Source organism: Cellvibrio sp. PSBB023 (assembly GCF_002007605.1).
Taxonomy (GTDB): domain Bacteria; phylum Pseudomonadota; class Gammaproteobacteria; order Pseudomonadales; family Cellvibrionaceae; genus Cellvibrio.
The window spans coordinates 1441788-1499458 of the sequence record NZ_CP019799.1; the positions used below are offsets into that span (position 1 = coordinate 1441788).

Consider the following 57671-nt stretch of genomic DNA (forward strand, 5'->3'; position numbering starts at 1 on the left):
GCGAGCGCGTCCAGAGTGCGGTAGCGGTGTTGATCACCTCATCTTCCGGCTCAGTATTATCGGCCTCTTCACCCGCCGGTTTTTGCTTTTGCATCACCACTGGAATGGCAATATGATCGGAATATTTTTTGATAATGGAACGCAAACGCCAGTGATCGGCAAACTCTAACGCATCATCTTTCAAATGCAATTCAACGGTCATACCGCGATCCGCTTTCTCAACGGATTCAACAGTAAACTCTGCATCACCAGAGCACTCCCAACGCACCGCCTCACTTGCTGGCGAACCGGCGCGACGCGTGGTTACTACCACTTTATCAGCAACAATAAAGGCAGAATAAAAACCGACACCAAATTGACCAATTAACTGTGCATCTTTTTTCTGGTCGCCTGACAATTTTTGCATAAATTGCGCAGTGCCGGATTTAGCGATAGTACCGAGATTCTCAATCACCTCATCGCGCGACATACCTATACCGTTATCGCTGATGGTGAGGGTTTTTGCATCCTTATCAAAACTGATACGAATTTTTAAATCGGCATCACCTTCGTAAAGCTCGCCATTAGAAACGGCTTCAAAACGCAACTTATCTGCTGCATCCGAGGCGTTAGAGACCAGCTCGCGCAGAAAGATTTCCTTATTGGAATACAGGGAATGGATCATTAAATGCAGTAACTGCTTGGCTTCTGTCTGAAAGCCACGAGTTTCTTTGCGAGCATCAACGGTCATTTTTTAACTCCTTAATTAAACGCACAAATAAGTGAACACATAATGGCCATCAAGGTTGATAGCAATGTTCAGTAGATGGGGCAAGCAGTCAGGAATTCAAGGGCGGGAAATGAAACGAAATAGCAGGCAATAAAAAAGCCGCTTAAAAAAGCGGCTTTTAAATTTGGTAGGACTAAGCAGACTCGAACTGCTGACCCCCACCATGTCAAGGTGGTGCTCTAACCAACTGAGCTATAGTCCTGAAGAGGGGCGCACTTTACCAATCTGTATCGGCAAGGACAAGACCCAAAATCATTTTTTTATGGCTGGCCGCTTGCTTTATCGCAAATTAGCCTAATCCGCGAGCAAGGTCGGCTTTTAAATCAGCGATATCTTCCAGACCAACAGCAATACGAATCAAATTCTCGGTAATGCCCGCCTCTGCTTTTTGCTCTGGCGATAAACGGCCATGCGTTGTAGTTGCAGGATGCACAATGGTAGTTTTGGTATCGCCCAAATTCGCTGTGAGCGACATGATGCGAGTAGCATCAATCACTTTCCAGGCTTCTTCGCGACCACCTTTTACGCGGAAGGACAAAACACCACCAAAAGCCGACTGTTGCTTTACTGCCAGCTCATGACCCATGTGGGTTGGCAGCCCGGCATAAAACACCTTCTCAACCTGAGGGTGTGTATTCAGCCACTGCGCTAGCGCCAGTGCATTACGCGAGTGAGCCTCCATCCGTAAACGCAGGGTTTCCAAACCTTTCAGAAAAACCCAGGCATTGAATGGGCTCATACTGGGCCCTGCACTGCGAATAAAGCCCAAGACTTCATCAACATGTTGCTTGGCACCGGCTACTACGCCGCCCAGGCAACGCCCCTGCCCATCGATATATTTGGTCGCTGAATGGATAATAAGGTCAGCGCCAAACTTCAATGGCTGCTGCAGTGCAGGCGTACAGAAACAGTTGTCGACCACAAACAACGCGCCGTGGGCATGGGTTAAATCCGCCAAGCGTTGGAGATCAATCACATCGCACAATGGGTTCGAGGGCGTCTCAACAAAAACCAACTTGGTGTTGGCAGTAAAACCAGCCTCCCATGCGCTGTAATCAGTCGGATTAACGAAGGTCGTGCTCACACCAAATTTTTGCAGGAATTTTGTAAACAATACGGTGGTTGTCCCAAACACACTGCGCGAACACAGAATGTGGTCACCCGACTTTAATAGCGCGATGCAAGTCGACAAAATGGCAGCCATACCCGAGGAGGTGCCCACTGCCGCTTCTGCACCTTCCAGTGCTGCAATGCGCTCTTCAAACATGCGCACCGTAGGGTTGGTGTAGCGCGAGTAAACATTTCCCTCTTGTGCACCGGAAAATCGTTCAGCAGCTTCTTGTGCACTGCCAAACACATAGCTCGATGTCAGATAAAGTGCTTCACTGTGCTCACCTTCATGAGAACGTGTCTGACCGGCACGAATAGCCAAGGTATCCAGTGCGGCGCCCAGTAGCGGATCTTCCGCCAAATGATTTTCAAAATTATCCATTGCGATTATCCAATCGTTTCTTAGCCGCGTGCCGCGCCATTATGCAAGCCAATCGGTAATTCCATTTGTTTTACTTTTTTGCCTGACTTGGCACTGTCGTTACGGGCCGCAGCAACTTTTTCCAAATACTCTGGCGTTACATCGCCAGCACAGTATTCACCGGTAAATACGGAACAATCAAATTCGGTCACTTTGTTGTTACCTTCGGTGGAAGCCGCAATCAAATCGTCCAAATTCTGGTAAATCAACCAATCTGCGCCAATTTCACGGCACACGTCCTCATCGCTATGGCCATGGGCAATCAACTCGGCGGTGGTTGGCATATCGATCCCATAAACGTTCGGGTATTTCACAGCGGGTGCAGCAGAAGCAAAATACACTTTCTTGGCACCCACATCCCGTGCCATTTGGATAATTTGCTGGCAAGTTGTGCCGCGCACAATGGAGTCATCAACCAGCAATACATTTTTGCCTTTAAATTCCAACTCAATGGGATTTAGTTTCTGGCGTACGGATTTTTTACGCTGCTGCTGGCCGGGCATAATAAATGTACGACCAATGTAGCGGTTCTTTACTAGACCTTCGCGGAATTTCACGCCCAGTTTTTGCGCCAGTGCCTGGCCAGCAACACGGCTGGTGTCAGGAATAGGAATAACAACGTCAATATCGTGATCAGGACGCTCACGCAAAATTTTCTCTGCGAGCTTTTCACCCTGACGCAAACGCGCTTTGTAAACAGAAATACCATCCATAATCGAATCGGGGCGCGCGAAATACACGTGTTCAAAAATACACGGCGTTAAGCGTGTCGCTTTAGCGCATTGGCGACGATGCAACTCACCTTCTTCGGTGATGTAAATGGCTTCGCCCGGTGCAACATCATCAATCAATTCAAAGCCGAGCACATCCAAGGCAACACTTTCCGATGCCACCATGTACTCAATCCCGCCCTCTTCCGCCGCACGCTTGCCGTACACCAGCGGACGAATACCATTGGGGTCACGGAACGCAATCAAACCGTAATTCGCAATCAAGGCAACCACGGCATAACCACCGGTAACACGATTGTGCACACCGGCCACAGCCGCAAACATATCGTCGGCAGTCGGGCTGAGTTTGCCCTGCATTTGCATTTCATGTGCAAACACATTGAGCAACACTTCCGAATCTGAATCAGTATTGACATGGCGCAGGTCGGTTTTAAAAATATCTTCGCTGAGCTTATCGGCATTAGTGAGGTTGCCGTTGTGCGCAAGCGCAATACCGTAAGGTGAGTTCACATAAAACGGCTGTGCCAGCGCAGGGCCAGAGCTGCCTGCCGTTGGGTAGCGAACATGGCCAATCCCCATATTGCCTAACAGGCGCTGCATGTGGCGAGTTCTAAACACATCCTGAACCAGACCATTGGCTTTTTGTTGGCTCATACGGCCATCCTGACAGGTGACCATGCCGGCGGCATCCTGTCCACGGTGCTGCAAGATCGTCAACGCATCGTAAAGCTGCACATTCACATCGCGTTTACCCACAATACCTACAATGCCGCACATAAGATTGCCTCAATAACAATTAAACAAGGTTAAACTTTTTCAGGAGAGTCAAGGCTGCCGAACAACGTCATCCACCATTGGCTAACCTGTTCGTAGGCTGATCGCGCCCACTCTTCACACGCCAGAAAATGGGGAATCAATAGCGCCTCATGCCACCATTCATCTTGATTGACCGGCAAAAAAGCCGGCAACAGAATAAGCAGGGCCATCACCACAATAAATGCCCGGGCAACACCAAAAACCATACCCAGTAGTCGATCTGTGCCCGATAATCCGGTCGCTCGCACCAATGCACCAATCAGGTAGCTAGCCATAGCCCCCAGCAATAAAGTTGCAACAAAAAGCACGGCATAGGCAGTCATCAGACGCACAGAGGGCGTTTCAATTTGATTAGCCAAAAGATATTCGAACTGGCCGCCAAACATTTTGGCAACCAACACAGCAGCAACCCAAATAACCAATGACAGGGCTTCACGTACAAACCCACGGATCAGGCCTATCAAACAGGAGAGCGAGAATATAGCGATAATGGCCCAATCAGCCCAATTCATAGACCCGCCCGCTCCCATATCAGCAATGAGTGGTTTACAGAGGCGCGCATTCTAACAGAGGTCGACTGCTGATTGCTTTAGGGTTTAAAGGGTAAAACGAGAGAATTAACTTTCAGACGACTATCCAACTGGGTTTTAACCGACATGGCTTCAGCTTTACTTTGCTTTGGCCCAATAAAAACGCGATAGATGGTGTTGTTAGCCAGCGGAACCACCCTGACATAGGCCCTATGCCCTTCCGCTTGCAGTTGATCGCGCAATTTATTGGCTCCTTCTTGCGCGCTCAGGCTGGCAACTTGAATCACCCAACCTTCAGGCAACATTGAGTCATTGGATGCCGTAGACATCGCCGAGCTGGATGTAACGACAACCGCTGAGGAACTGGGCGTACTGGCTACCACTGCCTTTTCGTCATCCAGATTCTTATCGTCAGCAGGAGCAATGTCTTCCGAATCGGCAGGGACAAACATGGTTTCAGGTGCAGGTGCAGGCTCTATGCCCTCGGGCTGCTCTGGCTCATTGAAGTCAACCGCCGTAATGCTGGGGCGCCCGGGAATATGCGACCCAGTATCAACCTGATATTGCTGACGATCCTTGAAGAAGCTGGGCAAGAACAACACAGCAACCGCAGTCAATACTGCTGCGCCTATCAAACGGTGTTTTACTGATTCTCTCACCTAAAACCCCTGCCTAAAAAGTTAATCCACCCGCTTAAAACGAGTAGTCAATGGCTTGCAGACCTGCTGCAACTGTGTGAAAAGAGCCGAACACCAGAATGATATCACCTGGATTTGAAGCGCCGTGTGCCGCACTCAAACAATCGGCCACGCTGCCTTTGGATACAGCAGAACACCCCATCTCTGCCAACGTTTGCTGTAGCTCATCAACCGTTGCAGCACGCGAAATGAATGAGAGATCGGCAAGGTACCAGCTTGTCACCACCGCTTTTAGATTCACAAGACTTTCCACGCGATCCTTATCTGACATCATGGCGACCACGGCATGAATCGGCCTAGGCAATAGTTGGGACTGTTGCAATCGCGACAACAAATAGGCCGTAGCAGCGGGGTTGTGCGCAACATCCAGAATCACTTCTCGATCACGCCATGTGCATTGCTGAAAACGACCGGGTACACGCAAACCAGACAAACACTCAAAAGCACGAATTGCCGTTAGATCAAGCCCCAATAAGACAGCAACCTGCAAGGCAGCGGCCATGCTTGGCAAGGGCAACTGCGGTATAGGCTGATCGACAAACTCATAACCCTTAGACCACCAAGCCCAAGTATGTTGCGCAGAGGCGGTATAGCCAAAGTCATGGTTCAGCGAATAGAGGACCGCCCCCAACTGGCTTGCACTGGCGGCAATAGAGTTTGGTGGGGAAGGATCTGCACAAATAACAGGCTTTCCAGCGCGCATAATTCCAGCTTTTTCAACACCGATGACTTCGCGGTTGTCTCCCAGCCAATCTGTATGATCTAACGCAATACTGGTAATTACCGCGATATCTGCATCAATAATGTTGATGGCATCCAAACGACCACCGAGTCCGACTTCAAGCACCATAGCAGTCACGTTGCGGCGACGGAAAACACCCAGGGCAGCGAGAGTGCTGTATTCAAAATAAGTCAAACTGATAGGCGATGAAGCCAACTCATCTACCAACTGGCAAGCTGAATATATTGCATTGAAGGCAGTACAAATTTCATCGTCAGCAACAACTTCGCCATCAACCACAATGCGTTCGTTGTAACGAATAAGATGAGGAGAGGTGTAGACACCTACAGAGAATCCTGCCGCACCAAGCAATGCAGCAGTAGCGGCCACACAAGAGCCTTTGCCATTAGTGCCGGCGACAGTCACTACTGTCGCAGTAGGGTTCAGCAGGGACATACGTTTGGCCACTGTAGCTATGCGCTCGAGGCCAAGGTCTATCTCACGTGGATGGTTTTGCTCCAGCCACGCGAGCCACACAGGAAGCGACGTTGATTGCATGAATTAACTGTTCGCTGAAAAAGCTTAAACTGCAGCTTTACGAGTGAATTTTGCTAAAAGTGATGCCAACTTATCACGCATATCGCGACGATGAATAATCATGTCAATCGCACCATGCTCCAATAAGAACTCGGCACGCTGGAAACCTTTAGGCAATTTTTGACGAATGGTTTGTTCAATAATACTCGGGCCTGCAAAACCTGCACGAGAGCCCGGCTCGCAAATATTCAAATCACCCAACAACGCCAAGCTGGCAGAAACACCACCATATACCGGGTCGGTCATTACTGAAATATAAGGCGTGCCCTGCATTTTTAAACGCTCAATAACCGCACTGGTTTTGGCCATTTGCATCAGGGAAATCAGTGCTTCTTGCATACGTGCACCGCCCGTTGCAGAGAAACAAATGAACGGAATATTTTCTTTTAATGCGATAGTGGCTGCACGAGTAAAACGTTCACCCACCACATAGCCCATGGATCCACCATGGAAAGCAAATTCAAAGGCCACAGCTACAACTGGCATACCTTTCAGCTCACCGCGCATGGCAACCAAGGCGTCTTTTTCACCGGTTTCTTTTTGCGCTGCGGTTAAGCGGTCTTTGTATTTTTTAACATCTTTAAATTTCAAGCGATCTACTGGTTCCACATCGATTGCCAATTCCTGGCGATTCTGTGGATCCAAAAACATATTCAATCGTGCACGTGCGCCAACACGCATGTGATGATCGCATTTAGGGCAAACATCGAGTGTTTTTTCCATCTCTGGCTTATATAAAACTGCATCGCACTTAACGCACTTCTCCCACAGCCCCTCTGGAACTTTTGTGCTACGTTTGGTATCGGTGCGGGAAATACTGGGGATAATTTTATCTAACCAACTCATGGTTGTTTCTCTGTACTCGATGTAGATGAAATTAATCGGGCAGGTTCAAGCGATCAACCAACCCGACTCTTTAGGAATAGAACAAGTAACTTAAAGACTATCTATCGCAACGCGAATACTGCCAATAATATCGCCAACAGCACGGGCAATTTCCTCGGAGTCTTTCCCTGCCATACTGCCCATTTTATCAACCAATACACTACCGACAACAACACCATCAGCCAGTGCGGCAACGGCTTTCGCTGTTTCCGGGTCTTTAATGCCAAAACCAACACATACTGGCAGGTCAGTTAATTTACCAAATTCGGCCAACTTGCTCTTCACCGAGTCAACATCCAGGTGTCCGGCGCCGGTAACGCCTTTGAGCGAAACATAGTAAAGAAAACCGGTGGCGTAGGCGGCAATTTTCTGCGCACGCTCCACGGTTGTGGTGGGAGCCAGCAAGAAAATATTATCCAAGCCTTCGGCATCCAAATACACTTTGAGCTGCACCACTTCTTCGGGCGGAAGATCAACAGTCAACAAACCATCAACACCCGCATCAGCCGCTGCCTTGGCAAACGCCGCATAACCAAAGCGCTCAACAGGGTTGGCGTATCCCATCAACACAATTGGTGTGGTTGTATTGGTAGCGCGAAACTGCTTAACCAACTCGAGGGTTCCCTTGAGGCTAATATGATACTCAAGTGCACGCTCATGCCCTTTTTGAATCACAGGCCCCTCAGCCATAGGATCCGAAAAAGGAACCCCAAGCTCAATAACATCAACGCCCTGCTCCACTAAGGCGTGCATGGTTGGCAGCGTGGCTTCCGGGTGTGGATCACCATTCACTATATAAGCGACAAGAATTTTTTTACCTGCGCTTTTGGCTTGCATCAACTGTTGGGAAATACGACTCATCGACAATTCCTGATTTTTCCTGCCGTTATGGCAGCGCTATAAACTATTTTTTGTGCCCACTGACTTAAACGGTAATCCCATCCAAACCGGCAACAGTCAAAATATCCTTATCACCGCGACCGGAAAGGTTGGCGATAATGATTTGGTCTTTGCTCATGGTTGGTGCTAATTTTTCAACATAAGCCAAGGCGTGACTGGATTCCAGCGCAGGCATAATGCCTTCTGTTTTGGTTACTTTACGGAATGCAGCAAGTGCTTCATCGTCATTAATGGCCACGTAATTTACACGACCAATATCTTTTAACCAGGAGTGCTCCGGACCAACACCGGGGTAATCCAATCCGGCTGAAACAGAGTGAGTCTCGATGATTTGACCGTTTTCATCTTCCATCAGATAAGTACGGTTGCCATGGAGCACACCGGGAATACCTTTATTCAGCGGCGCAGCATGTTTTCCGGTTTCTATACCCAAACCACCGGCTTCTACACCGTACATTTTGACTGAGTCGTCGCTCAGGAACGGATGGAACAAACCAATCGCATTTGAACCACCGCCAACACAGGCCACCAACGCATCCGGTAATTTTCCTGCCTGAGCCAATGACTGGCGACGCGCTTCACGACCAATAATAGACTGGAAATCGCGCACCAATTGAGGGTAAGGATGGGGACCTGCAACGGTTCCGATAATGTAGAAGGTATCGTCCACATTGGTGGCCCAGTCGCGCATGGCTTCGTTCATCGCATCCTTGAGAGTGCGAGAACCCGATGTGACCGGAAATACTTCCGCGCCCAATAATTTCATGCGATAGACATTGAGCGCCTGACGCTTAACATCTTCAGCGCCCATATAAACACGGCATTTCAAGCCCAGACGCGCAGCCACAGTGGCAGTTGCAACACCATGCTGGCCCGCACCGGTTTCAGCAATTACGCGCGACTTACCAGTGAATTTAGCCAGCAGCGCCTGACCGATCGTATTGTTTACCTTATGGGCACCTGTGTGATTCAGGTCTTCGCGTTTGAGATAAATCTGGGCTCCACCTAACTCACGTGTCCACCGCTCAGCCAAATAGAGTGGTGACGGGCGGCCAACATAGTGAGCCATGTCTTTATCAAACTCTGCCTGGAAACCTGGATCATCCTTCAAACGCATGTAAATTGATTCAAGTTCATCAAGGGCGTAAATCAGCGTTTCGGAAACAAAGCGGCCACCGTATGGACCAAAATGACCTTCCGCATTGGGAAATGCACTGTAATCAATAACAGAATTCTGCTCAGTGTTACTCACTGTTTAATCACCTGTAAGAAGTCGACATTGTTGTAACAGATTTCAAGCTGTACAGCGTCGCGCGTTATTAATAAAAGCCGTTAGTTTGCTGTGATCTTTTTTCCCGGGAGCGGATTCTACACCACCACTCACATCAACCCCATAGACACGAGTTGCAGCAATCGCTTGGGCAACATTGTCCGGTGTCAGACCACCTGCCAACACCAAGGGTGTGGAGGTTTTCTGCGGGACTCGCGCCCAATCAAAGGTTTCGCCTGTTCCCCCTGGCACACCGGGACGGTAAGCGTCTAGCAGGATTCCCGAAGCGCTGGCATAAGCCGCGATAGTGGCATTAACATCCAGCTCGGGACGCATACGAATCGCCTTCATGTAAGGGCGCTGGAATGATTCGCAATAATCCACTGCTTCATCACCGTGAAATTGCAGTAACTGCAATGGCACCTGAGTCAATACGCTACGCACAAACTCTGGATCAGCATCCACAAACAAGCCAGTCACCGAGACAAAGGGGCCTACGGCCAAAGCAATGCTTCGCGCGTGTTCAATACTGACCGCACGGGGACTGGCCGCATAAAAAACCAATCCAAGCGCATCCGCTCCCGCATTGACGGTTGCAACAGCATCATCAACGCTGGTGATACCGCAAATCTTAATACGCACGCACGACAAGGGTGGCTGCTCCAATAAGCGAAAAACACAAAGGGCAATAACGGACGCCCGGGAGACAAAAAATAAGGCGGCGATAATAACAGAATTTACCCATTATGAGCGCAAAAACACTGGAACAGGCTAATCCCGGCCAGCGAAACCACCAAGCGGCTCAGGAAAATATAAAGGCCCCGGCGATGCCTTGGGCAATTCAAAAGCGGCAGGATATTCAACACCAACCAAATACAAACCAAAAGGCTTGGCCGTCACACCACCAGCACTGCGGTCACGCGCAGCCAGCACATCGGCAACCCATTCGGGAGGCTTATCGCCCGCCCCTACCGCCATGAGCACACCGACAATATTGCGTACCATGTGATGCAAAAATGCATTCGCCTGCACCTCAAGAACAATCAGGTCACCACGCCGTGCAATATGCAAATACTCTATTCGTCGCACAGGGCTTTTCGCCTGACACTGGGTTGCACGAAACGATGTAAAGTCGTGCCGACCAACCAAATAGGCTGCTGCGGCACGCATCAACTCAACGGTCAAAGGACGCGACGACCAAGTGATCTGATCATGTAGCAACCCCGATGGGGTTCGCGCATCAGTTAGTAGGTACCTATAGGTGCGATTATGCGCACTAAAGCGGGCATGAAATTGCGGCACCACTTCTTTAACCCAACGCACGCTAACCGAGTCCGGCAAGTGTGGACGCGTACCACGCAGCCATGCTTTCTCTGGTCGAACGGCCAGGGTATCAAAGTGAATAACTTGATTCGTAGCATGCACTCCGGCATCCGTCCTGCCTGCACACACCAAGGAAATTGGTTCATCGGCAATACGCGAGAGCGCCTTTTCCAGGGCTTGCTGTACTGTTTTCACCCCGTTAGGCTGAACCTGAAACCCATGATAATCCGTTCCTTTATATTCAATCCCCAGCGCAATCCGGTGCATTCCCTCAGGCCACAGGGTATCTGCAACAACTTCACCGCTACGTGTATAGGGTTTTGAATCGGGTACGTAGTTATCGCTCATAAAACACCAGTATCAAAAACATCCAAGCCAACCAGATGCTGAAAATAAAAAAGCCTTGCAGGTTAATGCAAGGCTTTTTAAACAACGGAAAAATTACACTATGCGACCGAGCAACTCATTGGCTTCATTACGCTGCTCTTCGCTACCTTCATTGACAACCTCAGACAGAATATCTTTTGCGCCTTCGGTATCACCCATATCGATATAAGCGCGCGCCAAATCCAGCTTGGTTGCCGCCTCATCAGCATCAGCGAGAAAATCAAGCTCAGAATCCATTTCTTCATCAGACAAATCAGCCAGCGTGGATTCATCGCTGGAATAGGCATCGATATTTAACTCATCCGATTCTGTATTGAAATCAGACAGGGCTTCGGCAAACAAATCCTCATCTTGATCCTCACCCAAAGGCTGCTCAAACTCAGGCGTAGACTGCAATGACTGCGGCTCTTCCAGTGTTTCAGCAAATGCCTGCAGGTCATCAAGATTATTGAGCGCGGATGGAATTTCATCGTGCAACTCAAGATCAATCACCTCCTCTGAGCCTGCGTGAAGTTCATAGGTGAAAGACTGCTCATCCAGCGCCGCCAGCTCTTCATTCAAGGAGTCAAAATCCAATGAACTTTCCGGAAGCTCGAATTCGGCATCATCAAGATCAATAGATGCGCCCGATACTTCAGTGGACAGCTCAGACTCAGTAGTATCCAGTAAGCCAGCATCAAACCTGACGTCATCGCCCTTATCAAGATCATCCGTCAACACCAACTTGGTTGAACCCAAATCTTCCGCCATAAGCCCAAAATCTGCATCAGTGTGCAGGGGGAATACATCATCATCGAGATCAACACCCGGAGCTGCTTCGTCTTTCGCTATTTCAGCGGCAGCAAAATCAGCTATGGCAGGCTCATCATCAAAGTCGACGTCCAGGCTTTCCATTTCATGATCCAATGCAGCCAGATCCACGTCATCAACATTCATGTCAAGGTTGAAATCATCAGCAACCACTTCCAATGACTCTGGCACTTCTGTTTCTGGCAAAGAATCCGCTAAATTGAGGTCATCTTCAAAATCAAAGCTGAAGTCCTCGTCAATATCCAATGCTTTTGGCTCGACAGGCGCATCAGCTGTTGTACTTGCCAATTGATCCAACGCTAATGAAAGTTCGGATGCATCATCTGACTCAGTTTGCAGATTGGTTTCATCTTCTGTCAGATCAAAATCAAATGCCGACACTTCATTTGCAGTACCTGCTGTCTCCGCAGGTTCAAGTGATGCAATAGTTGCCTCGTCATCATCCAGATCCAAATCGAAATCAAAGTTGAACTCATCCTCGGCAATTGATTCGGCAGCAACATTCTGTTCACTGCCTGACGGTGCATGCAAGTCATCCAGATCAAGGCCATCCAGCTCCAGATTATCCAACGAAAAGTCGGTATTAAAATCATTGTCGGCAACCGCCGCATCTGTCGCTGCCCCTGCAAAATCACCCGCACTGGAAATAGTTTCGCGCAGTTCAGATGCACGAGAAAGCAGCGCGGCACCTGCGATAGGCAACAGCACCGAGTAATGCTTATCAAAAGCGGGCGCATTTTGCTGTTGCGCATAAACCTCCAGCAATTTCATGCGGATATCGGCTGATTGCGGATCTTTCTCCAGCGCGTTAAGCAGCATTTCCTCTGCTTGATCCAACTTTCCATAAGCGATGTAAATATCAGCTTCACCCACTACATCGCCCGTTTCAGCAACAGCAGTTGTTTCAGCTTCTTCCTCAAACAATGAAGAAGTATCAGCCAATTCGCCGATGTCATCCTCATTTTGCAAAGTCAGATCTTCTGGCTCACCCACAGAATCATCCAACGCAAAAACATCATCTTCTTCAATTTGTTCTTCTTCAGCCTGCTTGCGGCGACGGTATGCATAGGCTGCCGCTCCCGCACCAAAAACACCCAAGGCAGCCAATGCCAACCACAGTGGATTCTCTTTCAGGGAATCAACAATGCCTGGCTCTGGCACAGGTTGTTGTACAACAGGTTTAGGTTTCGGGGGCGCTGGCTGCGGTGGAGCAACCGCCGCTACACTGGATGCAGCCGAAGATACGGCAGCAACCTCTGCAGGCGCAGCAGATTGCACTGACGCCGCTTCTGCTGGCGCAACCTCTTGCCCGGCAGCTACTTGAAGCGCACGCAATTTCTCATTACTTACCGCAACAAGGCGCTCCATTGTTTCGATTTGAGCTTCAAGATCTTTTACCCGAGCACCCAGCTCGGTATTTTCAGACTTGGTTTTATCCAACTCTTCCAGAGTAGCTGCCAACTCACCTTCAAGTGCGCGCCCGGAACCATCGTTGGCACCACTGCCTTGACCCGAAGTATTTGTACCTGCGGAAGGTGCAGCCAGCTTAACCCGACCGCTAATTTCTGTAGATTCTGTACGCGCGGTATTTGAACGACGCGAAGCATTTAGCTGTGCACCGTAATTTGAATCGCCAGTTGCCTGGGCAAATTGACTCACAGCATCCGCTTTAGGAAGTGACGTCATATCGCTGGCATCAGGAATACGCAACACCTGGCCACGGCGCAACTTGTTGATGTCGCCATTGATAAAGGCATCGGGATTGGCACGATACAGCGCCATCATACTTTGATGTACAGAAACGCTCGAATTGGGACGAGCACGCAGTGCAATCTCCCACAGAGTATCGTTTGCACGCACTTCGTATTGATCGCCACTTAAGGAAGGTTTTGCTGAAGGACGTGATGGGGATGCACCAGAGGAAGAGCTTGATGGCCGTGGCACCGCGGTTGGAGCTGGTTGATAGCGCGGCGATGCTGTCGCCGCAGGCGTATTCACAGACGCTGGTTTGGCATCCTCTTCGAATGTAGGCAAATCCATCAACAAGGTGTATTCGCGCAAGAGGCGACCTGCAGTCCAGCGCGCCTCAATGAGGAAATTCAGATAGGGCTCACGCACCGGATTGCGCGAGCGAATAATGACTTTGGGACCATCAGCCGATTCAAGGTCAACCTGAAATTGCAGCTCGGTGTAGAAATAGAGGCGGTCAACACCATTTCGCTCAAAGTCAGCTGGCGATGCCAAGGTCACCAGAATCTGCTCTGCGGTTAAATCGCGCGTATCCAGCAGTTTTACTTCTGCTTCAAGAGGCTGATTGAGTGATGACTTGAGTTTAACCTCACCTAACCCCAGAGCACTGACATAAGGTGACAGCACAAAGGACGAAAGACCACAGGCTAAAACCAACTGACGAAGACGCATAGCGCTATCCTTTTATTATTCCACGGCCGAATTAATTCGATTAGCCAGACATTTTAGTTGATAAACACAGCGTGACGTCGACTGGAAGTGCTGTGCTGGCGAGGCGCAAAACCTCGAATGAATCTTCAGTATCGTTCGTAAGTATTCATTATAAATAGGTTTTTATCAATACTCGGGGTCTTGACAAAGCGCCCGTAAAGGCCACTTTTTGGTGGTATTTAACAGCGTTTTAGCAAAAATGTGATAAAAGGCTGACATTTAAATCCTTATTTAGACCCGATTTGGTTATAAAAAGCGAAAAACCCCGAGGCAATCTGCACTCGGGGTTTTCGTTTTCATCTACACAACCTAAAGACTCAATGCACTTATTTGGATTCTTTAAGGATGCGCAGCATACGACGCAAAGGCTCCGCAGCACCCCATAACAATTGATCGCCAATCACAAATGCAGAGATATATTCTGGCCCCATATTCAGTTTGCGTACCCGACCTACCCCAATCTTGAGGCCACCAGTGATGGAAGCGGGAGTTAGCTCCTGCTCAGTGATGCTACGATCGTTTGGCACAAACTTCACCCAATCATTGCCCGATTTGATAATGGATTCTATCTCGGCTAGCGGAAGGTCTTTTTTGAGTTTGATGGTCAGAGCCAAACTATGACAGCGCATAGCGCCAATACGCACACACAGACCATCCACAGGGATGACATCAGTATTACCCAAAATTTTGTTAACTTCAGCCTGCCCTTTCCACTCTTCTTTTGATTGACCGTTATCCAATTGCTTGTCAATCCACGGAATCAGGCCACCTGCCAGAGGTGCTGGAAAGAATTCACGCGGCACATCATTACGAATGGTGCTAGCTACTTTTCTGTCGATATCCAAAATGGCAGAAGCAGGTGTCGCCAGCTCATCAGATACCGCGTTATGAATCACGCCCATGCCTTTCAATAATTCGCGCATGTGATTAGCACCACCGCCCGACGCTGCCTGATAAGTCATAGAGCTCACCCAATCCACCAAACCAGCATGGAACAAGCCACCTACGCCCATCAACATAATGGAGTTAGTGCAGTTGCCGCCAATAAAGTTCTTAACACCTTTTTTCAGCGCAGCATCAATAACACCCTGATTGACCGGATCAAGCACGATAATAGCGTCATCTTCCATACGCAGGCTTGAAGCCGCGTCGATCCAGTAACCATTCCAACCGGATGAGCGCAGTTTCGGGAAAATCTCATTGGTGTAATCACCGCCCTGACAGGTAACAATCACATCCAGCTGCATCAAATCATCAACCGAGTAAGCATCTTTCAATGCGGGCAAACCGGCAGCCACAGCAGGTGCGGCACCACCGACATTAGAAGTAGTAAAAAATACGGATTCGATATCGGCAAAATCATTTTCTGCTTGCATACGCTCCATGAGTACGGAGCCCACCATGCCACGCCAGCCTACAAAACCTACTTTCATGTCTATCTCTCTTTCAATTCATAAAACTATTGATTATGCCAGCGCTGCAACAACGGCATCGCCCATTTGCGAGGTAGATACTTTAGTCGTACCTTCGGTATAGATATCTGCGGTGCGGAAACCTTGATCCAGCACCTTGCCGACTGCAACCTCGATAGCATCTGCTACTTGAGGATATCCGAGTGAATAGCGCAACATCATGGATACCGACAGAATGGTTGCCAAGGGGTTGGCAATGCCCTGCCCGGCAATATCGGGCGCAGAGCCATGACATGGTTCATACATACCGCGACCATCTTTATCCAACGACGCTGAGGGCAACATACCAATTGAGCCCGTCAACATGGCTGCCGCATCGGACAAAATATCACCAAACATATTACCAGTCACCAATACATCGAACTGTTTTGGTGCGCGCACAAGCTGCATAGCCGCGTTATCCACGTACATATGCGACAACTCGACGTCCGGATACTCTTTATGCAGTGTATCCATGACCTCGCGCCACAACATGGTTGCTTCAAGCACGTTCGCTTTATCGACCGAGCATACCTTGCGATTACGCTTGCGCGCCATTTCAAATGCGGTGCGACCAATACGAATAATTTCGCTTTCGGAGTATTTATAGGTGTTGTAGCCTTCGCGCTCGCCGTTTTCCAGCACACGAATACCACGCGGCTCACCAAAGTAGATGCCGCCTGCCAACTCGCGCACTATCAAAATGTCCAAGCCAGAAACCACTTCTGGCTTCAGCGAGGAGGCATCAACCAATTGTGGATACAACAGCGCCGGACGCAGGTTTGCATACAGACCTAATTGCGAGCGAATCTTTAACAATCCCTTTTCAGGGCGAATGGAGCGATCCAGTTTATCCCACTTGGGGCCACCAACGGCGCCCAACAAAATCGCATCGGCTTGGCGTGCGCGTTCAAGGGTAGAATCAGCCAAAGGAACGCCATGCACATCAATCGCACAACCACCCATTAATTCGTTTTCAAAGGTCAGGCCCAAATCGAACTTGGCATTGACAACATCCAGCACCTTACGCGCTTCGCGCACGATTTCCGGCCCGATCCCATCACCTTCCAAAATTAAAATATGTTTACCCACAAGCATCTCCATCAAAAGAATTCTTATTTAACCACATCAAACAACCAAGGCGCCTCTACGCGCTTTTTCGCCTCGTAAGCGCGAATGGCGTCAGCTTGCTCAAGTGTGAGACCTATATCATCCAAACCATTCAACAGGCAATGTTTACGAAACTCATCAATCTCAAAGGCAAAACTTTCACCACTTGGAGTCTTAACCAGTTGCGATGCCAAATCGATAGTCAATTGGTAGCCTTCAGAGGCATACATTTCTGTAAACAATTGATCGACAATTTTCTCATCCAGAACAATAGGCAACAAACCATTTTTAAAGCAGTTATTAAAGAAAATATCGGCAAAGCTGGGCGCAATCACCGAACGGAACCCATAGTCATCCAACGCCCAAGGCGCATGTTCACGACTGGAGCCACAACCGAAATTTTCGCGCGATAACAACACAGTTGCGCCTTGGTAACGCGCAAAATTCAGTGGAAATTCCGGATTAATCGGGCGACCTTCGCAACTTTGATCTGGCTTACCCTCATCGAGATAACGCAATTCATCAAACAGGTTTTTTCCGAAACCGGTACGTTTAATCGATTTCAAAAATTGCTTGGGAATAATCATATCAGTATCGACATTAGCGCGATCCATAGGAGCGGCAATGCCTTGCAATACAGTAAAACTTTTCATGGCTGTCTCCTATTGATTAGTTGAATGTGCGCACATCGACAAAATGACCGGCAATTGCCGCCGCCGCCGCCATCGCCGGACTCACTAAATGAGTGCGACCGCCGTAGCCCTGACGCCCTTCAAAATTACGGTTAGAGGTAGATGCACAATGCTCTCCGGCCCCCAACTTGTCGGCATTCATTGCCAAGCACATAGAACAACCTGGCTCGCGCCACTCCAATCCCGCGGCGATGAAGATTTTATCCAAGCCTTCCGCCTCCGCCTGCGCTTTCACTGCACCAGAACCGGGAACCACTATCGCTTCTTTTACTGACGCTGCCTTGGTGCGCCCCTTTACTACTTCCGCCGCCGCACGAATATCCTCAATGCGCGAGTTGGTGCAGGAGCCAATAAACACACGATCCACATGGATAGAAGTAATTGGCTGATTGGCTTGCAAACCCATGTATTCCAATGCACGAATCATATCTTTACGCTTTACGGGGTCCGCTTCACTGGCAGGATCCGGCACCCTATCCTCGACAGAAACTACCATCTCCGGCGAAGTACCCCAGCTCACTTGCGGCTTGATATCCGCACCGTTTATTTCTACAACCGCATCAAAATGCGCACCTTCATCGCTGACATAGTTTTTCCAGTCAGCAACCGCCTTCTCCCACAAATCACCTTTCGGCGCATAGGTACGGCCTTTCACATAATCAATCGTGGTTTGATCGACTGCCACCATCCCGGCACGTGCGCCCGCTTCGATCGCCATGTTGCACACGGTCATGCGCCCTTCCATGCTCATATCGCGAAATACCTGGCCACCAAATTCAACGGCATAACCTGTACCACCAGCGGTACCAATTTTAGCGATGATGGCGAGCACCACATCTTTTGGCGTCACACCAAGACCGAGCCTACCCTCAACCTTGATCAGCATGTTTTTCATCTTTTTTGCAACCAAACATTGGGTTGCCATTACGTGCTCAACTTCACTGGTACCAATACCGTGAGCCAATGCACCCAACGCACCATTGGTTGCTGTGTGAGAGTCGCCGCACACAACTGTCATACCGGGCAAGCAAGCACCGGTTTCCGGGCCTACCACATGCACAATCCCCTGACGGTTATCGTTGATTTTGAACTCGACAATACCGAACTCATCGCAGTTGTCGTCCAAGGTTTGCACCTGAATCAATGACACCGGATCCTCAATTCCCTTAACACCATGTGCACGTTCTTTCTGGGTTGTAGGAACGTTGTGATCCGGCGTAGCAAGGATCGAATCCACACGCCAAGGCTTGCGACCAGCAAGGCGCAGACCATCAAATGCCTGCGGAGATGTCACTTCATGGACGATATGGCGATCGATATAGATAAGCGCGGAGCCATCGTCGCGCTGTTGCACGAGGTGGGCATCCCAAAGTTTGTCGTAAAGCGTTTTCGCGGTCATGGTGAATCTCCAATGTCGGCTTGCACGGTATTTATCTGGATTATCAGGCACTACCTGATTATCACTCTATGGCAGTGATAGTACGTTCAAGCAACCCATAAAACAAATTTATCTTTTTTATATATTGCATTCCATAAAGGAATGAATTAAAAAGCCCCAATGGATACACAACACCTGCAAGCCTTTGTCGCCATCGCCGAAACCGGCTCCTTCTCTGCAGCTGCAGAGCGGCTTCACCTCACCCAGCCGGCCATCAGCAAACGAATTGCCTTGCTGGAGGAGCAATTAAAGTCGCCACTGTTTGATCGTATAGGCAGGCAGATTGCGCTAACCCAGGCTGGTCAGGTTTTATTAAGCAAAGCCATATTAATATTGAGTGAAGTGACAGCCGCACAGCGTGCTATCGCAGACCTGAAAGGCGAAGTGGAAGGCAAGCTGAGCATTGCGACCAGTCACCATGTAGGCCTTCATTATTTACCACCGTTTTTACGTGAATTCTCAACGCAATTCCCACAGGTAAAGCTGGATTTGCACTTTTTGGATTCGGAGCAAGCTTATTATGAAATACTCCAAGGCAGATTCGACCTCGCCATCATCACGCTCGCGCTTGAGCAAGACTCGCGACTCAAAAGCCACAACCTCTGGCACGACCAACTCCACTTCGTCGCGGCGCCAACCCACCCCCTCGCCGCGCAACAGAATCTTCAGCTGGCCGATTTAAGCCGCCACCCTGCCGTAATGCCGGACACCAATACCTATACAACCCAGCTAATCAGCAAGCTTTTTGAGGCGCAGGCGGCAACACTGGATATAGGTATGGTTTCAAATCACCTCGACACGATTAAAATGCTGCTCAGCATCGGACTTGGCTGGGGCGTATTACCCAAACGTATTTTGGACAGCGAATTGGTGATTCTAAATGTGGCGCACGAACCCATTATGCGCCCACTAGGTTGTATACATCATAGCCAGCGCTCCTTGAATAACGCTGCCAGCATGTTCCTGCAGCTGCTGCAACGGGATCAACACCAGCCACTTCCACCAACACATCAATGAAAAACTGCGTATAAACACACTATTGTCACGCGCAGTTCTTTACACTAGCGTCGCCTCAACTTCAGCAAAAGGAACACACAATGAAATTACTCTCTCCCCTCGTTACCCGCTCACTGGGTGCAATGTCGCTCATCATTGCAAGCCATGCCAGCGCCGATACTATTTTTGGCATTTATGCCGGTGCAGGCAGTTGGCAAAGTGAGTACAGCGGCAGCGCCGGTGACCCATCAGCCAGCATGGATGAACTGGGCTTTGATAAAAACAACAACACTTTTTACTATGTTGCGCTTGAGCACCCAATCCCCCTGATTCCCAATATCAAGCTGCAACAAAATGACATTAGCAGCCGCCAAACCGGCACATTAACTAGCGACTTCATCTTGAATAATGAGTCTTTTGGCCCTGGCAGCATCGCTACTGATTTTGACCTGAGCTACACCGATGCTGTGCTCTACTACGAAATACTGGATAACTGGCTGAATCTGGACTTGGGTATCACTGTACGTAAATACTCCGGTGAATTACAGGCACGGGCAGACGCCAGAACTGACACAGTAGATGTTGATGTGACCCTGCCACTAGGCTATGCCCGCTTCCAGTTTGATTTGCCACTGACCGGTTTCTCTGCCGGTGTTGAAGCCAACATCATCAAATACAAAGACAACTCAGTGTCTGACTACAGCGCCAAAATCAGCTATATGTTCGATTCGGCCCTGGATCTGGGACTTGAAGTGGGTTACAAGACCGCATCGATTAAAATCGATGAAGACGATGTGATTACTGATATCCGCTTGAAAGGCCCCTACGCAGCCGCTATTTTCCATTTCTAAGCACAAAAAAACGATTCACAAAAAAGCCTCGCTATTGCGAGGCTTTTTTGTGTAGCGCAGCGATAAAATCACAACGCACCCAACTGCAAATAAAAATTGTAATCGCCACTGAAGGTAAAACCATACCCCAAATACAAGGGACCCAAGGGAGTTTCTCCACCCAGGTAAACGACGGCAGAGTCCAGCCAAGTGTCGCTGGTGGCAAGCGTATAAACTTGTTCCAGCCGCGCGCCCTCTATACCAATCCCGAGACGTAAATCACCATTCAAGCCCAGCGGCATGCGCCCCATAATACGTTCTGCACGCACATGCGCATAGAAGGCATCGTCACCTAATATTTGATTGCTTGCGTACCCGGACATATTCAAGAAACCGCCCAACATAACTGCATCGTAAACAGGTAACGCCCCTCTTAATGACGTGATATGAGCAGCGCGCGCGCCAAAAACAAATTGATCAAGTTTGTAAGCGGCCCCCAGATCCAGCGATAGTTTTTGATATTCCTCATCACCCTGGGAGTCAAAGTAACTAATATCAGCACGCCACCCGTGCGATGGAAAATATAAACGGTTGCGCCGGTCCAGATTTAATTCATAAATAATACCGCCGTATCGCTCATACACATCCGGAAGCACAATTGCACTGATATCCGCACTGCCCCGCATGTGATATTCCCGCCATCCCAGTTTTGATTGGCCATAAACGCCAAAATTCTTCCCCAGGGCAAGCTCATAATAGGAAGTATCCAGCGTGTACTCGGCAACTTGATGCGCATCACTGTAGATACCAATGGCATCGCGCTTTCTGAAATAGAGTGGCTCAACAAAAAAGCTCTGATTCGGCATAAGCGGCTGATAAAAATTTAACTCCATGGAGGGTTTTCCACCCACATCTACAGTGGCAAAAAATTCGCCTCCATAGGAATTGAGCCAAGTATTACGATAGGCCCCACGCGCATTAAAGCTGGAACCTTGTCGGTACTCATTGTCGATGGCAAAGCCGAAGGTTAAATAATCCGAGCCCCAATCACGCTCCCGCACAAGGATTTCCAATACATTGCGCTCATCGCGGCGAACAACCCGGTAATCGACGCTGTCGTAAAAGCCGTCGCCGTAGGTGCGGATCAAATCCTGCTCAAGCAACGCGCGGTCCAGCACATGCTTCTCTTGTTGCTGAATGTGCCTGGCCACATAGTCGGGATGCACACGCTTTGTCGGTGCAATCGCAATCTCATCAATGACCGGTGCATCGCGTACCGGATTGCGCCGCTTTTGTCCCCACAGCGCGTAAGCGTTGGCACTCACCGACAGCTCGCGCAAGGCAGCGCGCTGCCGCTCTGCTGCTACCCTTCCAGTTGCCGCTGCCTCCTCATAACGTGCAAAATCCGAGGCGCGAATATCGCCCAATTCCGGCGCGATGTAGATATCGACACCCGTCAAGGTCGATAGTGAGCGTTCAACGTTCTGCTTGGTCAAAATACCAATCATCTGCGCAGTCACACTGAGTAGCGATCCAACATTCTCCGGTGAGCGCAGGGGCGACCCGACATTAACAACAATAACGCGATCCGCTTTACAGAGATCCCGCGCCACATCAACCGGCACGTTATCAACCAAGCCACCATCGACCAATTTACGCCCCTGATACTCCACTGGCGACATTAATCCCGGTACCGACATACTTGCCCGCATCGCTTGGGTAAGACTACCCTCGCGGAATACAACCCGCTCGCCAGTGCCGATATCCGTTGCCACTATCGCCAAGGGAATAGATAACTGCTCAATGTTCCGCTCGCCGAGATCCTCATCAACCAACTGATTGAAAAACAGCTTTATCTTTTCGCCGGCAACTACCCCCGGCTGAATTTGAAACCCTCGCTCGGACAAGCCAATCTGCGTACCCGCCAGATAGCGCCGGCTCACTCGTTTTTGGCGATAACTCAATTGCGAGTAATCCGCCAAATCCAGGAAAATATCGGTCCAATCCGCTTCAGAGAGCTTTTCGCGCATCATTTTTGGGGACAAACCTGCCGCATAGGAACCGGCAACCAGCCCCCCCATACTGGTCCCCACAATACAATCCACCGGGACACGCTCTTGCTCAAGCACCTCAAGAACGCCTATATGTGCAGCGCCACGGGCACCACCACCACCTAACACAAGCGCTATTCGTTCCGGCTCTGCCATCACCATCGCCGCATCACCCAAGAGCAGCAACCAACTTATTGCCAGTAGTTTTTTCATCTGGTCTCGATTTTCCTTATGTACACAAAAGGCATTTGGATTCTGCACTGCAAAAAATGCAAAGAATTACCCACAAGGCTACCATAGCAAATATTTCATAAGATGCTGATGGCAAGCACGACCTGCTCATTTATTAACCTACATTTTGGCCATTTAGCTACCAACATATCCGATAGCAACAGCATCTGGAGGATATATCTCCCTAAATTAGGGGTAAATTGAGGATTAATGAAATAGCACTGGTTTATTTTTAAAACAAATAAACTAAACATCCCAAACATTAGCCAATAACCAGAGTATTTGTCTTTATTTATTAGCTTAATTAAAAAAAGCATCCCACTTTTTGACCATCCTTCGGTAGAATGGCCTACGAATTATGAATTTCCAGGAAGCCATGACCATGCCCCAAACACAAGTTGATGACCTCAATGTGGTCTCACAAGAACTGCTGATTTCCCCAGCAGTGTTAAAACACAAAATTCCCCTGACAGAAAAAGCACGGGATGTTGTTACCCAAGGCCGTGAGGTTGTACGCAATATCCTTGATCGCAAGGATCACCGCATTTTTGTCGTGATCGGCCCCTGCTCGATTCACGATGTAGCCGCCGCCAAAGATTACGCCCAGCGCCTGAAAAAATTAGCCGACGAAGTGAGTGACACTATTTATGTAGTGATGCGCGTCTATTTTGAAAAACCGCGCACCACCGTGGGCTGGAAAGGCCTGATCAACGACCCCTACTTGGATGACTCCTTCAAGATTGAAGAAGGATTACACATTGGTCGACAACTGCTGCTGGACATCGCCGAGCTAGGCCTGCCAGCGGCAACAGAGGCACTGGACCCGATTTCGCCGCAATACTTGCACGACCTGATCAGTTGGTCTGCTATTGGTGCCCGCACCACAGAGTCACAGACGCACCGCGAAATGGCGAGTGGCCTCTCCTCTGCAGTAGGTTTCAAAAATGGTACCGATGGTGGTTTGACCGTAGCGATCAACGCGCTGCAGTCGGTCTCCAAGCCGCACCGCTTCCTGGGCATCAACACTGAAGGTCAGGTAGCCATTATCCACACGCGCGGCAACGGCTATGGCCATGTAGTACTGCGCGGAGGCAACGGCAAACCCAACTACGACTCCGTCAGCGTTGCGGCGTGCGAGCAAGAGCTGGCTAAAGCTAAAGTCGTTCCCAACATCATGGTCGATTGCAGCCACGCCAACTCAAACAAAAACCATGAACTGCAAACACTGGTTATGGAAAATGTTGCCAACCAAATTCTGGAGGGCAACAACTCGATTATCGGCCTGATGGTGGAAAGTAATATTGGCGCGGGCAATCAAAATATTCCCGCCAATCTGTGCGACCTGAAATACGGTGTATCAGTTACTGATGCATGTATTGACTGGGAAACCACCGAAAACAGCCTGCGCAAAATGCGCGACACCATCAAAGAGGCACTGGTAAAAAGAGCGCAAGCCTGATTACTGGAAGCCTCCCGAAAAGCGGTCATTTGTGGCCGCTTTTTTGTTTATAGGATCTCTGTATGAGCGTTAGCTCACTCACAGATTGTTAAATTTACCGACACAAAATCAAGCACTTCTCTGGCCTTTTCACTGACTGACTGTTAGATTCCCCACTCAATGACTATTGGGATCAGCCTCCTCCCACGCAAATCCGCGTCACCATGAAGAGTTTATTATGGCATCCAGTCACCCCCTAAAAACACCAATCACCAAACCCGACCAGTCTCTTACCTCCGCTGGAAGCTCTGCCGTGGTGAAAGCAGTGGCAATGGGTGAGTTGGTATTGAGTGTTAGTACTATGCTGGGTTGCGATTATATTTTTGTCAGCCATATTGGCCCTCATGCACTACTGAGCCAGCAACATTTGCACCGGACAATACGTGAGCTACTGGACATGTTAGACACCTCGCCCCGGCAAAGCTTGATTGTCAGCGCGGATGAACGGCTCGATGGACAGCTCAGTTTCACGCGTTACGACTATATTTGGGAAAATCGCAAAGTAGTTCGGGTAAGCCCCACCCTCATCAGCAATCAGGAACAAATCGATTTCATGCAGATGATGTTTGATTGCAGCTCTACCTGCTAAACAACTCTTACCGTTTCTTAAGTAGCACCCCTCGACTCCATAGCCTAAACTCAAGCACATCACTATAAACAGGTACGATAGAGACCTGTATTCATCGGCAATTATCCGGTCAAGCTGTTGCACAATGGTTCTGTGAATTGAACCGGCACAATGCTGGCTGCGCGTTACTGCGCGCTATAATCAGTCAACTCTTGACGAGTAGTTTTTATGCCCAACACCATCCGTAAAATGGCCTGCCTGTTTTTAGGCCTTTTTGTCTTGCTCGCCATACCCTCACAGGCTTTTGCCAAACAGAAGACGGTTATCACCAACATGAAGTCCAATGTGCAAACCGACTACATGAACGGCTTGCTAAAACTGGCGCTATCTTATTCAACAACAGACTATGTTTATAGCTCTACGCCTGAGGTTTACTCACGACCACGGGTAATGGAGTCGGTAAAATCAGGCAGTATTTCCGTTATGTGGGGCGGCACATCGGAAGAAATGGAGCAGGATTTCATTCCCGTCAGAATTGACGCCTACCGGGGGCTGATGAATCACCGCCTCTTTTTTATCCGCCAAGGTGATCAAGCACGCTTCGACAATATCAATACACTCGAAGACCTTAAAACGATAAAGCTAGGCCAAGGGCGCAGTTGGCAAGATGCCTCTATTTTGGAAAGTGCCGGCCTTGATGTTGTTAAAGCCACCAAAAAACCCAGCCTTTACTACATGCTGGATGGTGGGCGTTTTGACGCATTCCCCCGCGGCGCTAACGAAGTTTGGACTGAGCTCAGCGCCTTTCCTGATTTGCCGCTAACTGTAGAAAAACGGCTGGTACTGATTTATCCGCTACCGACCTATTTTTTTGTAACACCTAAAGATCCGGAATTGGCCAAAGATATAGAAGACGGACTTGAAGCCGCCATCAAAGATGGCGCCTTTGATAAATATTTTTACAGCAGCCCGGAAGTTCAAGAGGCATTGCAAAAAGCAGATCTACCCAACCGTCGAGCCATACGCATTAACAACCCCTACCTACCTAAAGCAACACCCTTGGACAGGAAGGAACTATGGCTGGATTTAACACGCAACACCCCTGCCAATATCATAACTGAGGAGAATAGCACGGAAGATTCGCCTCCCTCCGACGAATAATGGACGGGGGCAGCAACAAGCCTTGCCCCTGTAAAAAGAAACTTTTCCGCAAAAACAGACTCACATTAACTGTCAGCACCGCGTCGTTTACGGTGCTGATACTGCTTTTACTCCCCCATTTCCGCTATTATGAGAGAAATAAGGGGTTATCCCCCTCTACTTGGCCCCGCTACTTTCGCTTGCGTGTTTTTGACCTTTTGAGAAGCTCTTTATGCAAATTGCTGTTGTAAGATCGCTAAAATTTACGCTATTCAGTCTTTTGATAAGCCTTGCCCTGCCGGGGTTGGCAACTGTTGCAGAGCTCAAACCTACCGCCGAGCAAAGTAAAGCCGTTGTTGATCTGGTAGAAAAACTCAACAAAGAACACTATCGCGATCAGGAATTCAATGATGCCCTGTCGTCGCGCTATTTTGATGAGTACCTGAAATCACTGGACAGCGCCAAGAATTTTTTCTTGCAAACCGATGTTGCCGAGTTTGAAAAATACCGCAAGACCTTTGATGATGACTACAAAAAGGGGCAACTGGACAATAGCTTTGCCATCTACAATCGCTTCAACAAGCGCATGGTGGAGCGGCTGGAAAAAGTGATTAAAACGCTGGATGATCCCAATACAAAATTTGATTTTGACGTTGAAGAATCCATCGTGATCGACCGCGAAAAAGCAATTTGGCCAGCCAACGCTGCCGAGGCGGATAAACTTTGGCATCAATACCTGAAATCCAATTTACTCAACTCCATGCTCTCCGACAAAACATTGGAAGAGAGTAAAACAACCTTACGCAAGCGCTACGCTAACCAATTGCGTCGCCTGAAGCAGCAAACACCAGAAGAAGCATTCAGTGTAATGATGAATTCACTCACCACACTGTATGATCCCCATACCAATTATTTATCCCCGGAAAATGCCGAGAACTTTGATATCAGCATGTCGCTTGAGCTTCAGGGTATTGGCGCCGTACTGCAGAGCGATGAAGACTACACCAAGGTCAGCAGCTTGGTGGTTGGCGGCCCCGCACAAAAACAAGGTCAACTCAAACCAAACGATAAAATTGTCTCTATCGCACAAGGTGCTGATGGCGAATTTGTCGATGTAGTTGGTTGGCGGCTGGATGAAGTAGTGAAATTAATTCGCGGCCCGAAAGGCACCATTGTGCGCCTGGAAGTTATGCCGGCAGATCCAACAGCGACGGCCAATAAGCAAATCACCATCAAACGCGAAACCGTCAAACTGGAAGATCAAGCAGCCAAGAAAGCGGTATTTGAAATTAAAAATGGTGATTCCACCTTTAAGCTGGGTGTTATTGACATTCCAACTTTTTATATGAATTTTGAGGCCTATCAAAAAGGCGACCCGAATTACAAAAGCACCACACGCGACGTGTACAACCTGTTGAACGAATTAAACAAAGAGAAAGTTGACGGCATTATTATCGACCTGCGTGACAATGGTGGCGGCTCGCTGCCAGAGGCAGCCATGCTCACTGATTTGTTTGTTGACCCGGGCCCTGTTGTACAGATTCGTCAGAGTGACGATACAGTATCGCGCAACTATCGCGCCTATCAGCCAGCAGTATACCGTGCGCCCATTGCCGTATTAATTAACCGCTTAAGTGCATCGGCATCGGAAATTTTTGCGGGTGCTATTCAGGATTATGGCCGTGGCATAGTGATTGGCTCAACGACCTTTGGTAAAGGCTCAGTGCAAAATCTGGTTGATTTAAAACATGGCCGCCTGAAAATTACCGAAGCCAAGTTTTACCGCATCTCCGGCGATAGTACCCAGCACCGCGGTGTCATTCCCGATGTGAAATTACCCAGCTTGTTAGACCCGGATCAAATTGGTGAAAGCAGCTACGATAACGCCCTGCCTTGGGATCGGATCCACCCTGCTCCACACCAAAATTATTACAACATCAGCAAATATTTGCCGCGCATTGAGACTGCCCATCAAGAACGCCTGGCACATGACCCTGACTTTATTTACCTGAACAAGCAGAGTGAAATATTCAAAGAAGCCTCAGATAAAAAAGAAGTTTCACTGCGCTTGGAGACACGTAAAGAAGAGCAGAAACAACTTGAAGCACGCATGCTGAAAATGGAAAACGAGTTGCGCACTGCAAAAGGTGAAAAACCTTATGCTGATTATGCGGCCTTGAAAAAAGCCAAAGGCGGTGATGAATCAGAGGAAGAGCCTGAACAAGAAAAGAGCAAAGAGATCAACCCAAAAGAAGATCCTTATCTCATGGAAGCAGGCCATATCCTCGCTGACTTTATTGGTCAAATTAAGCATCCAGAAACCAAAGTCGCACAACAACAGTAACTATTCTTTTTTAACCCTCAAAACACCCGGGCATTTATGTCCGGGTGTTTTTTTACAATGAGCATAGCTATGAAAGCCATATCATTTAACGTCAACAGTATTCGTATGCGCTTGCATCAGTTGGAAGCGGTTATTGCAAAACACTCGCCTGATTTTATTGGTTTGCAAGAAACCAAAGTCAACGATCCGGATTTCCCGCTGGAAACCATTCGGGGTTATGGTTATCACGTAGAATATTTTGGCCAAAAAACTCACTATGGCGTTGCAATACTGTCCAAGTATCCCTTTAAAAAAGTGATTAAAGGTTTCCCGAGCGATGATGAAAATGCACAGCGTCGCTTCATTGGCGGTGTGTTTGATACACCCGTCGGGGAAATCACCTTGCTGAACGGTTATTTTCCCCAGGGGGAGAGCCGCGATCACGCCGTAAAATTCCCGGCCAAGCGCAAATTTTATGCTGACCTCATCGACTATTTAAAAAACTATGAAACGCCGGACAAAAAAATTATTGTGATGGGCGATATGAATATTTCCCATCAGGATATTGATATAGGGATTGGTGAAGTGAACCGCAAACGCTGGCTAAAAACCGGCAAATGCAGTTTCCTGCCGGAAGAGCGTGAGTGGTTAAATGAATTATTAGCCTGGGGCCTTAAGGACAGTTTTCGCGAGCACAACCCTGAGCTTAGCGACTTATTCAGTTGGTTTGATTATCGCAGCGGCGGTTTTGAGGATGACCCCAAGCGCGGCCTGCGCATCGATTTGATTCTGATGACCCAAAGCCTTCTGGAAAAATGTGGTGCCAGTGGAATTGATTATGATGTCCGCGCTATGGATAAGCCTTCGGACCACTGCCCTGTTTGGGTCGAGCTACAACACTAACAGCGCAGGTATAAGGAAGTGGGATTATTCCCACGCCCTATAACTCCGTGCAATTGCTGCACAATTTAGGCAAGTGCAGTTTCAAAATCTCCGCCAACTTGCGCGTTGCAGGCCCGGCAAAATCGCGGTCTGCAAACGTCAGGTAAGTCGTCACCTCGCGTACTGCACCAATCTCTACGGGTAAATATTTCAAGCGTCCGCTCACAATATCTTCATGGGTATAGGCGTCGGGTATCCAGGCATAACCCAAACCCTGCCGAATAGCGTCAAGCGAGGTTTTTATGTGACTCACAGTCCAACGCTGGTCCGCCTCCTGCCAGCCTTCGGTCCGGCGACGGTACTGCCCTGAATCGCGCACAATAATTTGCCGATACTGGCGCATATCCTCGTAATTAATTGCGCGCCCCAAGTGTTGCAAAGGGTGATCCGGGCTGGACACACCGTGCATTACCACCGTGACCAACTTTTCCCCATAAACCCGGTGGGCACACGCCCGCCAATCGCCAAATCCACCTGGCGCTGCAGCAGCGCATCCTCCGTTCCGCTCAGCACAGACTCAAATACCTCAACACGGGTGTCGGGAAAGTCCTGTGCAAAAATAGCCAAGCACTGCAGCACCACGGCGGGAGGGATAATGATATCTGCCGCAATTTTCACCAGCGGCTCCACCTGTACCGACAAGCAGCCCGCCGACTTTTCCAAGCGCTCAGCCTGCTCCAGTAATTGTTTTGCCCGGCGATAAAGCAGCTCACCCGCTGCCGAGGCAACGGCTTTGCGCCCCTGTAACTGGAACACCTTGACCCCCAGCGCCAGTTCCAGTTGTGATATTGCATAGGAAACGGCGGACTGACTCTTATTGAGCAGCTCGGCCGCTTTGGCGTAACCACCCGCATCAATCACTGCCAGGAGTGCGCGCCATTGCTCCAGCGTGACCTTATTCTCCGTACTTACCAGTCGTGTTGGGGTTTGATCTTGCGTCATAGGGCTTTACTCACTGGGATAATCAGAACCAATTAAATAATTAGATCATATACCACCAAATATCCCTATTTATCATTCGCTCGTCAAATCATTAAATGGACACATGGCAATCAAGCCACCTTAACGAGGAAAACGACATGGCAACGCTCTTACAGATTAATAGCAGTTTATTTGGTGATAACGGCAACTCCAGCCAACTTTCCCAAGAGTTTGTACAACACTGGAAAACACAACACCCGGACGGCAAGGTCGTGGTTCGCGATTTCGCCAAAGAAACAGTTCCACACCTGGATGCTGCACGGGTACAGGCTTTGTTTACCCCTGAAGCAGACCGCACTGCTGAACAGCAAGCCGTTGTGGATTACTCCGACCGGATAATTGCCGAAATTCAAGCCGCAGATGCCATCGTTATTGGCGTACCGCTTTATAATTTCGGCGTACCCTCAACACTGAAGGCCTATTTCGATCACATTGCCCGCGCTGGTGTGACTTTCAAATACACAGAAACTGGCCCTGTTGGCCTGCTGAATGACAAACCTGTGTACATTATTGCTGCGCGCGGCGGTGTTCACAAAGGTCAACCCAGCGATACCCAGAGCCAGTTCCTGACAAACTTCCTGAGTTTTGTGGGCTTGAAAGATGTTCGCTTTATCTACGCAGAAGGCCTGAACATGGGCCAAAAAGATCAAGCTTTTGCAGATGCCAAAGCAGCGATTACCGAAGGGGTTGCGGCGTAAGCCGCCTCCTCCTCGGCCTAACCTAGCGAGGAGACACACTATGCAACGCCAGTTACAACAAATCCTTCAAGGTCGCGAAACCAGCGATGGTGCTGGTGTACGCATCAAACGCAGCCTCGGCCAACATCAGCACGCGCGTTTTGATCCATTCCTGATGCTGGATGAATTTGGCAGCAACAGTGCCAATGATTACATCGCCGGTTTTCCATCTCATCCCCATCGCGGCTTTGAAACTGTGACCTATATGCTCGAAGGTCACATGCTGCATGAAGATCACATGGGTAACAAAGGCCATTTGCGCAATGGTGATGTACAGTGGATGACTGCCGGGCGCGGTATTATTCATTCGGAAATGCCGCAACAAGAGCACGGCATGATGCGCGGTTTCCAGCTCTGGTTAAATTTACCTGCCGCTGAAAAAATGAAGCCTGCACATTATCGTGATATACCTGCTGCCGATATTCCGCAGGCCGATTTACCTGGCGGCGGACGCATTAAGGTGATTGCAAACACAGCGGTAATTAATGACAAAATCGTCAGCGGCCCTATTCAGGGATTAACAACCGAAGCGATTTATTGGGATGTGCATCTGCCGCAGCACGCTGGCTTCAACCACGCCATTCCCAGCGATCACAATACCTTTGTTTATGTTTATGAAGGCGATGTAGCAATTGGTGAAGACAAACGCAAATTAACACAGGGCAATGCAGGTTTACTCAGCAAAGGCGATGAAATTAACTTGGTCGCACTGAGTGAAGACACCCGCTTCCTGGTAATTTCCGGTAAGCCAATCAAAGAACCCATTGTGCAATATGGCCCTTTTGTTATGAACACAACGGATGAAATTGAGCAGGCAATCCTGGATTATCGCGCAGGCACTTTAGCAAGCTAAGCACCAGGCGCAGTGCAACAACATGGTTGTGCTGCGCCTAGCGGCTATTTGATGATCCACAAAAATTTAGCGCCCTGCACCATAGGCTTGAATATAGTGCTGCAAGGTTTTTTCATGGCGGCGAATAAAATCAATGTCCTGTTGTGGAACAGCCAGTACGGCAGGGTCGGCTTTTTCTTTTAATTGTTTGGCCTGCTCTTCCGTTACTTTACCCAAATCACCGAATAAAAAGTACGCCGCAATCGCATTACCCAACATAGTGCTTAAACGCATGTACTCCCCTACGGATTTCCATCCCAGTTGGTTTACCACCTTATCCGCCTGCACCCATAAATTTTCTTCGCGCAATATGCGTTCAATTTCCTGATCCTGTTGCACCTGTGTCAATGCATCAAACAGACGAAAAGACTCAGGGGTGAGATGGCGCGCATCAATCGCTTGTATAAACGGCGCCATATCGCGATTGCTCTGCATCCACCGGTTTACTGATTGGGTGTTGAGATGACGATTGTCAGGCAATAACTGGGCGTAGCCCGGCGCAACCATGGTAAACAACAGAACGATTCCCAAAAAATATCGGATCAATTTCATTGCAAAGCTCACCTGTCAGGACACACGCAAACTAATAGCTGCCGTCAGAGACCATACCCAAAAGAAAAAGAACACCAAAAATGGGGTCAGTAAGCCGAGGGATAAACCGGCGACGCCCTTGCCCTCGTAAAAAGGGTAGAACACAAACAATTGAATCAATGTTGGGATTAATGCAATCACAAAACTGCGTGCAAAAATGCTACTCGCATAAATAGGCAACAAAAATAAAAATCCCCATAAACCACACCACACAATGCGTGGGTACATCCAGTGAGGTGAGAGCGAACCCGCCAAACGAACATTGAGCGATTGTGTAATGCCGTAATAGCTGAACAGCCACATGACAACACACATCACCAAACCACCCAGACAGCCGGCACCAAATACCGTTAATGCATTTCTCATAACAATTACTCGCCCCATGGCTACGATATAACGACAGTGAGGGTTCCTATTTAACAGCAGAAAACCCCAGGATAATCCCCCATTCACAGAGGGCGACAGTGTAGCATCGCAAATTAACACTTGGTTACACGAAGTCCACAGTTTGAGCTGTTACAATGGCAGCCCAGTTTTTAGACTGCCCTTCTTATTTATTACCGGCGATTGCATTATGTTTCGTTTTTTTGAAAGCCTGATCAAACCCTTCCCTCCCGAAGACCCTAGCGCCCCGCCCAAGACACTCTATGCTTTTTGTCGTCACTACAGTCGCGGAGCCGAATTCTATTTGCTCGCCATGGCGGTCTTCACCGGTTTAATTGCCATTTTGGAAGTCTCGCTCTTCGGTTTTTTAGGCAATTTGGTGGACTCGCTCAACCAACATTCGCCGGACAGCTTTTGGACAGTGTCTCGCCATGAATTAATCTGGATGGCCGTCATCCTGTTAGTTGGTTTACCTGTGTCCGTATTAATGCACTCGCTATTAATGCATCAGACATTGTTGGGAAACTTCCCCATGCGCATTCGCTGGCAAGCGCACCGCTACTTGCTTGGCCAGAGCTACCAGTTTTATCAAAATGAATTCGCGGGCCGCGTTGCGACCAAGGTGATGCAAACCGCGCTGGCTGTGCGCGAAACCATTATGAAGTTATTGGACGTACTGCTGTACGTTATTGTCTATTTCAGCAGCATTCTGGTATTGGCATTTTCGCTGGACTGGCGCCTTGCTATCCCATTAATCGTTTGGTTTTTTGCCTACTGCGGACTGCTATATTATTTTTTACCGCGCCTGTCAAAAATATCCACCGCACAAGCCCATGCCCGCTCTGACATGACCGGCCGCCTGGTAGACACCTACACCAATATTTCCACGGTGAAATTATTTTCACACTCCAACCGTGAAGCGGACTATGCCAGAACAGGCATGGAGTATTTTTTAAGCACAGTACATCCGCAAATGCGCCTTGCCACCTTGCTCGGTACCAGTGTGTGGGTGATTAGTGTCATTCTGATTTTTTCGATTGCCGCAACCTCATTATGGCTGTGGTCAAATGCCGCCGTAACCACCGGTGCAATTGCCGCTGCGATTGGTTTGGTGTTGCGTTTGAATGGGATGGCGCAGTGGATTATGTGGGAAGTATCTGCCCTGTTTGAAAATATTGGTACGGCGCGCGATGGGTTAAATACCCTGACCATTCCACGCGAGGTACAAGACAAGCCCAACGCCAAACCGCTGCTCATCCAGCAAAGCGCAATTGATTTTAAATCTGTGCAATTTAATTACGGCAAACACGATGGCTTGTTAAACGATTTTAATCTGCACATTAATGCCGGTGAAAAAATCGGACTGGTAGGCCGTTCAGGTGCAGGCAAATCAACCTTGGTGAATTTACTGCTGCGTTTTTACGATGTGAATGCCGGTTCTATTTTAATCGATAACCAAAATATCGCCGATATAAAACAAGAGAGCTTGCGCGCGCAAATTGGCATGGTCACCCAGGATACATCGCTGTTGCACCGCTCCATTCGCGACAACTTACTCTATGGCAAACCCAATGCAACGGAAGAGGAAATGATATGCGCTGCCAAGCAAGCTGAAGCCCACGACTTTATTATGAGCCTCAGCGATAACGAGGGCCGTACCGGCTATGACGCTCACGTCGGCGAGCGCGGCGTAAAATTATCCGGGGGCCAGCGCCAACGCATCGCCATTGCCCGTGTACTGATTAAAAATGCGCCGATCTTAATTATGGATGAAGCCACCTCTGCATTGGATTCGGAAGTGGAAGCGGCAATCCAAACCAATTTAACCACCTTGATGCAAGGCAAAACGGTGATTGCGATTGCGCATCGCTTATCGACTATTGCGGCATTGGATCGTTTGATCGTGCTGGATAAAGGCCGGATTATCGAACAGGGAACACACAATGAATTAATTGCCTTGGGAGGCGTGTATGCGCACTTGTGGGCGCATCAATCGGGAGGATTCCTGGGCGAGTTTTAACAGCGCAAAATAAAGGCGGGTTAGTTCGCTAACCCGCCTTGCACAGGCCATTATTTTTTAGCGATATACAAATCCCAAATCACCAGCAAGATACCAATCAAAAACCCGACATGGGCCAACATGGCACCGCCAGCAAACAACCAGCCTAATACTATCGGCCCACCATCATCAGGCCCAATAAGGCTGTACAGCATAATGGGCATGGCACAAGCCAACACCAACATTAAACTCAGAGCAATCACTTTTATACCACGTGGTGAGTTACTGCGCATGACCGCGCGGATAGGATTCCACATTGCAATTACCACATTAAGTCGTCAGGAATGACGTAATCTTTGTAAGGATCATCTTCATCCACTTTATTGTCTTGCTTGGTATTGGCAACCACAACAAACTTCTCGTCGCGCTGGGCGATTTTATCGGCAACGATTCGCGGCACCAATTCATACCCCTCACCCAACTTCACCACCGCTAACAAACCGCGTGCAATTTGTTCAAGCACCAAAGGCGATACACGCATTTTTTTGATGAGCTTGCCGTCAGTAAAGTTGTATTCCCCATCACCATTGCCCGCACCTTTGGGCTGGCGATGATTTTCAATCAGCTGTTTAATTTGTGCTGCAATGGCTTTTTGTTGCAACTCCAAATCGCGCTGGCGATTTAATTCGCGGTCGCGTTCTATTTTTTCCAAACGTGCCTGCTCAGCAGATTGTTTTACTTCATCCACGACTTCTTCGCTGGAACGACGTGCCACATTGGTTTCTTTACGTTTTTCTTTGTTGGCTTGTTTGGCTTTTTTTGCATCAATCAAACCGGCTTTTAATAGTTGGTCTTGCAGGGAGGCCATAATAGAGTCTGCTTAAAAAAGTTAAGTTGTTGAATAGGTATTTGCCGGGTAACGCGCCCTCACCCACTGCTCACGCCCGGCAATCGCCTGGCGCTTTGCATCGCTCTGGGCATCCAGGTGTTTTACCTGCAATGCCAACCGCGGATGCTTCTGAAACAAGGCGCGATGTTTACGCAAAAATGCCCAATACAAGGTGGTAAATGGGCAGGCATTTTCCGTTTCCGCTTCATCTGGCTTATAGCAACAGTGATCGCAATAATTACTCATTTTGGCGATGTAACGACCCGTTGCGATATAGGGCTTGGACGCCATTATGCCACCATCTGCATATTGGCTCATCCCGAGCACATTAGGCAACTCAACCCATTCAATGGCATCCACATACATGGCGAGATACCAGGCATGAATTTGCGACGGCTGGGTGTGCCAAAGCTGTGCAAACAAACCGGTCACCATTAACCGTTGGATATGATGACCATAGCCATGGTCCAGCACCTGTTTGATACTCTGCGCCAAACAGTGCATATCCACCTCACCGGTCCAGTAAAAGTCCGGCAGGTTGTGCCCGGCATCGAGCGCATTCATGCTGAGCCACTCAGGCATCAGGCTCCAATAAAGGCCGCGCACATACTCACGCCAGCCCAAAATTTGTCGAATAAAACCTTCCACCGCATTCAAAGGCGCCTCACCCTGTTGATAAGCCTTCTCTGCTGCCGCAATCACTTCTCGCGGCGATAAAAGCTTCAGGTTAAGTGCAGCAGATAAGCGCGAATGGTAGAGCCAGGGTTCATTGACCCACATGGCATCCTGATATTCACCAAATAAGGGTAAGTGTTTGGCGATAAAAAAATCCAGAAGTTGCAGCGCCTGAGCACGATTAACCGGCCAGCCAAACCCCAGCAGATTGCCGGGATTTTCCAGAAATAAACGCTCAACAGTATCGATTGCACCTTGGGTCAACGAATCAGGTGGAAATAATAAGGCTGCCTCTAACATACCGGGCCCTTTCGCGGAAAAAGTGCCGCGATTGTCCTTATCGTAGTTCCATTCACCTCCCTCCGGCTGATCGCCACGCATGAGAATCCCGGTACGTTTGCGCAATTGGCGATACCAATATTCCATCCGCCACTGCTTTTTACCTTTTTGCCAAGCGGTAAACTCGCCGGGCTTGGCGATAAAGTGATTGTCACCTAGCAGCTCCAAGGGAATATGATGCTCCGCACAGCAGCGCTTGAGGCTTTGCAGTACTCGATAATCACCCGGCAATACCAAGCGCACCTGTAGGGGTTGATATTGCTGCAAGCTTGCGGCCAATGCAGCGGAGAAATCGCGAAGGCAAACCTCGTCCAGAGAGCTGTAATGCAGAGGCAACTTTTCATCGCGCAGCTGTTGTGCAAAGTGGCGCATAGCTGCCAGAAACATCGCACTGCGCTGCTTGTTGGAGGGAACATGCGTGCTTTCCTCCTGTACCTCAGCCATCCACAGCAAATCCTGCGTCGAATCAAAATCGTCAAACAAGGCACTATCGCGATTGAGCTGATCCCCCAAAATCACACACAGACGGCGAATCTTTGCAGGAGAGCGGGTAGTAATTACGGCGCTTTTAGCAGGCATGGTCATTGAATACTCTTTTCCTTGGTTTTACGGGCGGAATAGCTACAGGCTTTGGAACAATATTTAACCTCTTGCCACACGCGCTCCCACTTCTTGCGCCAGCAAAAAGGCCGGTGACAATAAACGCAGATTTTCTCAGGCAAGTGTTGTTTTTTCATCACTGGATTCCAAACACCATAAGGTTTCGATAATACGAACACCGCGCTGACTGGTATCATTCGCCACCTCATTTATCTGCCTGCAAGTGTTAATCATGCCAGCCACCACCATCAAAACCTGGGATATATTTTGTCGTGTCATCGATAACTTCGGGGATATTGGCGTGTGCTGGCGGCTAGCGCGCCAACTGGCCGCAGAACATCAGCAAAAGGTGCGCCTGTGGGTGGATGACATCGCCTCGTTGCAACGCATATGGCCAGATACCCTGACCGCCGAGCGACAAATGCTGGCCGGTGTAGAGGTGCGCGTGTGGCACACCGCGTTTGACCAATCGGTCCAGCCAGCGGAGATTGTTATCGAAGCCTTTGCTTGCGATATTCCGCCCACTTATCTCGGCGCCATGGCGGCAGGTAAAGCCAAGGGCCAGCCGCCCTTGTGGATCAATCTGGAATACCTGAGCGCCGAAGCCTGGGTGGAAGAATGCCATGGCATGGCCTCGGTCCACCCCGCAACCGGCCTGCGTAAAACCTTTTTCTTTCCCGGCTTCACTGAACGCACTGGCGGTTTACTGCGAGAGCAATCGATTCTGGCGCAGCGCGATGCCTTTAACCGACAGGGGTGGCTGGCGCAGATGGGTATAGACCCAGTCGCAAGCAGCCTGTTGATATCCCTGTTTGCTTATGAAAATGCCGCTATTCATGCGCTGCTCAACGCCTGGCAACAATCGCCGCACCCCATCCATTGCCTGGTACCAGAAGGCAAGATTCTGGGCAGTATTAACAGCGCCCTAGGCAAACGGCTAAACACAGGTGACCTCCACCAATCCGCAAACCTGACCTTGCAAATCATCCCCTTTGTGACCCAAACCGAATACGACAAATTACTCTGGGCCTGTGATATCAACTTTGTCAGGGGTGAGGATTCCTTTGTACGCGCACAGTGGGCGGGGAAACCGGTGGTCTGGCACATTTATGTACAGGACGACGATGCCCACTTAGTCAAGCTACAGGCATTTTTGCGCCACTACACCACACCAATCCCCACATTAACTGCCGCCATAAACCAGTTCTGGATAGATTGGAATGAGGCCGGGCATACGGATACCAGTTGGAACCAATTAATAAAACAACTGCCCGAATGGCGCGAACACTGCCGCCACTGGAGTCAATCATTGAGCCAAGCCCCTGATTTAGCACAACAACTCTATGACTATTGTCTGAAACGAGCAGGCTAAAAAAGCACTACAGAAAAGCGCCAAAGAACTGTATAGTAGCGCGCCGATTTCAAACCCGGGACCTCTGGGGGCTATAAGGCCCACGCGCACCGTGCAAACCAAGGCTTCCCTCCTATTCGTTAACCATTGCAAACTGGGATTTATCATGAAAAATGCTCAAGAATGCCGCGCAGGCAACGTTCTGATGATCGACGGCTCACCCTGGGTTGTTCAAAAAGCGGAATACAACAAATCCGGCCGTAACTCTGCCGTTGTTAAAATGAAATTGAAAAACCTGCTGAGCGGCATCAATACCGAAACCGTTTACCGTGCAGACGACAAGTTCGACGACATCCAATTGGATCGCAAAGAAGTAACCTACTCTTACTATGCCGACCCAATGTACGTATTTATGGACCCAGAGTTCAATCAATACGAAGTAACTGCTGAAGAATTGGGCGACCTGTTGCCTTGGATGGAAGACGGCATGGAAGATGTATGTGATGCAGTGTTCTACGACGGTAAAGTAATCTCCGTAACGCCACCTAACGCTATCACTCGCGAAGTGGCTTACACCGAACCAGCAGTACGTGGCGATACCTCAGGTAAAGTGATGAAGACCGCTAAACTCAACAACGGCACTGAATTGCAAGTTGCTGCATTTGTTGAAATCGGCCAAAAAATCATCATCGACACCCGCACCGGCGAATACAAGTCTCGCGCTTAATCGCAAACTGGTACCGCAACTAAAAATGGCGCCCTTATGGCGCCATTTTTATTTCAGGCTAACCGAATTTATTGATGCGCACGACTGGCTACGTATTTGCGGCCAAACCAATAACAACGAATGCCTAATAAAAACGCCGTAATTACCCCAAACAATACCGCGTCAACATAACTGGAGCGCACCTGCATGAATACATGCAGCCACGCTAAAACAGCAATGACATAAATACTTTTGTGCAGGCTCAGCCAGTGCTTACCCAAACGTCGCATCATAGCTTGAGTGGATGTAACTCCTAAGGCAATCAGTAGAATCACCGCCGGAATAGTCACCAGTATATAAGGCCGCTCCACCAGCTCTTTGGCAAAGCGCGAAAAATCCAAGCCGAGAATAAACACCAGAAACGCCAGCACATGCAGCACGGCATAAAAAAGCGTAAAAAGACCCAGCATACGCCGGTGTGCTTGAAGCCACCGAAAATGACAGCCTTTAAAATTGATCAAGCGACGCAAGGGTGTTACCGCCAAGGTGATAAATAAAAAATAAATCGCCCACTCGCCGGTAAATAGCACAATAGTTTTTGCGGGGTCGGCCCCCAGTTGATTGGCAAAGGTTTTGTACGTAATAAAAACCGCAGGTATCAACGAGAGCAAAAAAATAACAATTCGCCGCCAAAGCACAGACATGGAAATTACTCTTAGTAAAATTTACGCAAGTCCATATCTTTATACAGATGTGCCACTTGCTCTGCATAGCCATTGAACAATTGTGTGGGAATAATATTCGGCTTGAGCAAGCCACTTGGCAAACGTCTCTCTTCCGCCTGACTCCAACGTGGATGACTGACTTGTGGATTTACATTGGCATAAAAACCGTATTCGTCAGGCGCCAACATACTCCAGGTGGTTTTCGGCTGCTTTTCTGTGAATTCAATTTTCACAATGGATTTAATGTATTTGAAACCGTATTTCCAGGGTACGACCAAACGCAAGGGTGCACCATTTTGATTGGGCAGCACCTTACCGTACAGGCCAACGGCCAAGGTGGTTAGTGGATGCATCGCTTCATCCATACGCAAACCTTCGCGGTAGGGCCAATCAATTGTGCTAAAGCGACTTTTTTGTCCCGGCATTTCCGAAGGGCGCTCAAGTGTTGTAAAGGCTACATATTTAGCTTTACTGGTTGGCTCAAAACGCTGGATTAACTCTGCCAATGAAAAGCCGACCCAAGGCACCACCATCGACCAAGCCTCCACACAGCGCAAGCGATACACACGCTCTTCCAGCGCGATGCCTTTTAATAAATCCTCCAGCGCAAATGTGCCCGGCTTGGCGACCTCTCCTGCAATTTCAACCGTCCAGGGATTGGTTGTTAATACATGCGATTTTTCTGCAGGATCAGTTTTGTTATAGCCATATTCGTAAAAATTGTTGTAACCGGTAATGTGCTCATAAGGCGTGATGGTGTCGGTAATTACACCTTTATTCGCACTTGCCGCAGCCAGTTGCTGTGTAAGCCAGGCGGGGCCTTTCACATCCACATCGGTCACATGAGCGGGAGCCGCCATACTATTTGACGTCGCCGCTACGCCGACACCTAAGGCCGCCACGCTCATCGCACCGCGCATAAAATCACGGCGCGCATGATAAATAGCTTCGGGAGTAATTTCGGAAGATGGAATATCGCTTGGACGTTTGATAAGCATACTGACCTCAGTAATGCAGAAGGATTGGTGCTATAGACTCAAAGTACGCGTGAATGTTACTGCCGCACAAAAATATAATTCCGGCCTTGGTAGTCACAAACATAGTAGCGACTCCCCAAGGCACTACAATCAGCCAGACTTAGCGCTGCAGGCAAGCTCACTGATTCACTCACAGCCATTGCCGCTTTGTCTTTTTTGAGAAAGCCAAACATAGTTTCAAAGCGCCGGGAAAAATCCAATCCTTTGGTTTGTAAATCTTGATAAAGATAGGCGAACTTTCGATAAGTCATAGTTACAGCGCCAAGGCCGATTTCACACATTTTACCGATGTACTGCTCATAGGCATTGGTCAAACTGACATTGCTATCACTCACTACCGGCAATGCCATTGTATTGGCTGAATCGAGTACGCCCGCCGCAAGGCGATGATTGGCCTTATTACCCACTAATGCATAAGTCGCATCCGCGCAGTGAATATGGCGATCGCGCAATTCACAGGAAGAATCTACTAACAAAGCCGCAGGCTTCTGAGTATAGCTCTCTTGAGCAATAGGGTTACGTGGCAGAACCCTATCCGGTTCACTGGCAAAAGGTTGTCTCGCTTTGGGGGGCGACTCTACTTGCACTGCCTGTTTGACCGGCGCAGGCAACCTGATTGCATTGCGCTCCGCCGGGCGTTTTAACAGTGAATATTGGACTTGCTCATTATTCTTTTTAAATTGCTGAAATGGCGGCAGGTTTTTCACCTGCGCCTTGGTCTCTAACTGGCAATAAACCTGTTCATAATAAGTTTCTGCCGAGGCAAAACAAAACTTGTCCGCTTTGGCACCACTACTTAGCAGCAATACAATAACCATACTGCAGCGAAGATGGCGCATAAGCATTTTCCTTTTATGTATTAATGCGTAATCAACCAGCACTGATGGATTTTAGGATTGCGCTTGAAGTCTTCATCGATAGTCTGGGCGCTAATATCCTTGATAGTAAAACCACTGAGCGCCTCGGTATCCAATTTAAAACTACGCAGGTTGTTAGAGAAAATCAGTGTGCCGCCTTCTGCGAGTGAACGCATGGCATTATTGATCATACCTACATGATCGCGCTGCACGTCCAACACATCTTCCATGCGTTTTGAATTGGAGAAACTCGGCGGATCAAGCAGGATCAAATCAAATTGCTGATCGTTATCTTCCAACCACTTCAAACAATCTGCTTGTTCCAAACGGTTGCGCGATTCACTCAAACCATTCAGTGCGTAATTTTTTCGCGCCCAGTTCAAATAGGTGTTGGACATATCCACACTCACGGTATAACGCGCACCTGCCATTGCAGCATGCACACTTGCCGTTGCGGTATAACAAAACAAATTTAAAAAGCGCTTATCTTTTGCCAGGTTCGCAATCATTAATCGCACGGAGCGATGATCCAAAAACAAGCCCGTGTCCAAATACTGCCACATATTGATGTGCAGTTTCGCCTGCCCTTCCTGCACACTGAACAGATCGCCCGTTGGACGTTCGCTGATTTTTTCGTACTGACTGGTGCCCTTGTTGCGGCGACGCTGCTTGTAGCTGATATTTGCAGCGGGAATGTCCAGCGCAAATGGCACGGCCATTTCAATTTCCACAAAGCGCTGCGCGGCGCGCTCTTCATCAACCGATTTTGGCGCGGCGTATTCCTGCACATGGGCATAAAGCTGCGGCGCACGATTAGGTTGGGTTTGCCCGCGATAAATATCAATTGCCGCCGAATATTCCGGCATATCCGCATCGTACAGGCGGTAACAACTAATGTCGTTTTTCTTCGCCCACTTTTCCAATTGCTTAAGATTTTTTTGCAGGCGATTCACCAGCATTTGCGCACCATTAGAAAGTGCCGCCGCCTGTTCTTTTTTGTTTTCAACTTTTACCCGCTGCTCCGCTTCCCGGCGCTCGGTATCATCTTTACTGAAACGTGCATCCTGCTCTACACGGCTTTGCACAAAAGCCTCGCTACTGATGCTGAACATCAACAATTCGCTGGCGATGGTGCCGTTAAAGAATTTGTATTTTTTATCTGCACGCAGCCCCATTTGCTTGCCAAGCTCCGGGTTACCGGTAAATACCCCTGCGCGCCAACCTTGGAATTCATTACGCAGCCGCTCGCCCAAATGGGCATACAACAATTTGAGCGATTCAATTTCACCCAGACGCTCACCATAAGGCGGGTTGCTGAGCACCAGACCAAACTCCATCGCCTTGTTGTGGGTGGGCTTTACAAAATCAGCCAGCTCTTTGCGACTTACGCGCAACCAGTGATCCAGCTCTGCGCTGACAATATTTTCCTCGGCAGCACGAATTACCTTAAGGTCTGCATCGTAGCCGCGAATTTCCGGCAGGTTTTCACGCGCGAGGCCGATTTTTTTACGCTCAAAAGCTTCATCGCGCAAACCGAGCCAAATGTCGTTGCGGTGATTGAGCCAGCGCTCAAAACCAAAGCTGCCACGCAATAACCCGGGGGCGATATCCGCAGCAATTAAGGCCGCTTCAATCAAAATCGTGCCCGAACCACACATAGGGTCGAGCAAGGCACCACCTTGGGCAGCGATTTCCGACCAACCGGCACGAATCAGGATGCCTGCCGCCAGGTTTTCCTTCATAGGCGCACTGCCCTGCTTAATACGATAGCCGCGGCGATGCAGGCTGTCGCCCGACAAATCGATACTCACAATCACTTTGCTTTTGGATAGGCGTACATTCACCCGCAGGTCAGGATCGCGCTTGGCAATCGAGGGGCGCTCACCGCTGAAATCCCGCAGGCAGTCCACTATGGCATCTTTCACTTTTACAGCGCCAAACTGGGTATTGCGGATGGCATCATTGGTGCCAATAAAATCCACCAACAGGCTGCCGCTCGGGCTCAGGTGCTCCTCCCAACGCAATTCACGCACGCCGTCGTAAAGCTCTTCCTGGCTGTTGGCCTCAAAACTGGCCAGTGGCAGCAGGACTTTGTTTGCGAGGCGCGACCAGAGACAGACGCGGTAGGCCATCTCGATATCACCGGAAAAATAAATACCGGCAACTGTCTCGCGTAGATCTTCTGCGCCAAGGGTTTGCAGTTCGGTGTAGAGCAAGCCTTCCAAGCCTTTTGGGCAGGTGGCGAAATATTGATGTGTCATTAATGCTTCCAAGGTGAACTTTTCTGAACCACACCTGACTAAACAAAGGTGTTTGTCATTAAGTTGTCAAATACATTTGCTAGGCCGATATGCCATATAGAACGGCCTATGTATAAAAATTTAATCGTTCACGGCTCAGGTTAAATCTGGTGTACTCACCAGACCTGTCCATGCTAAGGAGAATCCAAGAACCAGTCACACCGGCAAGTGAAAGACCGCAACACCGCTTTCGTCGATAAGTAAAACCCTATCGATAATCCACAACTTAGAGGTGCAATAACTGATGAAACGTCAAAAACGTGACCAAACAGAACGCGCATTTGTAAAAGGGTATCAAGCAGGTATTGATGGGCGTTCAAAAAGTCTCTGCCCCCACGAAACAGGCCAGGCTCGCCAACAATGGCTCAATGGCTGGCGCGAATCGCGTATGGATCAGTGGGATGGCTATAGCCGTTTGGCACAGGTTCAAAAAATTAGCAACATTCAACCCATGTCTATGAGTGGTTAATGTCCACCACCCTTGTTAATACTCATCAATACACTGAGTAGATAACCACAGACCTACAGAATTCCTCACCCAATCATGTTAAATGAATAAGCCCGCTACTGCGGGCTTCGTTCTATTTATCACTGCGAACTTTTCTTATCACCAGGACCTGTTATTGCAACAAGCACGCTTGCCCTGCACTGCCAATTACTAGCTATTAAAGCCCCTTGTGATAGCTGGCGATACCCTCGGCGGCGCGTCCGATCAAGGCTGGTCCTTCGTAGATAAAACCACTGTATACCTGCACCAGGCTGGCGCCGGCGCGAATCTTGTCGGCAGCACTGGCACCATCCAAAATCCCACCCACACCAATAATGGGTAACTTCCCTCCCAAACATGCATTCAAGGTACGCACCACATAAGTACTTTTATCGCGTACCGGCAGGCCACTCAATCCACCCGCTTCGCTGCCATTTTCGTAATCTTCCACACCGACGCGAGTGATGGTTGTGTTGGTGGCGATAACGCCGTCCATCCCTTCCTGGATCAAAATACCTGCTACCTGATGGATTTCGCTTTCATCCATATCCGGCGCGATTTTTACAGCGATAGGCACATAACGGCCCGTGGCGCTGTGCAATGCCGCCTGCTCTTTTTTGAGCGGCGCCAGTAACTGCGACAATGAATCGCCAAACTGTAAGTTGCGCAGGCCGGGAGTATTGGGTGATGAAATGTTGACGGTAATGTAATCCGCATGGTCATACACTTTGCGCAGGCAAATCAGATAATCATCCACCGCGTTTTCGACCGGTGTGACGGCATTTTTGCCGATGTTAATCCCCAAAACACCCTTATAGCGACGTTTTTTAACCTGTTCGACCAAGTGGTCAACGCCCTTATTGTTGAAGCCCATGCGGTTGATAATGGCTTGAGCTTCCGGAATACGGAATAAACGGGGCTGCGGATTGCCCGGTTGCGGGCGCGGAGTAATGGTACCAATCTCAACAAAACCAAACCCCAGTGCGCCCAAGGCATTGAAATAATCGCCGTTTTTATCCAAACCGGCAGCCAGGCCTACGGGGTTATCAAAGGTGAGCCCCATCACTTGCACAGGGTTGCTGGGCACTTTACCTGCAAAGAGACCCACCAAGCGCAGGCGCTCAGCGGCACCGAGCATATCAAGGCTGAGTTCATGGGAGGTTTCGGCGTCGAAGCGGAATAATACATCGCGAATATGCTGATACATGGCAGGCTCTTGGCAGATCTATAGGGAGAGTCAAAACTGGGCGCAAGGATACTGGATTATAGCCCTCAAATCACCCCGCCCCCACATTTATCCTCCTAAGCGCTGGATGGAATGGAAGCGATTATCCGCATCAAAATTAATTTGAAATGTACCGCGCACGCCATTGTGCAAGACAAAAGGTCGCAAAATACCTGCCGGGAAACGGATATTACGGCCATCAAGGCTCTGCGCAAAAACCGTTTTTGCGCTGCCTTGATAAAGCCGCTGGAACTCCTCAGCAGAAATAACCAGACTGACCACTATGCTGTTCAAAAAAACTCCAACAAAAAAGATGACCCAAGCTATTTTAATCAGATTTTGAACTGCAGGGTATTTTCCAGCAAACGATCTGCCCCTTGCCGCAGGTTTAGGCTGTAACCGAAGGTTTTTTGCACTTGATCCAGTATGTTTTCTGAAGAGTCACCAAGCTCTCGTGTACTGCGAGACATTTGCTCTGCAACCGCCGCTTGCTGCTCAGCCGCAGTTGCAATCTGGGTGTTCAAATCGCGTAACATCTCCACATTCTGCACAATTTGCTGCAAGGAATCCCCTGCGCTGGCAGCACTTTGCACTGAGTTTTGCGCCCCCTCAAAACTTTGCAAAATAATATCTACCGCCTTACCTGCGCGCTGTTGCAGTTTTTCAATCACACCGCGAATTTCTGCCGTGGAATCCTGGGTTCGCTTCGCCAAAGAACGTACTTCATCCGCCACCACGGCAAATCCCCGGCCTTGCTCTCCCGCACGGGCAGCTTCAATCGCGGCATTCAATGCAAGTAAATTGGTTTGCTCAGCAATACTGCGAATGACCTCCAGTACAGCACTGATATCTGCGACATCACTTTGCAATTCAGTGATGATAGTTTTGGCATCGCCCACATCACTCCCTAATCGATTAATTGCCGCTATCGCTTCATTTACACGCGAACGCCCTTCTATCGCTGTATCTCGTGCAACGTCGGTTGCTGAACTGGCTTCGACACAAGTGCGCGCCACCTCACGAACCGTAGCAGCCATTTCAGTTGCTGCCGATGCAGATTGCTGCGTTTGATTATTTTGTTGGTCCAACTCACTTTTGGTTTCATCGGTGACGGCCTGTAACTCTACAGATAATTTATTCACCTGATCAGCAGACCCTTGAATATTATTAATTAATGTAGAAACCTGACTAACCATAGCCGTAAGATTATTAGCAACATCGCCAATAACATCCTCACTTCGCACCTGTAAGCTGCCAGAAAAATCCCCCTCTTTTAATGCTTGGGTAAGATGATTAACCGCATGTACACTTTGATTCAGCGCAGCCAGAATCCCCATTGCTACGTAACAACCTAAAAATATGCTAAGTAATGCCACTGTCAGCAAAAGCATTCGGACTCCCGCCGCCTGCTGACGAGCAGTTACAGCACTGTCCATGAGCTGCTGGCTTGCAAGTTTATCCACTTCAGCCAAGGCATCTATCACGCTGGTAGCTTGGCTAAAGAAGGCCGTATTTGTCACTTGTACAACCTCAGTAGCCAGCGCATCCTTCAGCAACATGGACTCAAAATCTGCAACTGTTGTGGAAAACCTATTCACTGCCGCTGAAAAATGTTTGACTAGTACAGGGTTTTGGCTCAACAACTGAATTTGTTGCTCAAAACCCGTTAGCGCGCGTTTTGCAACAAAATGCAATCCCACCAGCGTCACTCGCTCCTCTGGTGAAATAATCTGGTCAGTCAAGGCTGCTGCACCCCGTCCCCGCAATTGTCCCAAGAGTTCCTGCAATTCAGGGATTTGAAATAAAGTGAGTTGCGAGAGGTAATAATTGTCACGGGTGGATTGCAATTCAATGTCAAAATAATCCACCAGCAATTTAATCTCTGTATGCACTCGTGCAATGAGCTCAGTGTGCGCCGAAAAACTTTTAGCAGCATTTTTTTCAATAGCTGCCAACATTAAACCGCGCCATGATTGCTCTATGTCCGGCAGGGCCGATTTAAAATTCGTGGTTTCATTGAGACGTTTCATCACACTGATAAACTGTTGGTCCAGCGCTTGCTCCAGTTGTTGTATGGATTCAGCCTTATCGCTCGCGCCAGCCAGATATTGCGCCATCAGTCCCCGGTGGCGAGCAATTTCCAACGCGATAGGTTTAACCTCAAGAATCAAATCCACACCGGTTTGCGTTCGTTCAGTGGTGGCTAACGTTTGGCTACTTTGCAGCCACTGCTGACTCAATAACCACAAAAATGGCAACAGAAAAATCAGCACAATTGTGAGCAATTTACTGGAAAAGGACATTGTATTTGCCAGCCGAATTGCTGGCCTGAGAAGGATGGACATGATCATTCCCTATTAACTGCAACTAACTACGCACCAGAAATGCGCACCCAACAGATGTGAATAACAGCAATATCTACAAAAAGATAAAACCCCAAGTGACAAGATACAAATCACAGCAATTATTCTCATTGATGCAACGCAAGCGCACAACAATAAACTATTAATAAACGCTACAGGCTGCACCAATCAGTCAATTAATTGACTGCAACTCACTTCAGTATAGTTAATATGCTATTGCTGTCATTCTCTCGTACAGTATTTATACTGTGCTATAAGGATTCGCAGTATTGGGTGGCCTGCGCCAAATCCAATAAATCGCGTAGTGCCACAGCAATCATTGCAAAATCAGTTCCATTTACGGCTTGCAATTCATTGACCATAGACTTCCAGCGCGCAATCAATAACTGATGCTGGGCACTCCAGCGCGCGATTAATTGCTCCAGATCTTGCGTCTCATCCATCAACCGTACCAGCGACACACTCAAGGTTCGCAATTGCGATTCCAAATCCCCCAGGTAGGTTTCCCTTGCCATGGCTTGCCAAAAATTATCCACAGGCAAGTTGGAGATCTGCGTAGAAAACCACGGCAAGCTCAAATAATTACCCAGCGCAAAATACACTTTGGCCAAGGCTTCTACTGGTTGATTGGCAATACGCGCAGCTTCAATCACACTCAAACCGGAGTAAAGGTCTGCGGGGTGTGCCGCACGTTTAATCAGGGATTCAGGCAAGCCCAGCGCGCGCAGATGGTCCGTCGCTGCCAGCCATTCCTGCAGTGTTTCACCGTTGAGCAAATGCACCAGGTTTTCGTTGATATGCATCATGCCCGGCGAAAACAATTCCACCTCGGTAGCCGGGTTCAAATAACTGCGGCGATTGCGTAAAAACCAGCGTGTTGCACGGCGAATTTTGCGCATCATGCCGTTAATAAGTTGCAATTGCAGGGTCGATGAAATACTGGTTGAGGTACGCTCCAGCGCTGCCAAAAATTCCGGCATGGCATAAATATCCCGCGCAATCACATAGGCCTTGGCAATATCCCCCACACTGGCGCCAGTGGATTCCATCAAGCGCTGCGCAAAACTGATGCCCATGGTATTCACCATGTCATTGGCAATTTGGGTGGCTACTATTTCATGACGCAAGCGGTGATTGCGCAGCGCCAGCGGAAATAACTGTGAAATTTTTTGCGGAAATGCGGTTTCTATAAATGCCGCCATATAATCGTCGTCCGCAATGGCGACCTGAGCAAGATCTTCTTTTAACACAGCTTTTGCGTAGGAAATCAGAATCGCCAATTCCGGGCGCGTTAAAGCCTTGCCCTGGGTTTGCCGTTCCAGCAAGGCTTCATCGCTGGGTAAAAATTCCAATTTCCGATTCAGCCGCCCTTGTTGTTGCAAGCCATTCATTACGCGACGATACTCCGCACTGCGCGCTAATGCTTCAGATTGTGCCACGCTAATCGCCTGTACCTGGCGACGATTATTGTAGAGCACCAGTTGCGCCACATTGTCGGTCATATCCACCAACAATTGATTGCGTTGCTTTTGGGTCAAATCGCCATTGGCCACAATTTCATTCAATAAAATTTTGATATTCACTTCATGGTCGGAACAATCCACACCACCGGCGTTATCAATAAAATCAGTATTGCATGCACCGCCTTGTAAACAATATTCCACCCGCCCACGTTGGGTCATACCCAAATTGCCGCCCTCGCCAAACACCTTGCAACGCAACTGTTCACCGTTAACGCGCAAACTGTCGTTGGCTTTATCGCCCACCTCGGCATGGGTTTCGCTCGCGGCTTTTACATAGGTGCCTATACCGCCATTCCAAATTAAATCAACTGGCGCTTGCAGGAGTAGATTAATTAACTCCGTCGGTGTGAGGCTACCGGCATCCAATGCAAAACGCGCGCGCATTTGCGCACTGATCGCAATGGTTTTTGCACTGCGATCAAACACGCCACCACCTTCACTGATCAGCGTTTTATCGTAATCCGCCCAGGTACTTTTGGGCAGCGCAAACAGCCGCTGCCGCTCACGGAAGCTGATTGCAGGATCAGGATCCGGATCGATAAAAATATGTTGATGATTGAATGCAGCAACCAACATTAAGGCTGGCGATAACAACATACCATTACCAAAGACATCGCCCGCCATATCCCCGATACCCACCACACTGATGGGCTGGGTTTGCACGTCAATCTCTTTTTCACGGAAATGGCGCTGCACAGAAATCCACGCGCCGCGCGCTGTAATCCCCATACCTTTGTGATCGTAACCCTGGCTGCCGCCCGACGCGAAAGCATCACCGAGCCAATGGTTGTATTCGAGTGATAAGGCGTTGGCTATATCGGAAAAACTGGCCGTTCCCTTATCCGCAGCCACTACCAAATAGGGATCATTTTCGTCGTAGCACAGCGTATTTAACGGGGCAATAACACCGCCGTCGATAAAATTATCCGTGAGATCTAACAAGCCCCGAATAAACCACCGGTAACAGGCAATTGCCTCTTGTTGCTGTTGTTCACGACTGGCATTCACTGGCATTTTTTTACAAACAAATCCGCCTTTGGCTCCACTGGGAACAATCACCGCATTTTTAACTTGCTGCGCTTTTACTAACCCCAATATTTCGGTGCGATAGTCCTGCAACCTATCCGACCAGCGCAGGCCTCCGCGCGCCACTTTGCTGGTGCGCAAATGCACGCCTTCCATGCGTGTAGCATAGACAAAAATTTCAAACAGTGGGCGTGGTTCGGGAATTTCCGCCAAGCCACGCGGCGAAAATTTAATGGAGAGATAGGGCTTGGATGCCCCCTGTGAGTCACACTGGTAAAAGTTAGTGCGCAAGCTATTGTCGATCAAGGCCATAAAGCGGCGAATAATGCGATCGTCATTCAAGTTTTGGACGCGATCCAATCCACTGATAATCTGCGTGCGAATTGAATCTATTTGCGCAGGGGTGGATTCCTGTTGCGCTTGCGGATCAAATTTACAGCGGAACAATTCAACCAGGTTGCGGGTTAAATCGGCCTGACTCACAAGTGCTGAGGCTATGTAATGAATACTGAATGGAAATAATGTCTGGTGCATGTAGCTGGCGTAGGCGCGCAACATAACAACATAACGCCACTCCAATCCAACGGCACCAACCAGACTATTAAAGGCATCGTTATCTGCCGCACCTTTCCAGATCGCAATAAAAGCATCAGCCAATACCGTTTTAAGGACTGCAAATGGCAAATCAGCCGCCGCTTGGTGAGCTAATTTAAAATCGTGTAACCACACCACCTGGCCGGAATTACTGCGAATATCGTAAGCACTTTCACTGACAACCCGAAACCCCAGATTCTCCAGCACTGGAATAACATCTGAGAGCGCCAGGGTAGTGTTAGGGTGAAAAATTTTAAATTGTAAAAAAGCGCCCTGCTCCTGCACCCGCAATTGATAAATACTCAGCGCAATGGGTGCCGCGGCCAACGAAGTGTCGGTGAGTGCTTCCAGTAAATGCTTGATTGTGTGAATGTCCTGCACCGCGGTGCGAGCATCGTATTGCTCCTGGTAAGCGGAGGAAAAGGCATCGCGATACTCGCGCAACAGTTGGGCACTGGCTTCTTCGCCGTGGGCCTCCAGCAAAGCGCCGAGCAAAAAATCCTCCCATGAGCGGGTGATGTTGACAATACCGGCTTGCAGGGCAGCTACATCAATGGGTGGCAGCAGGCCCTTCTCTAACTTAAACACCAAATAGACGCGCGCTAAAATCGATTCTGAAAAATAAGTGGTGAACTCACATTCACTGGAACCTATAGCGCGGCCAATTAATTCCTGAATGGCCAACCGCACCTTGGTGGAAAAATAATCGCGTGGCACATAGACAATAAAATTAATAAACTTTCCAAAAGGATCGCGCCGCATAAACAGGCGCACCATAGAGCGTTCGTTAATTCGCGCAACGCCCATCAAGGTTTCAAATAATTCGGCACTGCTGCTTAAAAATATTTCGTTACGTGGAAAAGTTTCCAGCAATTGACGGAAGTTTTTACCGTCGTGACTGGATTCCAACAGTTCACTGCGGGCAAATACCTGGGCTACTTTTGTGCTGATCAAGGGAATCTCAGCCGGATTCATTAAATACACCGCCGAGGTGTAAAGCCCGAGAAAACGCGCCTCGCCAATCACGTCGCCCTGCGCATTAAATCGTTTGACAATCACGTAATCAGAATAGGCATAGCGATGAACACGGGCGCGCAACGAGGATTTGGAAAACACAATCGGCTGTGGCACCAAATGAAAGCGGGCCATACCTTCGTTAAAAGAGTCGGCGGCCAGCATGGCGGCGGGCGCAGCGCGCAGGGCAAAAATCCCCAAGCGCTGCGCGGGAATTTCACGCAGTGTTTTTTTGCCATCCACATCGCAGAACTCATATTCGGAGTAGCCGAGAAAGGTAAATTTGTCCTCGGTGAGCCAGCGCAAAAACGCTTTGGTTTCCTGCACCCGTGCAACACAGGCAGTATCCTGCATAAAACTGAGGTTTTGTTCCGCAGCCAACACCGCAGCGCGCATAGGTTGATAATCACTAACCACCCGCTCCACTTCAGCCAATACGCTATGCAGGCTGGCGACTATAGCGGCCAGCTCATCCGTATCACTGTGTGCGCTGATTTCCATCACAATCAGTGCTTCATGGTCTTCATCAGCTTGCGTACCGTTGCGTTCTTGCACGCGCACCAAACGCGTGCCATCGCGCTCAACGGTTAACACCGTACTTTTAATGGTGTAGATGGGAATGCTGCGGCGGTTCAATTCAATGCGCAGCGAATCCACCAAAAAGGGCATGTCGCGCTGCAGCACGACCAATACTGTGTGCGAACTGACCCAACCGTCTTCTGCCAAACCGGGGTTAAACAAGCGGATCTTGGGCTGGCGGCGATCGTAACTCGCCATAAACTGCCACCATTGGTAAACACTGCCAAATACATCGCTCAGGCGCTTGCCTTGTAGCTCATCCAACGGATAGTGGTGAAAGAACCGGCTCGCAAACTCGCCAAACGCCTGTTGCTCCTCCGGCGCGAGCTGCTCATTGGCATAATGGGTAAATTCATCCAAAAATTCGGCTGGCTTATGCTGACTGACCAAAGTACTGTTCACGGCATCCGCTCCTGTTGTTATGGAGGACTTATGGGGGGCTTGTTACAGGTTTGTTATCACAGTTTTTTTGCGCACTTGGTTGAGACTTGTCACAGGGACTTATGGTTCTCTAAGCCTAGTCGAAAAATCGCTGTAAACACTTGAAATGACAGGGAACCGACACCAGTAAGAGCAGTCTATTTAGCACTTTTGTGGCGCTGTCGCGCGAGTTTGTAACGCCTTCAGCAATGAATAACCCTTAATGACAACTCAAGGTCTTCAACTCCAATGCAGGCATATCAACAAATACAGTCTCTGAACACCTGGCTTAACGATCAAATTATTGGACAGGAGCATTTGACCCAGCGCCTACTGATTGCGCTGCTTGCCGATGGCCACTTGCTCGTTGAAGGCGCGCCCGGCCTTGCCAAAACCAAGGCGATTAAAACCTTGTCGCAGGCGATTGAAGGTAATTTTCACCGCATTCAGTTCACCCCGGACTTATTGCCGTCCGATGTTACGGGTACGGATATTTACCGTCCCGAGCAACACCGTTTTGAATTCCAGCCCGGCCCCATTTTCCACAACCTGGTACTGGCCGATGAGATCAACCGCGCGCCCGCCAAGGTGCAATCCGCCTTGCTGGAAGCCATGGCTGAACGTCAGGTGAGCGTGGGCAGTAAAACCTACCCGCTACCGGGCCTGTTTATGGTGATGGCGACCCAAAACCCCATCGAGCAAGAGGGTACCTATCCCCTGCCGGAAGCCCAGCTTGACCGTTTCCTGTTACACGTTGTGGTGGATTACCCGAGCATTGATGCTGAGCGCCGCATCCTGCAATTAGCACGCAATGAAGCCGCGGCAGTCAGCAGTGAACAACCCGCTGTGATCTCCCAGTCCACGATTGAAGCAGCGCGCAAGGAAATCCTGGCAATTCATATGGCCGAGAGCGTTGAGGACTATATCGTCCACCTGATTAATGCCACGCGCCGCCCAACACAATATTCCGCCGATTTGGCCGAGCTGATCGAATACGGTGCCAGCCCACGGGCTACTATCGCGCTGGATCGCTGCGCACGAGCTCACGCCTGGCTGGAGGGTCGTGATTTTGTCAGCCCCGACGACGTGCAGGCCGTCGCACACGATGTTTTGCGTCATCGCCTGATTTTGAGTTTTGAAGCCGAAGCAACCGGAACCACACCTGATCAAGCGATTGATCAATTACTCGCCGCCGTTCCCCTGAGCTAGGCCGATTGTTATGAGTGATAAGCAGGATTTGAATCCACGGGGCGCGTATACCGAATTGGCGTCCTTATTGCGCTGCCGTTTTTCCGCGCAGGATCTGAAACTCTTCGCACACCGACCGGCGCGCAGTTTATTGTCCGGCGGTGAACGCACACGGTTTCGCGGCCGCGGGATGGATTTTGAGGAAGTGCGCTTGTATCAACCGGGTGATGATATTCGCTCGATTGATTGGCGTGTCACCGCGCGCACCCAGGTCGCCCATACCAAAATCTTTCGCGAAGAGCGTGAACGCCCGGTGTTTATGGTGGTGGATCAGCGCTCGCCATTATTTTTTGGCAGCACGCGCTGTTTTAAATCCGTACTCGCCGCACATATTGCCGCCCTGCTCGGCTGGGCCGCGTTGGCCAATGGCGACCGCTTGGGAGCACTGGTCTTTGGCGATTATGATCAACGCGATGTGCGCCCACGTCGCAGCAAACACGCGGTACTGGAACTGCTGCATCAATTGCAGGACTACAATCACCGCCTAAGCTCGCCGATTACGCCAGCACCTGCCGCACTGCCCTCAGGCCAATTACCGGTCGCCAACTCATTCAGTGAAATACTCGCGGATGCACGTCGCATCGCCAAACCCGGTTGCGCTCTGTTTATCATCAGCGATTTTCACGATATGGATGAGAGCGCAGAGCAACAATTGTTTGAATTGGCTCGCCATACCGATATCACCCTGATTCATATTTACGATCATTTAGAGCGCGAGCTGATCAGCAATACCGCACTGACCATCAGTAATGGCCGTGAACGCATGCAATTAGCCGCTAATGAAAAAGCCTTTCAACAAGCCTACAAAAATCAATTTGACCGGCAGTTGGCACTGCTCACCACAGTATGCAAACGCCTGCGTATTCCACTGCTGAGTTATGCCACGCAAGACGATATTCAAGATGGTTTGCGCAAAGCATTCGGACGCAAAAAATAAATTCACTGAAAAGAATCCATAGTCATCTATGCAACCACCACCTATGCAATCAACACCCTCTCCACTGGATCAACTAGCCGACATTCATTTGCCCGGCAACGTCAGTTGGTGGCCACTCGCGCCCGGCTGGTGGACATTACTCGCGTTACTCATCATTGCTATTGCTTGTGTGTTCCTGTGGCGTCGGCACCAGCGACAACAATATTACCGCGTCATAGCACAACAGGAACTCGCCGCCATTTATGCGCGCTATCAACAATCACAAGATGCAGCTGCCTACTTACATGCACTCAGTGTATTGTTGCGCCGCACGGCATTGACGGCTTACCCACAACGCTTTAATGCCAGTATAAAAGGCACAGAATGGTTGAATTGGCTGGATGCAGTATGCCCTGGCAGTAACGCAAAATTCTCCAGCGCCATTGGCGAAAGTTTATTAAACAGTGCTTATCAAAAAAATCCGCAAGTCGATGCAGCCGGCTTGTATCAACTCAGTGAGCAATGGATAAAACTGCATCGCAATCATCGCCAAAAAGTTCCTGCACCCAAACCTGCCCCCCAAAAAGCTGCCGCTGTGTCGGAGGCCAACCATGTTTGAAATGCAATGGCCCTGGTTACTGCTCCTTGCACCGCTGCCGCTGGCAATGGTGTTTATTCCCGCCAAAAAACGGGTTGAAGCAGCATTACGCGTCCCCTTTTATCAACACGCCAGCCAACTGGATCAACACAGCAAACTGGGCATTAATAAACGCCCGGCAAAATTGATTGCACTCTGGTTAATGTGGCTCGCCTGTGTATTCGCCGCGACCAATCCCCAATGGGTTGGCGAACCCACCAGTATGCCGTCCAGCGGGCGCGATTTATTAATGGCAGTGGACATTTCCGGCAGTATGGAGCAAACCGACATGGCGATTGCCGGTCGCCGTGTTACGCGATTAATGGCGGTGAAAAAAGTCATTGGCGATTTTGTGGTGCGCCGCAACAGCGACCGCATGGGATTAATTTTGTTCGGGGCACAAGCTTACCTGCAAGCGCCGCTCACTTATGATCGCAAAACCGTTAATCAATTATTACAGGAAGCCCAAATAGGTTTTGCTGGCCGCGAGACAGCTATTGGTGATGCCATTGGCCTTGCGGTAAAACGCTTGCGCGATCGCCCTGCCGCAAGCCGTGTATTGGTGCTCTTGACCGATGGCGCCAACACCTCTGGCCAATTATCGCCCGACAAAGCCACAGAGCTGGCACAGCAAGCGAATATTAAAATTTACACCATTGCATTTGGCGCAGACTCCATGGAGGTGCCCGGCATTTTTGGTTCGCGCACCGTTAATCCATCGCGAGACCTCGATGAACCAACTATGATGAATATCGCCGAAAAAACCGGTGGCAAATATTTTCGCGCCCGCAACCTGGAAGAATTGGACAATATCCACCGCGAACTGGATCGCCTTGAACCGATTGAAATGGAAACCGAAACCTTTCGCCCAGTACAAA

The 57671-nt window shown here is 49.2% G+C and carries 50 protein-coding genes and 1 tRNA gene (2 of these 51 cut by a window edge); 17 read left to right on the top strand and 34 right to left on the bottom strand.

The window, feature by feature from the left end:
- From htpG to leuC, 17 genes are all read right to left on the bottom strand, one after another.
- Positions 1-730, bottom strand: partial view of a molecular chaperone HtpG gene (gene htpG / locus B0D95_RS06445; RefSeq protein ID WP_078043133.1) — the start only. 1175 nt of this gene lie to the left of the window's left edge; only the first 730 of its 1905 coding nucleotides appear in the window; it begins with the start codon at positions 728-730; the stop codon falls past the left edge of the window.
- Between the two features lie 164 nt (positions 731-894).
- Positions 895-971, bottom strand: a tRNA-Val gene (locus B0D95_RS06450).
- 87 nt (positions 972-1058) lie between these two features.
- Positions 1059-2261 carry an O-succinylhomoserine sulfhydrylase gene (locus tag B0D95_RS06455; protein WP_078043134.1) on the bottom strand — a complete coding sequence of 401 codons (1203 nt, stop codon included), beginning with the start codon at positions 2259-2261 and terminating at the stop codon, positions 1059-1061.
- Positions 2262-2281: 20 nt separating this feature from the next.
- Positions 2282-3808 carry an amidophosphoribosyltransferase gene (purF, locus tag B0D95_RS06460; RefSeq protein ID WP_078043135.1) on the bottom strand — a complete coding sequence of 509 codons (1527 nt, stop codon included), beginning with the start codon at positions 3806-3808 and terminating at the stop codon, positions 2282-2284.
- 29 nt (positions 3809-3837) lie between these two features.
- Positions 3838-4359, bottom strand: a complete 522-nt coding sequence (locus B0D95_RS06465) for a CvpA family protein (protein ID WP_078043136.1) — start codon at positions 4357-4359, stop codon at positions 3838-3840.
- Between the two features lie 77 nt (positions 4360-4436).
- Positions 4437-5036 carry an SPOR domain-containing protein gene (locus tag B0D95_RS06470; RefSeq protein WP_078043137.1) on the bottom strand — a complete coding sequence of 200 codons (600 nt, stop codon included), beginning with the start codon at positions 5034-5036 and terminating at the stop codon, positions 4437-4439.
- Positions 5037-5070: 34 nt separating this feature from the next.
- Complete coding sequence (gene folC, locus B0D95_RS06475; RefSeq protein ID WP_078043138.1) at positions 5071-6354, bottom strand: bifunctional tetrahydrofolate synthase/dihydrofolate synthase; 1284 nt, start codon at positions 6352-6354, stop codon at positions 5071-5073.
- Between the two features lie 24 nt (positions 6355-6378).
- Positions 6379-7239: an acetyl-CoA carboxylase, carboxyltransferase subunit beta gene (accD, locus tag B0D95_RS06480; protein WP_078043139.1), complete on the bottom strand. Its 861-nt coding sequence runs from the start codon at positions 7237-7239 to the stop codon at positions 6379-6381.
- A gap of 90 nt (positions 7240-7329) precedes the next feature.
- Positions 7330-8139, bottom strand: a complete 810-nt coding sequence (trpA, locus tag B0D95_RS06485; protein WP_078043140.1) for a tryptophan synthase subunit alpha — start codon at positions 8137-8139, stop codon at positions 7330-7332.
- 64 nt (positions 8140-8203) lie between these two features.
- Positions 8204-9430 carry a tryptophan synthase subunit beta gene (trpB, locus tag B0D95_RS06490; protein WP_078043141.1) on the bottom strand — a complete coding sequence of 409 codons (1227 nt, stop codon included), beginning with the start codon at positions 9428-9430 and terminating at the stop codon, positions 8204-8206.
- Between the two features lie 42 nt (positions 9431-9472).
- Positions 9473-10090 (bottom strand): phosphoribosylanthranilate isomerase, encoded by a 618-nt coding sequence (locus B0D95_RS06495; protein ID WP_210403689.1) that lies wholly within the window; start codon positions 10088-10090, stop codon positions 9473-9475.
- 129 nt (positions 10091-10219) lie between these two features.
- Positions 10220-11119: a tRNA pseudouridine(38-40) synthase TruA gene (gene truA / locus B0D95_RS06500; protein ID WP_078043143.1), complete on the bottom strand. Its 900-nt coding sequence runs from the start codon at positions 11117-11119 to the stop codon at positions 10220-10222.
- Between the two features lie 93 nt (positions 11120-11212).
- Positions 11213-14389, bottom strand: coding sequence for a FimV/HubP family polar landmark protein (locus tag B0D95_RS06505; protein WP_078043144.1), 3177 nt, complete (start codon positions 14387-14389; stop codon positions 11213-11215).
- A 365-nt stretch (positions 14390-14754) separates the two neighbouring features.
- Positions 14755-15861 carry an aspartate-semialdehyde dehydrogenase gene (asd, locus tag B0D95_RS06510; RefSeq protein WP_078043145.1) on the bottom strand — a complete coding sequence of 369 codons (1107 nt, stop codon included), beginning with the start codon at positions 15859-15861 and terminating at the stop codon, positions 14755-14757.
- Positions 15862-15894: 33 nt separating this feature from the next.
- A complete protein-coding gene (leuB, locus tag B0D95_RS06515) occupies positions 15895-16971 on the bottom strand; it encodes a 3-isopropylmalate dehydrogenase (RefSeq protein ID WP_078045648.1) in 1077 nt (358 codons plus the stop codon).
- Between the two features lie 23 nt (positions 16972-16994).
- Positions 16995-17642, bottom strand: a complete 648-nt coding sequence (leuD, locus tag B0D95_RS06520) for a 3-isopropylmalate dehydratase small subunit (RefSeq protein WP_078043146.1) — start codon at positions 17640-17642, stop codon at positions 16995-16997.
- Between the two features lie 16 nt (positions 17643-17658).
- The gene (gene leuC / locus B0D95_RS06525; protein WP_078043147.1) at positions 17659-19080 is read right to left on the bottom strand and encodes a 3-isopropylmalate dehydratase large subunit; all 1422 of its coding nucleotides are present in this window, start codon (positions 19078-19080) and stop codon (positions 17659-17661) included.
- Positions 19081-19239: 159 nt separating this feature from the next.
- Here leuC and B0D95_RS06530 point away from each other — a divergent pair, with 159 nt between their 5' ends.
- Complete coding sequence (locus tag B0D95_RS06530) at positions 19240-20136, top strand: LysR family transcriptional regulator (protein WP_078043148.1); 897 nt, start codon at positions 19240-19242, stop codon at positions 20134-20136.
- An 80-nt stretch (positions 20137-20216) separates the two neighbouring features.
- Positions 20217-20966 (top strand): TIGR04219 family outer membrane beta-barrel protein, encoded by a 750-nt coding sequence (locus B0D95_RS06535; RefSeq protein ID WP_078043149.1) that lies wholly within the window; start codon positions 20217-20219, stop codon positions 20964-20966.
- Positions 20967-21034: 68 nt separating this feature from the next.
- Here the strand turns inward: B0D95_RS06535 and B0D95_RS06540 are convergent, their stop codons facing one another.
- Entirely contained in the window at positions 21035-23209 is a 2175-nt protein-coding gene (locus B0D95_RS06540; protein WP_078043150.1) for a patatin-like phospholipase family protein, read from the bottom strand.
- A 400-nt stretch (positions 23210-23609) separates the two neighbouring features.
- On the opposite strand from B0D95_RS06540, the gene B0D95_RS06550 reads away from it, so the two are divergent.
- The 5 genes from B0D95_RS06550 (at position 23610) to xthA (ending at position 29659) form a co-directional block, all read left to right on the top strand.
- Positions 23610-24686 carry a 3-deoxy-7-phosphoheptulonate synthase gene (locus B0D95_RS06550; protein WP_078043152.1) on the top strand — a complete coding sequence of 359 codons (1077 nt, stop codon included), beginning with the start codon at positions 23610-23612 and terminating at the stop codon, positions 24684-24686.
- A gap of 217 nt (positions 24687-24903) precedes the next feature.
- On the top strand, positions 24904-25314 hold the full coding sequence (locus B0D95_RS06555) for a hypothetical protein (protein WP_078043153.1): 411 nt from the start codon (positions 24904-24906) through the stop codon (positions 25312-25314).
- A gap of 207 nt (positions 25315-25521) precedes the next feature.
- Positions 25522-26454, top strand: coding sequence for a transporter substrate-binding domain-containing protein (locus B0D95_RS06560; RefSeq protein ID WP_078043154.1), 933 nt, complete (start codon positions 25522-25524; stop codon positions 26452-26454).
- Between the two features lie 211 nt (positions 26455-26665).
- Complete coding sequence (locus B0D95_RS06565; RefSeq protein ID WP_078043155.1) at positions 26666-28777, top strand: carboxy terminal-processing peptidase; 2112 nt, start codon at positions 26666-26668, stop codon at positions 28775-28777.
- Between the two features lie 69 nt (positions 28778-28846).
- Positions 28847-29659 carry an exodeoxyribonuclease III gene (gene xthA / locus B0D95_RS06570; RefSeq protein WP_078043156.1) on the top strand — a complete coding sequence of 271 codons (813 nt, stop codon included), beginning with the start codon at positions 28847-28849 and terminating at the stop codon, positions 29657-29659.
- Between the two features lie 37 nt (positions 29660-29696).
- Here xthA and B0D95_RS20785 read toward each other — a convergent pair whose 3' ends face one another.
- On the bottom strand, positions 29697-30113 hold the full coding sequence (locus B0D95_RS20785; protein ID WP_246841783.1) for a substrate-binding domain-containing protein: 417 nt from the start codon (positions 30111-30113) through the stop codon (positions 29697-29699).
- Positions 30107-30640, bottom strand: a complete 534-nt coding sequence (locus tag B0D95_RS20790; protein WP_246841743.1) for a LysR family transcriptional regulator — start codon at positions 30638-30640, stop codon at positions 30107-30109. The genes B0D95_RS20785 and B0D95_RS20790 overlap by 7 nt, the downstream gene beginning before the upstream one ends.
- Positions 30641-30777: 137 nt before the next feature.
- Here B0D95_RS20790 and B0D95_RS06580 point away from each other — a divergent pair, with 137 nt between their 5' ends.
- Both B0D95_RS06580 and B0D95_RS06585 read left to right on the top strand, forming a co-directional pair.
- Positions 30778-31377, top strand: coding sequence for an FMN-dependent NADH-azoreductase (locus B0D95_RS06580; protein WP_078043157.1), 600 nt, complete (start codon positions 30778-30780; stop codon positions 31375-31377).
- A gap of 40 nt (positions 31378-31417) precedes the next feature.
- Positions 31418-32269, top strand: a complete 852-nt coding sequence (locus B0D95_RS06585; protein ID WP_078043158.1) for a pirin family protein — start codon at positions 31418-31420, stop codon at positions 32267-32269.
- A gap of 66 nt (positions 32270-32335) precedes the next feature.
- On the opposite strand, the gene B0D95_RS06590 is transcribed toward B0D95_RS06585, so the two are convergent.
- A complete protein-coding gene (locus B0D95_RS06590; RefSeq protein WP_246841744.1) occupies positions 32336-32860 on the bottom strand; it encodes a hypothetical protein in 525 nt (174 codons plus the stop codon).
- Between the two features lie 15 nt (positions 32861-32875).
- Positions 32876-33265 carry a hypothetical protein gene (locus B0D95_RS06595; protein WP_078043159.1) on the bottom strand — a complete coding sequence of 130 codons (390 nt, stop codon included), beginning with the start codon at positions 33263-33265 and terminating at the stop codon, positions 32876-32878.
- Positions 33266-33473: 208 nt separating this feature from the next.
- On the opposite strand from B0D95_RS06595, the gene B0D95_RS06600 reads away from it, so the two are divergent.
- Positions 33474-35303: an ABC transporter ATP-binding protein gene (locus tag B0D95_RS06600; protein WP_078043160.1), complete on the top strand. Its 1830-nt coding sequence runs from the start codon at positions 33474-33476 to the stop codon at positions 35301-35303.
- A gap of 50 nt (positions 35304-35353) precedes the next feature.
- Here B0D95_RS06600 and B0D95_RS06605 read toward each other — a convergent pair whose 3' ends face one another.
- The 4 genes from B0D95_RS06605 to B0D95_RS06620 are packed head-to-tail and all read right to left on the bottom strand — an operon-like array spanning position 35354 to position 37922.
- A complete protein-coding gene (locus tag B0D95_RS06605) occupies positions 35354-35599 on the bottom strand; it encodes a hypothetical protein (RefSeq protein WP_078043161.1) in 246 nt (81 codons plus the stop codon).
- Between the two features lie 5 nt (positions 35600-35604).
- Entirely contained in the window at positions 35605-36150 is a 546-nt protein-coding gene (locus B0D95_RS06610; protein WP_078043162.1) for a DUF2058 domain-containing protein, read from the bottom strand.
- A 21-nt stretch (positions 36151-36171) separates the two neighbouring features.
- Positions 36172-37770, bottom strand: coding sequence for a cryptochrome/photolyase family protein (locus tag B0D95_RS06615; RefSeq protein ID WP_078043163.1), 1599 nt, complete (start codon positions 37768-37770; stop codon positions 36172-36174).
- Positions 37767-37922, bottom strand: a complete 156-nt coding sequence (locus tag B0D95_RS06620; protein ID WP_078045650.1) for a DUF2256 domain-containing protein — start codon at positions 37920-37922, stop codon at positions 37767-37769. Before B0D95_RS06620 ends, B0D95_RS06615 begins: the two co-directional genes overlap by 4 nt.
- Positions 37923-38017: 95 nt before the next feature.
- Between B0D95_RS06620 and earP the strand changes: the two genes are divergently transcribed.
- Positions 38018-39157 (top strand): elongation factor P maturation arginine rhamnosyltransferase EarP, encoded by a 1140-nt coding sequence (gene earP, locus B0D95_RS06625; RefSeq protein ID WP_078043164.1) that lies wholly within the window; start codon positions 38018-38020, stop codon positions 39155-39157.
- A gap of 145 nt (positions 39158-39302) precedes the next feature.
- The gene (efp, locus tag B0D95_RS06630) at positions 39303-39863 is read left to right on the top strand and encodes an elongation factor P (RefSeq protein ID WP_007641857.1); all 561 of its coding nucleotides are present in this window, start codon (positions 39303-39305) and stop codon (positions 39861-39863) included.
- Positions 39864-39931: 68 nt separating this feature from the next.
- On the opposite strand, the gene B0D95_RS06635 is transcribed toward efp, so the two are convergent.
- From B0D95_RS06635 to rlmKL, 4 genes are read right to left on the bottom strand one after another with little or no spacing between them, the layout of a single operon-like run.
- The gene (locus B0D95_RS06635) at positions 39932-40546 is read right to left on the bottom strand and encodes a sulfite oxidase heme-binding subunit YedZ (RefSeq protein ID WP_078043165.1); all 615 of its coding nucleotides are present in this window, start codon (positions 40544-40546) and stop codon (positions 39932-39934) included.
- A gap of 11 nt (positions 40547-40557) precedes the next feature.
- Positions 40558-41565: a protein-methionine-sulfoxide reductase catalytic subunit MsrP gene (msrP, locus tag B0D95_RS06640; RefSeq protein WP_078043166.1), complete on the bottom strand. Its 1008-nt coding sequence runs from the start codon at positions 41563-41565 to the stop codon at positions 40558-40560.
- Between the two features lie 56 nt (positions 41566-41621).
- Positions 41622-42443, bottom strand: a complete 822-nt coding sequence (locus tag B0D95_RS06645; RefSeq protein WP_078043167.1) for a hypothetical protein — start codon at positions 42441-42443, stop codon at positions 41622-41624.
- Positions 42444-42463: 20 nt separating this feature from the next.
- Complete coding sequence (gene rlmKL / locus B0D95_RS06650) at positions 42464-44722, bottom strand: bifunctional 23S rRNA (guanine(2069)-N(7))-methyltransferase RlmK/23S rRNA (guanine(2445)-N(2))-methyltransferase RlmL (protein WP_078043168.1); 2259 nt, start codon at positions 44720-44722, stop codon at positions 42464-42466.
- A 283-nt stretch (positions 44723-45005) separates the two neighbouring features.
- On the opposite strand from rlmKL, the gene rmf reads away from it, so the two are divergent.
- On the top strand, positions 45006-45230 hold the full coding sequence (rmf, locus tag B0D95_RS06655) for a ribosome modulation factor (RefSeq protein ID WP_078043169.1): 225 nt from the start codon (positions 45006-45008) through the stop codon (positions 45228-45230).
- 196 nt (positions 45231-45426) lie between these two features.
- On the opposite strand, the gene B0D95_RS06660 is transcribed toward rmf, so the two are convergent.
- The 4 genes from B0D95_RS06660 to B0D95_RS06675 form a co-directional block, all read right to left on the bottom strand.
- Positions 45427-46455 (bottom strand): quinone-dependent dihydroorotate dehydrogenase, encoded by a 1029-nt coding sequence (locus B0D95_RS06660; RefSeq protein WP_078043170.1) that lies wholly within the window; start codon positions 46453-46455, stop codon positions 45427-45429.
- Between the two features lie 87 nt (positions 46456-46542).
- Positions 46543-46767, bottom strand: a complete 225-nt coding sequence (locus tag B0D95_RS06665) for a DUF2835 domain-containing protein (protein WP_078043171.1) — start codon at positions 46765-46767, stop codon at positions 46543-46545.
- A gap of 38 nt (positions 46768-46805) precedes the next feature.
- On the bottom strand, positions 46806-48776 hold the full coding sequence (locus tag B0D95_RS06670; protein WP_168172412.1) for a methyl-accepting chemotaxis protein: 1971 nt from the start codon (positions 48774-48776) through the stop codon (positions 46806-46808).
- 311 nt (positions 48777-49087) lie between these two features.
- Positions 49088-53974, bottom strand: a complete 4887-nt coding sequence (locus tag B0D95_RS06675; RefSeq protein ID WP_078043173.1) for an NAD-glutamate dehydrogenase — start codon at positions 53972-53974, stop codon at positions 49088-49090.
- Positions 53975-54241: 267 nt separating this feature from the next.
- Between B0D95_RS06675 and B0D95_RS06680 the strand changes: the two genes are divergently transcribed.
- The 4 genes in view from B0D95_RS06680 to B0D95_RS06695 are tightly spaced (at most 43 nt apart) and all read left to right on the top strand, a layout consistent with a single transcriptional unit that may run on beyond the window.
- Positions 54242-55201 (top strand): MoxR family ATPase, encoded by a 960-nt coding sequence (locus B0D95_RS06680; RefSeq protein WP_078043174.1) that lies wholly within the window; start codon positions 54242-54244, stop codon positions 55199-55201.
- Positions 55202-55211: 10 nt separating this feature from the next.
- Positions 55212-56177: a DUF58 domain-containing protein gene (locus tag B0D95_RS06685; protein WP_078043175.1), complete on the top strand. Its 966-nt coding sequence runs from the start codon at positions 55212-55214 to the stop codon at positions 56175-56177.
- Between the two features lie 43 nt (positions 56178-56220).
- Positions 56221-56775 (top strand): DUF4381 domain-containing protein, encoded by a 555-nt coding sequence (locus tag B0D95_RS06690; protein ID WP_168172413.1) that lies wholly within the window; start codon positions 56221-56223, stop codon positions 56773-56775.
- Positions 56768-57671, top strand: the 5' portion of a protein-coding gene (locus tag B0D95_RS06695) for a VWA domain-containing protein (RefSeq protein ID WP_078043177.1). The gene runs 104 nt beyond the window's last position; only the first 904 of its 1008 coding nucleotides appear in the window; its start codon is at positions 56768-56770; the stop codon falls past the right edge of the window. The genes B0D95_RS06690 and B0D95_RS06695 overlap by 8 nt, the downstream gene beginning before the upstream one ends.

Coding starts and splice junctions, on each gene's coding strand:
- B0D95_RS06455 (WP_078043134.1), bottom strand. CDS start 2,261: ATGGATAATTTTGAAAATCATTTGGCGGAAGATCCGCTACTGGGCGCC.
- purF (WP_078043135.1), bottom strand. CDS start 3,808: ATGTGCGGCATTGTAGGTATTGTGGGTAAACGCGATGTGAATGTGCAG.
- B0D95_RS06465 (WP_078043136.1), bottom strand. CDS start 4,359: ATGAATTGGGCTGATTGGGCCATTATCGCTATATTCTCGCTCTCCTGT.
- folC (WP_078043138.1), bottom strand. CDS start 6,354: ATGCAATCAACGTCGCTTCCTGTGTGGCTCGCGTGGCTGGAGCAAAAC.
- accD (WP_078043139.1), bottom strand. CDS start 7,239: ATGAGTTGGTTAGATAAAATTATCCCCAGTATTTCCCGCACCGATACC.
- trpA (WP_078043140.1), bottom strand. CDS start 8,139: ATGAGTCGTATTTCCCAACAGTTGATGCAAGCCAAAAGCGCAGGTAAA.
- truA (WP_078043143.1), bottom strand. CDS start 11,119: ATGAGCGATAACTACGTACCCGATTCAAAACCCTATACACGTAGCGGT.
- B0D95_RS06505 (WP_078043144.1), bottom strand. CDS start 14,389: ATGCGTCTTCGTCAGTTGGTTTTAGCCTGTGGTCTTTCGTCCTTTGTG.
- asd (WP_078043145.1), bottom strand. CDS start 15,861: ATGAAAGTAGGTTTTGTAGGCTGGCGTGGCATGGTGGGCTCCGTACTC.
- leuD (WP_078043146.1), bottom strand. CDS start 17,642: ATGAAAAGTTTTACTGTATTGCAAGGCATTGCCGCTCCTATGGATCGC.
- leuC (WP_078043147.1), bottom strand. CDS start 19,080: ATGACCGCGAAAACGCTTTACGACAAACTTTGGGATGCCCACCTCGTG.
- B0D95_RS06530 (WP_078043148.1), top strand. CDS start 19,240: ATGGATACACAACACCTGCAAGCCTTTGTCGCCATCGCCGAAACCGGC.
- B0D95_RS06535 (WP_078043149.1), top strand. CDS start 20,217: ATGAAATTACTCTCTCCCCTCGTTACCCGCTCACTGGGTGCAATGTCG.
- B0D95_RS06540 (WP_078043150.1), bottom strand. CDS start 23,209: ATGAAAAAACTACTGGCAATAAGTTGGTTGCTGCTCTTGGGTGATGCG.
- B0D95_RS06550 (WP_078043152.1), top strand. CDS start 23,610: ATGCCCCAAACACAAGTTGATGACCTCAATGTGGTCTCACAAGAACTG.
- B0D95_RS06555 (WP_078043153.1), top strand. CDS start 24,904: ATGGCATCCAGTCACCCCCTAAAAACACCAATCACCAAACCCGACCAG.
- B0D95_RS06560 (WP_078043154.1), top strand. CDS start 25,522: ATGCCCAACACCATCCGTAAAATGGCCTGCCTGTTTTTAGGCCTTTTT.
- B0D95_RS06565 (WP_078043155.1), top strand. CDS start 26,666: ATGCAAATTGCTGTTGTAAGATCGCTAAAATTTACGCTATTCAGTCTT.
- xthA (WP_078043156.1), top strand. CDS start 28,847: ATGAAAGCCATATCATTTAACGTCAACAGTATTCGTATGCGCTTGCAT.
- B0D95_RS20790 (WP_246841743.1), bottom strand. CDS start 30,640: ATGACGCAAGATCAAACCCCAACACGACTGGTAAGTACGGAGAATAAG.
- B0D95_RS06580 (WP_078043157.1), top strand. CDS start 30,778: ATGGCAACGCTCTTACAGATTAATAGCAGTTTATTTGGTGATAACGGC.
- B0D95_RS06585 (WP_078043158.1), top strand. CDS start 31,418: ATGCAACGCCAGTTACAACAAATCCTTCAAGGTCGCGAAACCAGCGAT.
- B0D95_RS06590 (WP_246841744.1), bottom strand. CDS start 32,860: ATGAAATTGATCCGATATTTTTTGGGAATCGTTCTGTTGTTTACCATG.
- B0D95_RS06595 (WP_078043159.1), bottom strand. CDS start 33,265: ATGAGAAATGCATTAACGGTATTTGGTGCCGGCTGTCTGGGTGGTTTG.
- B0D95_RS06600 (WP_078043160.1), top strand. CDS start 33,474: ATGTTTCGTTTTTTTGAAAGCCTGATCAAACCCTTCCCTCCCGAAGAC.
- B0D95_RS06605 (WP_078043161.1), bottom strand. CDS start 35,599: ATGTGGAATCCTATCCGCGCGGTCATGCGCAGTAACTCACCACGTGGT.
- B0D95_RS06610 (WP_078043162.1), bottom strand. CDS start 36,150: ATGGCCTCCCTGCAAGACCAACTATTAAAAGCCGGTTTGATTGATGCA.
- B0D95_RS06615 (WP_078043163.1), bottom strand. CDS start 37,770: ATGACCATGCCTGCTAAAAGCGCCGTAATTACTACCCGCTCTCCTGCA.
- B0D95_RS06620 (WP_078045650.1), bottom strand. CDS start 37,922: ATGAAAAAACAACACTTGCCTGAGAAAATCTGCGTTTATTGTCACCGG.
- earP (WP_078043164.1), top strand. CDS start 38,018: ATGCCAGCCACCACCATCAAAACCTGGGATATATTTTGTCGTGTCATC.
- efp (WP_007641857.1), top strand. CDS start 39,303: ATGAAAAATGCTCAAGAATGCCGCGCAGGCAACGTTCTGATGATCGAC.
- B0D95_RS06635 (WP_078043165.1), bottom strand. CDS start 40,546: ATGTCTGTGCTTTGGCGGCGAATTGTTATTTTTTTGCTCTCGTTGATA.
- msrP (WP_078043166.1), bottom strand. CDS start 41,565: ATGCTTATCAAACGTCCAAGCGATATTCCATCTTCCGAAATTACTCCC.
- B0D95_RS06645 (WP_078043167.1), bottom strand. CDS start 42,443: ATGCGCCATCTTCGCTGCAGTATGGTTATTGTATTGCTGCTAAGTAGT.
- rlmKL (WP_078043168.1), bottom strand. CDS start 44,722: ATGACACATCAATATTTCGCCACCTGCCCAAAAGGCTTGGAAGGCTTG.
- rmf (WP_078043169.1), top strand. CDS start 45,006: ATGAAACGTCAAAAACGTGACCAAACAGAACGCGCATTTGTAAAAGGG.
- B0D95_RS06660 (WP_078043170.1), bottom strand. CDS start 46,455: ATGTATCAGCATATTCGCGATGTATTATTCCGCTTCGACGCCGAAACC.
- B0D95_RS06670 (WP_168172412.1), bottom strand. CDS start 48,776: ATGTCCTTTTCCAGTAAATTGCTCACAATTGTGCTGATTTTTCTGTTG.
- B0D95_RS06680 (WP_078043174.1), top strand. CDS start 54,242: ATGCAGGCATATCAACAAATACAGTCTCTGAACACCTGGCTTAACGAT.
- B0D95_RS06685 (WP_078043175.1), top strand. CDS start 55,212: ATGAGTGATAAGCAGGATTTGAATCCACGGGGCGCGTATACCGAATTG.
- B0D95_RS06690 (WP_168172413.1), top strand. CDS start 56,221: ATGCAATCAACACCCTCTCCACTGGATCAACTAGCCGACATTCATTTG.